The 44245-nt window shown below is 73.2% G+C and carries 31 protein-coding genes and 1 pseudogene; 17 read left to right on the forward strand and 15 right to left on the reverse strand.

The features are described from left to right. Window positions 1-156: 156 nt before the first annotated feature. A complete protein-coding gene (locus V6V16_RS22665; protein WP_334565122.1) occupies window positions 157-774 on the reverse strand; it encodes a DUF4126 domain-containing protein in 618 nt (205 codons plus the stop codon). 71 nt (window positions 775-845) lie between these two features. Between V6V16_RS22665 and nucS the strand changes: the two genes are divergently transcribed. Next, window positions 846-1505, forward strand: a complete 660-nt coding sequence (gene nucS / locus V6V16_RS22670) for an endonuclease NucS (RefSeq protein WP_334565082.1) — start codon at window positions 846-848, stop codon at window positions 1503-1505. Between the two features lie 28 nt (window positions 1506-1533). On the opposite strand, the gene V6V16_RS22675 is transcribed toward nucS, so the two are convergent. Then, a complete protein-coding gene (locus V6V16_RS22675; RefSeq protein WP_334565084.1) occupies window positions 1534-3030 on the reverse strand; it encodes an aldehyde dehydrogenase family protein in 1497 nt (498 codons plus the stop codon). A 216-nt stretch (window positions 3031-3246) separates the two neighbouring features. On the opposite strand from V6V16_RS22675, the gene V6V16_RS22680 reads away from it, so the two are divergent. From V6V16_RS22680 to V6V16_RS22710, 7 genes are all read left to right on the forward strand, one after another. Beyond that, window positions 3247-3711: an FHA domain-containing protein gene (locus V6V16_RS22680; protein WP_334565086.1), complete on the forward strand. Its 465-nt coding sequence runs from the start codon at window positions 3247-3249 to the stop codon at window positions 3709-3711. 100 nt (window positions 3712-3811) lie between these two features. Continuing rightward, window positions 3812-4870 carry an alpha/beta fold hydrolase gene (locus V6V16_RS22685; RefSeq protein ID WP_334565087.1) on the forward strand — a complete coding sequence of 353 codons (1059 nt, stop codon included), beginning with the start codon at window positions 3812-3814 and terminating at the stop codon, window positions 4868-4870. A gap of 130 nt (window positions 4871-5000) precedes the next feature. Continuing rightward, window positions 5001-6845 (forward strand): 3-hydroxyacyl-CoA dehydrogenase family protein, encoded by a 1845-nt coding sequence (locus V6V16_RS22690; protein ID WP_334565089.1) that lies wholly within the window; start codon window positions 5001-5003, stop codon window positions 6843-6845. 40 nt (window positions 6846-6885) lie between these two features. Further along, window positions 6886-7380, forward strand: coding sequence for a SigE family RNA polymerase sigma factor (locus tag V6V16_RS22695; protein ID WP_334565090.1), 495 nt, complete (start codon window positions 6886-6888; stop codon window positions 7378-7380). Then, window positions 7377-8429, forward strand: a complete 1053-nt coding sequence (locus V6V16_RS22700) for a hypothetical protein (protein ID WP_334565091.1) — start codon at window positions 7377-7379, stop codon at window positions 8427-8429. Before V6V16_RS22695 ends, V6V16_RS22700 begins: the two co-directional genes overlap by 4 nt. A 68-nt stretch (window positions 8430-8497) precedes the next feature. Further along, window positions 8498-8824 carry a hypothetical protein gene (locus V6V16_RS22705; protein ID WP_442934135.1) on the forward strand — a complete coding sequence of 109 codons (327 nt, stop codon included), beginning with the start codon at window positions 8498-8500 and terminating at the stop codon, window positions 8822-8824. A gap of 66 nt (window positions 8825-8890) precedes the next feature. Continuing rightward, the gene (locus tag V6V16_RS22710) at window positions 8891-9700 is read left to right on the forward strand and encodes an alpha/beta hydrolase (RefSeq protein ID WP_334565093.1); all 810 of its coding nucleotides are present in this window, start codon (window positions 8891-8893) and stop codon (window positions 9698-9700) included. 10 nt (window positions 9701-9710) lie between these two features. On the opposite strand, the gene V6V16_RS22715 is transcribed toward V6V16_RS22710, so the two are convergent. The 5 genes from V6V16_RS22715 to mce form a co-directional block, all read right to left on the reverse strand. Next, window positions 9711-10907, reverse strand: a complete 1197-nt coding sequence (locus V6V16_RS22715) for an AI-2E family transporter (RefSeq protein ID WP_334565094.1) — start codon at window positions 10905-10907, stop codon at window positions 9711-9713. A 235-nt stretch (window positions 10908-11142) separates the two neighbouring features. Further along, window positions 11143-13407 (reverse strand): hypothetical protein, encoded by a 2265-nt coding sequence (locus V6V16_RS22720; protein ID WP_334565095.1) that lies wholly within the window; start codon window positions 13405-13407, stop codon window positions 11143-11145. Window positions 13408-13582: 175 nt separating this feature from the next. Continuing rightward, window positions 13583-14845: a cell division protein DivIVA gene (locus tag V6V16_RS22725; RefSeq protein ID WP_334565096.1), complete on the reverse strand. Its 1263-nt coding sequence runs from the start codon at window positions 14843-14845 to the stop codon at window positions 13583-13585. A 288-nt stretch (window positions 14846-15133) separates the two neighbouring features. Next, window positions 15134-16498 (reverse strand): crotonyl-CoA carboxylase/reductase, encoded by a 1365-nt coding sequence (gene ccrA, locus V6V16_RS22730; RefSeq protein ID WP_334565124.1) that lies wholly within the window; start codon window positions 16496-16498, stop codon window positions 15134-15136. 281 nt (window positions 16499-16779) lie between these two features. Further along, window positions 16780-17253, reverse strand: coding sequence for a methylmalonyl-CoA epimerase (gene mce, locus V6V16_RS22735; RefSeq protein WP_334565098.1), 474 nt, complete (start codon window positions 17251-17253; stop codon window positions 16780-16782). Between the two features lie 59 nt (window positions 17254-17312). On the opposite strand from mce, the gene V6V16_RS22740 reads away from it, so the two are divergent. The 5 genes and pseudogenes from V6V16_RS22740 to V6V16_RS22760 form a co-directional block, all read left to right on the forward strand. Then, window positions 17313-18512, forward strand: a complete 1200-nt coding sequence (locus tag V6V16_RS22740; RefSeq protein ID WP_334565100.1) for an acetyl-CoA C-acetyltransferase — start codon at window positions 17313-17315, stop codon at window positions 18510-18512. Window positions 18513-18624: 112 nt separating this feature from the next. Then, window positions 18625-19560, forward strand: a complete 936-nt coding sequence (meaB, locus tag V6V16_RS22745; RefSeq protein WP_442934136.1) for a methylmalonyl Co-A mutase-associated GTPase MeaB — start codon at window positions 18625-18627, stop codon at window positions 19558-19560. Between the two features lie 156 nt (window positions 19561-19716). Next, the gene (locus tag V6V16_RS22750; protein ID WP_334565103.1) at window positions 19717-21405 is read left to right on the forward strand and encodes an acyl-CoA mutase large subunit family protein; all 1689 of its coding nucleotides are present in this window, start codon (window positions 19717-19719) and stop codon (window positions 21403-21405) included. 242 nt (window positions 21406-21647) lie between these two features. Then, window positions 21648-22565, forward strand: a complete 918-nt coding sequence (locus V6V16_RS22755) for a tetratricopeptide repeat protein (protein ID WP_334565104.1) — start codon at window positions 21648-21650, stop codon at window positions 22563-22565. A 73-nt stretch (window positions 22566-22638) separates the two neighbouring features. After that, window positions 22639-23826: pseudogene (locus tag V6V16_RS22760) on the forward strand (arginase family protein); the annotation flags it as partial. A 294-nt stretch (window positions 23827-24120) separates the two neighbouring features. On the opposite strand, the gene V6V16_RS22765 reads toward V6V16_RS22760, so the two are convergent. Beyond that, the gene (locus tag V6V16_RS22765) at window positions 24121-26082 is read right to left on the reverse strand and encodes a penicillin-binding transpeptidase domain-containing protein (protein ID WP_334565105.1); all 1962 of its coding nucleotides are present in this window, start codon (window positions 26080-26082) and stop codon (window positions 24121-24123) included. Between the two features lie 288 nt (window positions 26083-26370). On the opposite strand from V6V16_RS22765, the gene V6V16_RS22770 reads away from it, so the two are divergent. Next, window positions 26371-31449, forward strand: coding sequence for an NAD-glutamate dehydrogenase (locus tag V6V16_RS22770; protein ID WP_334565107.1), 5079 nt, complete (start codon window positions 26371-26373; stop codon window positions 31447-31449). 74 nt (window positions 31450-31523) lie between these two features. Here the strand turns inward: V6V16_RS22770 and V6V16_RS22775 are convergent, their stop codons facing one another. Both V6V16_RS22775 and V6V16_RS22780 read right to left on the reverse strand, forming a co-directional pair. Continuing rightward, on the reverse strand, window positions 31524-32222 hold the full coding sequence (locus V6V16_RS22775) for a class F sortase (RefSeq protein ID WP_334565108.1): 699 nt from the start codon (window positions 32220-32222) through the stop codon (window positions 31524-31526). After that, window positions 32206-33174: a hypothetical protein gene (locus V6V16_RS22780; RefSeq protein ID WP_334565109.1), complete on the reverse strand. Its 969-nt coding sequence runs from the start codon at window positions 33172-33174 to the stop codon at window positions 32206-32208. The genes V6V16_RS22775 and V6V16_RS22780 overlap by 17 nt, the downstream gene beginning before the upstream one ends. Before the next feature lie 547 nt (window positions 33175-33721). Between V6V16_RS22780 and V6V16_RS22785 the strand changes: the two genes are divergently transcribed. After that, on the forward strand, window positions 33722-35509 hold the full coding sequence (locus V6V16_RS22785; RefSeq protein ID WP_334565111.1) for a glycoside hydrolase family 6 protein: 1788 nt from the start codon (window positions 33722-33724) through the stop codon (window positions 35507-35509). 112 nt (window positions 35510-35621) lie between these two features. Here V6V16_RS22785 and V6V16_RS22790 read toward each other — a convergent pair whose 3' ends face one another. From V6V16_RS22790 to V6V16_RS22810, 5 genes are all read right to left on the reverse strand, one after another. Further along, window positions 35622-36005, reverse strand: a complete 384-nt coding sequence (locus V6V16_RS22790; RefSeq protein ID WP_334565113.1) for a hypothetical protein — start codon at window positions 36003-36005, stop codon at window positions 35622-35624. 77 nt (window positions 36006-36082) lie between these two features. Next, entirely contained in the window at window positions 36083-36391 is a 309-nt protein-coding gene (locus V6V16_RS22795) for a hypothetical protein (RefSeq protein ID WP_334565115.1), read from the reverse strand. A gap of 15 nt (window positions 36392-36406) precedes the next feature. After that, a complete protein-coding gene (locus tag V6V16_RS22800; RefSeq protein WP_334565117.1) occupies window positions 36407-38065 on the reverse strand; it encodes a sodium:solute symporter family protein in 1659 nt (552 codons plus the stop codon). Window positions 38066-38298: 233 nt separating this feature from the next. Next, window positions 38299-39246 carry a hypothetical protein gene (locus V6V16_RS22805; RefSeq protein ID WP_334565118.1) on the reverse strand — a complete coding sequence of 316 codons (948 nt, stop codon included), beginning with the start codon at window positions 39244-39246 and terminating at the stop codon, window positions 38299-38301. A 10-nt stretch (window positions 39247-39256) separates the two neighbouring features. Beyond that, complete coding sequence (locus V6V16_RS22810; protein ID WP_334565119.1) at window positions 39257-39850, reverse strand: hypothetical protein; 594 nt, start codon at window positions 39848-39850, stop codon at window positions 39257-39259. Window positions 39851-40376: 526 nt separating this feature from the next. On the opposite strand from V6V16_RS22810, the gene V6V16_RS22815 reads away from it, so the two are divergent. Continuing rightward, window positions 40377-41867 carry a catalase gene (locus tag V6V16_RS22815; RefSeq protein ID WP_334565120.1) on the forward strand — a complete coding sequence of 497 codons (1491 nt, stop codon included), beginning with the start codon at window positions 40377-40379 and terminating at the stop codon, window positions 41865-41867. Window positions 41868-42100: 233 nt separating this feature from the next. After that, window positions 42101-44245, forward strand: a 2145-nt coding sequence (locus V6V16_RS22820) for a sensor histidine kinase (protein WP_334565121.1), incomplete at its 3' end; no start/stop codon positions are given.

The following is a 44245-nucleotide window of genomic DNA, read 5'->3' on the forward strand; positions in this document are numbered from 1 at the left end:
ACCACTACGCCCAGTGGGAGCAGCAGGCCGCCGACCTCGTCGCCCAGCACTGGAACAACTGACCAGATCAACTGAACGAACACGCTGGCCGGCACCCCCACACGGGGTGCCGGTCAGTCGCATCTTCGGGGCCGTCGGCGGGGGAGGGTACGGCGGTCAGACGCGGTAGCCGGCGGCCCGCGCCGCCTGACGTTCGCGGCGCCGCTCGGAGCGGCGGCGCCGGAACCAGAAGAGGAAGACGACCAGCCCGACCAGGAACGCCAGCACCAGCACCGGCAGGATGATCGCCACCACCGACATGACCACGCTGGTGGCGTCCTCGGCGGTGCTGGCCACGGGCGCGCCGACGCCGGCCGTGGTCGCGTTGATGACCGGCCGGGCGGCGGACTTCAACAGGTGCACGCCGAAGGCGATCAGCACCCCCGTCACCACGGGCACCCACTGGTTGGACGAGAAGAAGGCGCCGGGGTCGCTGACGGTCACGGTCTCCGAGGACGAGCCGGCGCCGAACGCCAGGCCGCCGGCGGTCGGCCGGACCACGGTCTGCACCACGTCGTTGACGTGGTCGACCACCGGGACCTTGTCGGCGACGACCTCGACGACCAGCAGCACCGCGAGGATGGCGACCACCCACCCGTTGCCGAGCCACTGCCAGTTGGAGGGGAGGTCGATCAGGTCGGTGTAGCGGGCCAGCAGCCCCATGGTGAGCAGGGGTATGTAGGCGTTCAGCCCCGCCGAGGCGGCGAGACCGGTACCGGTGAGAACTTCGAGCACCATCTCAGCATCGCACCGGCACGCCAGTGCCGCTCGACGGCGCGGGCCGGGGTCTCCGCTACCCTCGTCGGGTGCGGTTGGTCATTGCGAAGTGCTCGGTGGACTACGTCGGACGGCTCTCGGCCCACCTGCCGCCGGCCACCCGGTTGCTCATGGTGAAGGCGGACGGGTCGGTGTCGATCCACGCCGACGACCGGGCGTACAAGCCGTTGAACTGGATGAGCCCGCCCTGCCGGCTGGAGGAGGCCCCCGGGGTCTGGCGGGTCGTCAACAAGGCCGGCGAGGAGTTGCGGATCACCCTGGAGGAGATCTTCCAGGACACCTCGTACGAGCTGGGCGTCGATCCGGGCCTGCGCAAGGACGGCGTGGAGGCGCACCTCCAGGAGCTGCTGGCGGCCAACCCGGAGGCCCTCGGCGAGGGCTTCACGCTGATCCGCCGGGAGTACATGACCGCGATCGGCCCGGTGGACCTGCTCTGCCGGGACGCCGCCTCCGGGACGGTCGCCGTCGAGGTCAAGCGCCGGGGCGAGATCGACGGCGTGGAGCAGCTCACCCGCTACCTGGAACTGCTCAACCGGGACCCGCTGCTCGCCCCGGTCGCCGGCGTCTTCGCGGCGCAGGAGATCAAGCCGCAGGCCAGGGTGCTCGCCACGGACCGGGGCATCCGCTGCGTGGTGGTGAACTACGACAGGCTGCGCGGCATCGAGCGCGACGAGCTGACCCTCTTCTGAGGCACCGCCAGCGGCCGGCCAGGGCGGGTCACCTGCCGTACAGGACCTTGATGGCCTTCACGAGCCGGGCGACGTCGGCGGGCGTCCGATCGAAGGTCGTCGAGGCCAGCAGCGACCGCGCGCGCCGCCGGGTGACGGCCTTGGCGCGGCTGAACTCGCGCAGCCCGTCCTCGCCGTGGATGCGCCCGAAGCCGGAGTCGCCGACGCCGCCGAACGGCAGGGTGGACATCCCGGCGAAGGTGAGCGACGAGTTGACCGACGCCATGCCCGAGCGCAGCCGCCGGGCGATCGCCACCGCGTGCCGCCGACCGAAGACCGAACCCCCCAGGCCGTACGAGAGGGCGTTGGCTCGGGCGACGGCCTCGTCGGCGTCGCGGACCCGGTTGATGGTCAGCGTCGGGCCGAAGGTCTCCTCGCGTACGGCGACGGAGTCCTCCGGGACGTCCACCAGCACGGTCGGTCGCACGTATGGCGGCTGCACCGCGTCGGCCCCGCCGAGCACCGCCCGGCCGCCCCGGGCGAGCGCGTCGTCGATGTGCCGGCGGATCACGTCGACCTGGCTCGGCATGGTGATCGGGCCGATGTCGGCGTCGTCCGCGCCGACGGTCAGCCGGCCGGCCCGCTCGACCACCTTGCCGACGAACGCGTCGAAGACCGGCTCGACCGCGTAGACCCGCTCGATGCCGATGCAGGTCTGGCCCGCGTTGGTCAGCGCGCCCCAGACGCACGCCTCGGCGGCGGCGTCCAGGTCGGCGTCGGCGTCGACGATCATCGCGTCCTTGCCGCCGGCCTCCAGCAGCACCGGCGTCAGCGACTCGGCGCAGGCCGCCATCACCTTCCGGGCGGTCGCCGACGAGCCGGTGAAGGCCACCTTGTCCACGCCGGAGCGGCAGAGCGCCGCCCCGACGTCGCCGAGCCCGTGCACGGCGGTGAAGACCGGCTGCTCCGGCACCACCTCGGCGAACGTGTCGACCAGCCACTGCCCGACGGCGGGGGTGTACTCGCTGGGCTTGAACACCACCGCGTTCCCCGCCGCCAGCGCGTACGCGGCCGAGCCGATCGGGGTGAAGACGGGGTAGTTCCACGGGCCGATGACGCCGACGACGCCGTGCGGCTGGTATTCGAGGTGGGCGGAGAACTCGGCCAGGACCAGCCGCGAGCGGACCCGGCGGGGTCCCAGCACCCGCCGGGCGTTGCGGGCCGCCCAGTCGACGTGCTCGACGGCGGTGACGACCTCGACGACCGCGTCGGCCACCGGCTTGCCGCCCTCGGCGTGCACCAGCTCGGCCAGCTCCTCGATCCGCCGGGCGAGCAGGCCGCGCCAGCGCAGCAGCCGCTCCCGGCGCCCGGTGAAGCCCAGCCCGGCCCACCACTCGCCGGCCGAGCGGGCGAGCGCGACGGCCCGTTCGACGTCCGCCGCCGTGGCCACCGGCAGGCGCCCGGCCTCCGCGCCCGTCGCGGGGCTCGTCGAGACCAGCCGCCCGTCCTCGATGACCGGGGTACCCGGCACATGCACAGCCGTCATGGCGGAAGTCTAGACCCGAAAATTACTCACCGGTAGGACGTGCCCGGCCGCCCGGCGGCCGTACCGGTCCGCCGCCCTCGGGCACGGGCCGGACCAACCGGCGAACGCGAGGTGTCCGGCCGGGGGCGCGAGGGTGCCCGTGCGGCGGTGGGGGCGGCTACGGTGTGATGGCAGGCTGACGCGGGGTGACCGCGCGGGGTGGAGGGCTGACCGTCCATGGAGGAACATCCGGAACTCAGACCGCTGTTGACGGTGACCGGCGGGTCGATGCGGGGGCTGAGCTTCCGGGTCGCCCTGGAGCGGCAGGTCATCGGCCGGGCGGCGACCGCCGACATCGCCGTGCACGACGCCCACCTGAGTCGCCGGCACGCAGAGATCTGGCTGACGGGCGAGGGAGCGTGCCTGGCGGACCTGGGCTCCACCAACGGCACCTGGCTGAACGACCGGCGGATCAGCGGCGTCGAGCGGCTGGCCGACGGGGACGTGATCCGCATCGGCCGCACCGAGCTGCGCGTGCACGACCCTGGCGTGGCGCGCACCGACCCGGTGGGGTTCAGCTTCGGGCGGCCCCGCCCGGACCGCCGACCGACCCTGCCGTTGCCGGTCGCGACCCCCACCCTGCCGGCGACGGAACAGGCGGCGCCGCTGGCGCTTCCGGCGGTGCCGTCCGCTCCGTCCTGATCCGGGCCGGCGAGGACCGCCGGCGCGCACACCTGCCGGTGGTGCCGCGTGGCGGGCCGGCACATGGACGCGTCGACGCCGTCGTGGCAGCATCCGGCGGATGGAGACGGGACAGCGGCAGGTGGCGGCGAACGGAATCACCCAGGCGGTACGGGTGGCCGGACCGCCGGACGGGGTGCCCGTACTGCTGATCCACGGCAACTGCTCGTCGTCCGCCTTCTGGGAGCCGCTGGTGCGGCGGTTGCCGGCCACCCTCCGGGTGGTCGCGCCCGACCTGCGCGGCTACGGACACACCGACACCGCGCCGGTGGACGCGACGCGGGGCCTGAGCGACTTCGCCGACGACGTCGGCGCGCTGCTGGACGACCCGTCCCTCTTCGCGCCCGGCGCGCGGCCGCTGGTGGTCGGGCACTCGCTCGGCGGCGGCGTGGCGATGCGCCTGCTGGTCGACCGTCCCGACCGGGTCGGCGCGCTGCTGCTCGCCGCGCCCGTCTCGCCGTACGGCTACGGCGGCACCCGCGACCTGACGGGCACGCCGACCACCGCCGACTTCGCCGGCACCGGCGGGGGCACCGCGAACGGTGACTTCGTCGCGCGGCTGGCCGCCGGCGACCGGGGCGCGGACGGCCCCACCAGCCCGCGCGCCGTGCTGCGGGCCACCTACGTGGCGGACCCGGCCGCGCTCGGCGACGACGAGGAGCTGCTGCTGGAGAGCGTCCTCTCCACCGCCACCGGCGACGACAACTACCCGGGTACGGCGGTGGCCTCGGGGAACTGGCCCGGCACCGCCCCGGGCGGGCGCGGCGTGCTGAACGCCCTCTCCCCGGCGCACTTCCGGGTCGCCGACGAACTCGTCGCCGTGGCCGCGAAGCCGCCGATCACCTGGATCCACGGGGACGCCGACGTGATCGTCTCGGACACCGCGCTGATGGACCTGGCCCATCTGGGGTCGCTGGGCGTGCTGCCCGGCTGGCCGGGGGAGGAGGCCTGCCCGGCCCAGCCCATGGTGGGGCAGACGCGGGCGGTGCTGGAGCGTTACGCGGCGGCCGGCGGGGCGTACCGGGAGGTGCTGCTGCCCGGCTGCGGGCACAGCCCGCACCTGGAGCGGCCGGCCGAGTTCGTCGCCGAGCTGCTCCGGCTGGCCGGCGGGCCCGCCTGACCGCGCCGGCGGCCCGGCGGGGCCCGTGAAATTGCCCACGGCGCCTCGACAGCGAAACGACAGGTGGCAGACTCGCGCGCATAACCTTAATGGTCGTTCATGCGGCCGGCGAGCATGGAGGAGGTTGGTCGTGGCGCGCGATTTCACCAGCGTGGGTGTTGTGGGCCTGGGCACCATGGGTGCCGGCATCGTCGAAGTGTTCGCGCGTAACGGGATCGACGTCGTCGCCGTCGAGGTCTCCGAGGGCGCGATGGAGCGTGGCCGGGCCATCCTCACCGGGTCGACGGACCGGGCCGTGGCCAAGGGCAAGCTCGCCGAGGCCGACCGGGACGCGCTGCTCAGCCGCGTGCGGTTCGCCGTCGGGCTGGACGCGCTGCACTCGGTGGACCTGGTCGTCGAGGCGGTGCCCGAGCACCTGGACCTCAAGCAGCGGATCTTCGTGGAGCTGGACCGGGTCTGCAAGCCCGGCGCGATCCTGGCCACCAACACCTCGTCGCTGAGCGTCACCGAGATCTCCGTCGCCACCAGCCGACCCAACCAGGTAATCGGCATCCACTTCTTCAATCCGGCCCCGGTGATGAAGCTGGTCGAGGTGGTCCGGACGGTGGTCACCTCCGCCGACGTGGTCACCGACGTGGAGGCGCTCTGCAAGCGGCTCGGCAAGGTCGACGTGACCATCAACGACCGCGCCGGCTTCATCGCCAACGCGCTGCTCTTCGGCTACCTGAACCACGCCGTCGGGATGTTCGAGTCGCACTACGCCACCCGCGAGGACATCGACGCGGCCATGAAGCTGGGTTGCGGCCTGCCGATGGGCCCGCTGGCGCTGATGGACCTGATCGGCCTGGACACCGCGTACGAGATCCTCGACACCATGTACCGGCGCGGCGGGCGGGACCGCCGGCACGCCCCGGTGCCGATGCTCAAGCAGATGGTCACCGCCGGACTGCTCGGCCGCAAGTCCGGCCGGGGCTTCTACACCTACGAGCGGCCGGGCTCCCCGGTCGTCGTACCCGACGAGCGGACGCCGCCGGTGACGGAGGCGACGCCGGACGGCACCCCCGCGGTCCACGCGGAGGGCGGCACCGGGAGCGCGAGGGGTCAGCTTGCGAACCCCGCGGTCGTGACCAAGATCGGTGTGGTCGGCTCCGGGACCATGGCCACCGGCATCATCGAGGTCTTCGCCAGGGCCGGCTACGAGGTGGTGTCGGTGACCCGGGGCGCGGAGAAGTCCGCCAAGGTCCTCGATGCCGTCAGGACCTCCCTCAACAAGGGCGTGGTGCGCGGCAGGCTCGACGAGGCCGACCGGGACGCCGCGCTCGGCCGGATCAGCTGGTCGGCCGCCCTGGAGCAGCTCGCGGACGTCGACCTCGTCGTCGAGGCCGTGGTGGAGGAGCTGAGCGTCAAGAAGGCCCTCTTCGCCAGCCTCGACGAGATCTGCAAGCCGGGCGTCGTGCTCGCCACCACCACCTCGTCGCTGCCGGTGATCGACGTCGCGATGGCCACCCAGCGGCCCGCCGAGGTGGTCGGGCTGCACTTCTTCAACCCGGCCCCGCTCATGCCGCTGGTGGAGATCGTGGAGACCATCCGCACCTCGGCGGAGACCACCGCCACCGCCCGCGCGGTCTGCGCGGCGCTGGGCAAGAGGGGCGTGGTCTGCGGCGACCGGTCGGGCTTCATCGTCAACGCGCTGCTCTTCCCGTACCTGAACGACGCGGTGAGGATGCTGGAGGCGAGCTACTCCACGGCCGACGGCATCGACCACGCCATGAAGCTCGGCTGCGGCTACCCGATGGGCCCGTTCGAGCTGCTCGACGTGGTCGGCCTGGACGTCGCGCTGGCCATCCAGCGGGAGCTCTACCTGGAGCTGCGCGAGCCCGGCTTCGCGCCCGCGCCGCTGCTGGAGCACCTCGTCACGGCCGGCTACCTGGGCCGCAAGAGCGGGCGCGGCTTCCGCGACCACACCCGTCGCTGAGCGGGTCAACGCCGAGGGCCGGTGACGGCGTCTGGATGGTGTGACCTTCGAGGAGTACGTCAGCAGCCGGGGCCCCGCCCTCATCCGGCTGGCCCGGCTGCTGACGGGGGACGAGCACCGGGCCGAGGACCTCGTCCAGGACGTCCTGGCCCGGGCGTACGTGCACTGGCGGCGGATCGCCCGGGCGGACCGGCCGGACGTGTACGTGCGCCGGATGCTGGTCAACGCCAACAGCTCCTGGTGGCGTCGGCGTAGCAACCGGGAACTGGCCACCGCCGACTTCGCGGAACGGCCGCAGCGCGGCGACCTGAGCGGCGAGACGGCCGACCGGGACGCGATGTGGCGACTCATCCGCGCGCTGCCGGACCGGCAGCGCGCGGTGCTCGTGCTGCGCTACTACGAGGACCTCGACGACGCGACCATCGCCCAGATTCTCGGCTGCTCGCCGGTCACCGTCCGCACCCATGCCATGCGGGCGCTCACAAATCTGCGGGAGCGCTGCGGCGTCCCGACGACGAACGGGAGCCGACCGTGACCGACCTCGACCAGCGGATCGTACGGACGATGCGGGAGCGCGCCGAGGGAACGGTCGACACGGACCGGCTCACCGCGCGGGCGGTGGCCCGGGGGCGTGCCCGTCGCCGACGCCGCCGCATCGGCGCGGGCAGCGCGCTGGGAGTCGTGGCCCTGCTCGGGTTCGTCGGTGCCGGCGCTCTCGGGCCGGTGCCCGGACCACGGTGGCCGGGCGCCGAGCCGGCGGTCGCCGTCGCCGCGCCGGCCCGGGTGCACGGGGCACCCGGCGCCGCGGCCCAGCCCGACCTTGTCGGCAGCGACCCGCATCTGCTGCACTTCACCGTGGACCCGGCCCGGGCCCGCTGGCTCACCTGGCAGTCCGTCGCCGGGGCGGAGGGCGCCCGCCTCGATCTGGGCGGTGGCCGGCAGGTCGCGTTCGACCTTGCCCGGACAGCCGCCGCGGTGGAGGACATGCGCCACGAGGGGATGACCTACCCGGCCGCGCCGGCGGGCGCCGACGCCTTCGACGGCCAGGTGCGGCAGGTGCCCTCGCCCGGGCCCGGCGCGCGGCCCGGGTGGTTCCTGCGCTGGCAGCCGCTCCCCGGGCTGTACGCCCGGGTCTACACGGTGGCCGACGACGGCTCGGTGCTGCGGACGGCCCGGGAGGCGCTGCGCCTCGACGCGGTGCACCGGTGCGCGTCCCCGCTGCGGCTGGGCGAGCTGCCGCCGGAGGCTCGGCTCACGGGCTGCGAGGTGAACGCGATCGGCTTCCCGGACTCGCTCGACGTGCTGCTGCTCGTCACCCGCCCCGGGGACCGCTGGATGCAGGTCCGGTTGCAGTACCACAGCGAGCTGGCCGGCAGCCGCGACGAAGGGAACCGGACGATCGGCGACCGGGCGGCCTACCTCTACCCGAAGGGGGACGAGCTGGAGCTGCTGGGCTTTCCGAAGGCGCACCTGACGGCCCGCTTCGGCTGGCCGAGTCAGGGCTTCACGGAGGCGGACGCCGCCGTCGTGCTGGGCGGGGCGCAGGTCGCCCCGGACCTCACCGACCCGCGAACCTGGGACTGACCGGAGCCGGGGGCCACCCCCGCCCGCCCCGGGGTCGGCCCCGTCGCCGGCACGTACGCTTGGCAAGCGTGAGCCCCCGTCGCAACCGACCCCGCCGCGATGACGCCGCGCATCTCGACCCCGACCGGGCCCGGCAGGGCGTCGCCTCGGTGCAGCAGTGGCGCGACGGCGACTGGCAGGTACGCGGGATCAGCGGCGGCGCGGCCGCCAAGACGTACCGCTGCCCGGGCTGTGACCAGGAGATCCGGCCCGGGGTGGCGCACCTGGTGGCGTGGCCCGCGGACGGGCGCGGCGACCTGACCGACCGGCGACACTGGCACAGTGGGTGCTGGCGGGCCCGGGACCGGCGCGGGCCGGTGGTCCAGCGCGGCCGCGGCGCCCCCCGCTACGGCTGAGCGATCTGGATCACGCTGTTTCCGCCCCGCCCGGCGGCCGCCGGCCGCCCGGGTGAGACTGGAGGGGTGAGCACACCGATCCGCGCGTCCTCCATCCTGCCCGGGCGCCGCGAGGACATCGAACTGCACACCGCGGACGATCTGCGGCTGGTCGGCGAGCTGGCCCGGCCGCTGGACCGCGAGCCGGTGGCCACCCTCGTCTGCCTGCACCCGCTGCCGACGCACGGCGGGATGATGGACAGCCACGTCTTCCGCAAGGCGGCGTGGCGGCTGCCGGCCCTGGCCGACCTGGCGGTGCTCCGCTTCAACACCCGGGGGACCAGCAGCCTGCGCGGCACCAGCGAGGGGGCCTTCGACAACGCGGTCGGCGAGCGCTTCGACGTCGCCGCCGCCATCGAGTACGCGGAGTTCCACGAGCTGCCGGACGTCTGGCTGCTCGGCTGGTCGTTCGGCACCGACCTGACCCTGAAGTACGGCTGCGACCCGGCCGTCGTCGGGGCGATCCTGCTCTCCCCGCCGCTGCGCTTCTCCGACCCGGCGGACCTGGAGCACTGGGCGGAGTCCGGCAAGCCGCTGACCGCGCTGGTGCCCGAGTTCGACGACTACCTGCGCCCCGACGAGGCCCGGGAGCGCTTCGCGGCGGTGCCGCGGGCCGAGGTGGTCGGGGTGCCCGGCGCGAAGCACCTCTGGGTCGGTGACGCCGAGACCGTGCTGGACGAGGTGGTCCGCCGGGTCAACCCGGCCGCCGCCGTGCCGCTGCCGACCACCTGGGACGGCCCGATGGAGACCGGCGACGTCAGCGCGTACGCCGACCGCACGGTGGCCTCCTTCGCGGACCGCCCGGTGCCCGGTCCCGCCGCCGACCGGGCCGGCTGACCGGCCCGGTTCAACGGGAGTCCTGCCGGGGCAGGACCACCTCCCGCAGGACGAGCTGGATCGCGGCCACCGCCGGGATGGCGATCAGCGCGCCCACCACCCCCAGCAGGGAGACTCCGAGCAACGCGGCGACCAGGGCGGCCACCTCGTTGACCGACACCGACCGACGCATGATCTTGGGATAGATCAGGTAGTTCTCCACCTGCTGGTAGACCAGGAAGAACACCGCGCAGGCTATGCCGACGGGCAGGCTCGTGGCGAAACCGACGAGGCTGACGATCACCGCGCCCAGGGTCGCGCCGATCTGCGGGATCAGGTCCGTCACCGCCACCACCACGGCCAGCGCGAACGGGTAGGGCAGCCCGACGATCAGCGCGAAGACGAAGGTCGACGCCCCGGCCAGCACCGCGATGCTGATCGCGCCCACCATGTACGCGCCGACCTTGCCGAGGATCTCGTCCCCGATCAGCCGCACCCGGTCCCGGCGGGAGCGGGGCACCAGCGCGTAGCCGAGGCCGCGGAGCCGGTCGAAGTAGGCCAGGAAGTAGATGGTCAGCACCAGCACGGTCAGCGCCTTGAAGACCGTGCCGAAGACCAGCTGGGCGCCGCCGAGCACGCCGCCGAGGGCCTGGCCGACGGTGTCGGCGTCGGCCGCGTTCCGCACCCGCTCCATCAGGTCGTACCGCTCCACCAGGTCGTTGACGGCCTCGTTGCGGCGCAACGCCTCCAGGTAGCTGGGCAACTGGTCGACGAACTGCCCCGTCTGCGTCACCACCGGCGGCACCAGGGCGAAGAGGCCGCCGCAGAGCAGCAGCACGAGGGCCAGCACGACCACGGCGACGGCCGCCCCGTGCGGCAGCCCCCAGGACCGCAGCCGGACCACGGCGGGGTGCAGGCCGACGGCGAGGAAGAGCGCGATGAGCACCAGGACGAGGATCCCGGCCGCGTTGCGCACGCCGAGATAGAGGGCGTACGCCAGCAGCACCCCCGCCGCCCCGGTGAAGCCGACCAGGAAGCTGTTGCGCCGCAGCGGGAGTCCCGGCGTACCGAAACGGCTCGATCCGGTCACCGGCGGCTCGTCGTGGCCCGGCGCGTCCGTCCGCCCGGGCGCCGTGGCGTGCTCCGGCCCCGGGTCCCTGTCGCCCGGTCCCGGGGTGCTGCCGGGCTCCCGGTCGCCGCTCGGCGCTGTCGGTCCGTCGTCCGCCATCGGACCTCCCTGAACGATTCCCGCCGGACGGGCCCGCACGGGCCCACCTCGGAGGTCTCCACACAGGAGCGTACGCCGCGCGGCGGGCCTCTCCGCCCGGCACGGCCGCGCCACCGCTACCGGCCGACCGGAATGCACCCGTCGGACCTGGCGCACGCCCCGGGCGGCGCGGGCTCCGAGATCCCTTCGGGGCGGCGCCGCGACCCGGGTCGTCGGCCGGTGGGTCGGGTCGGGGTCAGTCCTTCTCGACGACGACCTTGCTCGGCTTGGCGCTGCGCTCGTCGGTGGTCGGCTTCGCCGGTCGCTTGCCGTTCTCGCCGGTGCTGGTGATCTTCGTCGGGGTGGCGTCCCGGCCAGCTTCACCGGGCACCGCCGCCACGGTCGGCTCCCCGTCCACGCCGGCGCTGGCCGTGCCCCCGTCGACGGTGGTCACGGTGGCCTTGTCGTCGGCCGGCTGCCCGGCGCCGGCCGGCTCGATCCGCCCCTTGGCCGGCTGCCCGGCGTCCTCCGGTTCCACCTTGCCAACGGGCTTCCCGTCGGCGGAGGACGCTGCCGCCCCGGCCCCGTCGGTGCCCGCCCCGGCCGCGACCTTCCGCGCGTCGGTCTTCCGCCCGGCCCCGTCCGCCCCGCCCGCGGCCTTCTGCGCGTCGGTCTTCTGCGCGTCGGTCTTCTGCGCGCTCCCGTCCGCCCCGCCCGCGGCCTTCTGTGCGTCGGTCTTCTGCGCGTCGGCCTTCTGGCCGTCGGTCTTCCGTGCGTCGGCGCGGGGCCCGCCGCCGTTGGCCGACGCCGGCCCGCCGCCGGTGAGCACCGGCACGGCCGCGGCGACGCCGTCCGTCCCGCCCGGCCGGTCGGCCGCGCCGAGCAGGCCCAGCCGCAGCTCCGCCACCTGCCGCTGGAGCTCGTCGGACTCCTGCCGGGACTTCCAGGTCTCCTGCCGCAGGTCGGCGAGCTGCTGCTGGGCCTGGGCGATCTCCAACATCACCTGGGCGAGCTGCTGACGGCCGGCGGCGGCCTCCTGCTGCGTGGCGGCCAGGTGCTGCTGGGTGGTGGCCAGGTGCTGCTGCGTCGTGGCCGCGTACTCCTCGAACTGCCGGCGCGACGTCGCGACGTGCTCGTCGGCCCTGCGGCGCTTCTCTGCCGCCTCCGACTCGGCCCGGCCGAGCAACGCCGCGGCCTCCTCCTCGGCGCGCTGGCGCATCGTCAGCGCATCCTGCTCGGCGGCCTGACGGACGGCGGCGGCACCCTGCTCGATCTCGTTCTTCCGGCCGGTGTACTCCGCCTCCAGCGCGGCGCGGCGCGCCTCGAAGCCGGACTCCAGCTCGCCGTGCCGGCTCTTGTGCTGCTGCTCCAGCTCGGCGAGGCGGGTCTTGTACTGCTTCTCCAACTCGTCGCGGCGCTCGGTGAACTCCTGCTCGGCGGCCGAGCGGCGCTGGGCCAGCTCGCGGTCCGCGGCCTCGCGCCGGCTGTTGACCTCCTGCTCCACCCCGGCCCGCCAGGCGCCCAGCTCCTGCTGCGTCTGGGACCGGGCGTGCTGCACGTACGCCTCGGTCTCCGCGCGCATCCGCTGCACGTACGCCTCGGTCTCGGCGCGGCTGCGCCTGGCCGCCTCGGTCGCCTGGGTGGTGAGCCGCTCCGCCTCCTGGTGGGCCTTCTCCCGGGAGGCCCGGCCGGCGGCGGCGGCGTCGTCGATGATCTGCTTGGCGTCCCGCTGCGCCTTGGCGTGGGTGGCCCGGCCGGCCTCGGTGGCCTGGTCGATCAGGCGCTTGGATTCCTGCTGGGCCTTGGCGTGCACCTCCTTGGCGGCCTCGCGCAGCTGGGTCGCCTCCTGCTCGGCCTTGGCGTGTACCTCCCGGGCCGCCTCGCGCAGCTTGGTGGCCTCCTGCTGGGCCCGGTTGTGGATCTCCTTGGCCGCGTCCCGCAGCTGGGTGGCCTCCTGCTGGGCCTTCGCCAGCGCCTCCTGGGCGGCCTTGCGGAGCCGGGCGGCCTCGTCCTTGGCGGCCCCGACCGCGGCGTCCGCCTCGGCCCTGCGCGCCGCGCTGTGCCGCTCCTCCTCGGTCCGGCGGGCGGCCAGCGCGATCTCGAAGTCCTTGAGCGCGGTGGCGGCCTGCTCGCGGGCCTCCTCGACGATGTGCTCGGCGGCGCCGCGACGGGCCTCGATCTCCTCGTTCGCGGCCACCAGGATCGCGTCGGCCTGCTCCTCGGCGAGGGTGAGGATCTGTTCCACCCGAGGGCCGAGGTGGCGGTAGGACACGTTCTCCAGCGTCCCGGAGGACCTGCGCGCCTGCGCGAGGTCCCGCTGGAGCACCTCGACCTGACCGGCCAGCTTGTGGATCTGCGTGTAGGCCTGTTCCCGCTCGGCCGCCAAGGCCGCGATCTCGTGCTCCGCCCGGGCGACGTACCGGTCCACCTGTCGTTTCTCGTACCCCCGCAGAGCGGACTCGAAGCTGGGCTCCGTCGTCACGTCCCCGCCGAGAGCGAACAGTTCCTCGCCGTGCGACATGCCCCCATCCTCACACGCATCCAGTCCGGCTGGGGCGATACGGACGCCCCGGATAGGAGCTACTTCACTACCGACACGCCGGGGCAATTCCCGTGGCCCGCAAACGGATACGGCGCGGGGCGCACCGGTCACCCGGTGTCACCCCGCGCCGTCGGTAATGCCCCGTCCGGGTGACTCAGCCGGACGTCTCGGCGGCCACCCGCTCGTCGGTGCCACCGGCCTTCGTCGCCTCCGGCCTGGCCGGCGCGGCCGGGGGCGAGGCGGGCACGCCCGGCACGATGCCGGCGAGGCCGGAGAGCATCTGGCCGAGCTGCGAGGTGACGGCGTCCTTCTGGCGGGTGAGGTCCTCCACCTCGCGGCGGGCCGCCTGCGTGGTCAGCTCGGCCTCGGTGCGCGCCTCGGTGAGCAGGCGCTTCGACTCGGCCTTGGCCTCGGTGAGCGTCTTGTCGGCCAACGCCTTGGCCTTGTCGACCGTCTCGTTGGCGGTGCGCTCCGACTCGACCCGGCGGGCCTCGGCGCGCTGCTCGATCTCCTTGGCCCGCTCCTGCGCGGCGTGGGCCCGCTGCTCGGCCTCGCTGACCAGCTTCTGGGTCTGCGCGACCTGCGCGGCGTGCCGCTGCGACTCCTCGCGCTCGGCCTTCTCCCGGCGCTCGGCGAGCTGGAGCTCCAGGGCCTGGAGGTCCTTGTCGCGCTTGTCGCGGGCGTCGGTGAGCAGCTTGGTCGCCTCGGCGCGCTTCTCCTCGGCCTCGCGGGCCGCCTTGGCCCGCTGCTGGGTGATCTCCCGCTCGGCGGTGGCCCGCAGCGTGGCGACCTCGCGCTCGACGGTCGACTTCAGCTCGGCGACCTCGTGGGCGGTCACCGTACGCAGCTGCTTGGTCTCCCGGTCGGCGTCGGCGCGCAGCGTGTCGGCCTCGCGCCGGGCCTGGACCCGGACCTCGGCGGCCTCGCGCTCGGCGGCCGTCCGGACGCTTCCCGCCTCCCGCTCGGCGGTGGCCTTCATCGCCGCGGCCTCGGCGCGCGCCTTGTCGGTGATCTCGCGCGCCTCCAGGCGGGCGGCGGACAGGATGCCCTCCGACTCCCGCTTGGCCTCGTTGCGGTGGTCGTTGGCCTGTTCCTCGGCCAGCCGGAGGATCTGCTCGACCCGGGTGCCGAGGCCGGAGAGGGTGGGCCGGCTGTTCTCCTCGAGCTGCTTGTTGGTCTCGGCGAGCTTCTGCTCCAGCGCGCTCATGCGCTGCTCCGCCTGGCGGAGCCGCCGCTGGGCGTCGTTCATCCGCTGCTCGGCCTCGGCGCGAGCCTGCTCGGACTGGGTCAGCGCGGCCGTCATCCGGCCGATGAAGTCATCGACCTGGTGAGTGTTGTAGCCGCGCAGGCCGACGGTGAAATCGGGCTGCGAGTTCGCGTTATCGAAGAACGCAAGAGGGGAGGACTGCTGGGGCATTGGGACATACTCGCAGACTCCCCAGGGTGCTTCGCAAGAGCGGTGCCGAGCTTTCGTGTCCTCTTTACATGGTCAACTGGAGGGCGGCGGAAGGCGTGACGGATCGGCGATCTTGGCAGGTCCCGGGCGCGTCGGCCGGCACGGAGCGTGACATGGAAAAGGGCCGCGGGATGCTCCCGCGGCCCTTTGTCGCGCCATGGTCCGGGTCACTCGAATGAGCGTCCGGCGTCGTGGACGGAAAGACAATCGCCGTTCACCGCAAAGGCCGCCGGCGGGTCGTCCGTCGGGTCAGTGGCCGCGGAACCTGTTGATCGCATCCTCGTGCCGGGAGCGCAGCTCCCGGTCGCGTACGCCGAGGCCGTCTGCCGGCGCGAGGCAGCGGACTCCCACCTTGCCCTGGTGCGCGTTGCGGTGCACCTCGTACGCGGCCTGGCCGGTCTGCTCCAGGGCGTACGTCCTCGACACGGTGGGGTGGATCCTGCCCAACGCCACGAGGCGGTTGGCCTCCCACGCCTCCCGGTAGTTGGCGAAGTGGCTGCCCACGATCCGCTTGAGGTGCATCCAGAGGTAGCGGTTGTCGTACTGGTGCTGGTAGCCGCTGGTGGAGGCGCAGGTGACCACGGTGCCGCCGCGCTTGGTCACGTAGACGCTCGCGCCGAAGGTCTCCCGGCCAGGGTGCTCGAAGACGATGTCCGGATCGTCGCCGCCGGTCAGCTCCCGGATGCGCTCGCCGAGGCGGCGCCACTCGTCCGGGTCCTGGGTGTGCTCGTCGCGCCAGAACCGGTAGCCCTCGCCGGTGGCCTCGGAGCGGTCGATGACCAGCTCGGCGCCCATCCGGCGGCACAGCTCGGCCTTGTCGGGGGAGGAGACCACGCAGACCGGGATCGCCCCGCCGTTGAGCGCCATCTGGGTGGCGTAGCCGCCCAGCCCGCCGGAGGCGCCCCAGATCAGCACCACGTCGCCCTGCTTCATGTTCGCCCCGTGGTGCGACACCAGCTGCCGGTACGCCGTCGAGTTGACCAGGCCGGGGCTGGCCGCCTCCTCCCAGCTGAGGTGGCGCGGCTTCGGCATCAGCTGGTTGGCCTTGACCACGGCCAGCTCGGCCAGGCCGCCGAAGTTGGTCTCGAAGCCCCAGATCCGCTGCTGCGGGTCCAGCATGGTGTCGTCGTGCCCGGCCGCGTCCTCCAGCTCCACCGAGAGGCAGTGCGCGACCACCTCGTCGCCGGCCTTCCACCGGGTCACCCCGGGGCCGGTGCGCAGCACCACGCCGGCGGCGTCCGAACCCACCACGTGGTACGGCAGGTCGTGCCGGCGGGTCAGCTCCGACTGCCGGCCGTAGCGCTCGAGGAACCGGAAGGTCGACACCGGCTCGAAGATGCTGGTCCAGACGGTGTTGTAGTTGATGGCGCTGGCCATCACCGCGACCAGGGCCTCGCCCGGGGCGAGTTCCGGCGTCGGGACCTCCTGCACGTGCAACGCCTTGCGTGGGTCCTTGTCCCGGGTGGCCAGGCCCTCGAACATCCGGCTCTCCTCGGCGCGCACCACCACGCCCCGGTACGACTCGGGCACGGGCAGGCCGGCGATCGCCGCAAGCTCCCGCTCCGGTCGGTCGGATCCCTCCGTCGCCATGATCGCTTCGAGGATGTCCTGCACGTCGGCCTCCCGCTCGTCCGCACCCCGCTCACACAGGGCTGGGTGCTGCCATCGTCGGCGTCGGTGCGGGCCGCCCACCATGTCGGCGTCCGACACATCCGGCACCGGCCGCGCTCCTGTTGGGGCGGGACGTTACTGAACAGTAGTTAAAGTCGACAGCCCTCTGTGAAAAAGTGCATTGGTCGATGCGTGAAGGTGCCCGCGCGGCCGCCGGAGCACGCAGCGCCGCTCGTCGGGAGGGTGTGCCGGCCCCCGCCCGGGGGCGGGGGCCGGCGGGGCGGTCAGTGGGTCGCGGCGGGCTCGACCAGCTCGACCAGGACGCCGCCGGCGTCCTTCGGGTGGACGAAGTTGACCCGCGAGCCGGCCGTGCCGCGCTTCGGGGTCTCGTAGAGCAGGCGCACCCCCCGCTCGCGCAGCGCGGCGCAGGCGGCGTCGATGTCCTCCACCGTGTACGCCAGCTGTTGCAGGCCCGGGCCCCGGCGGTCCAGGAACTTCGCGATGGTCGACTCCGGGCTCAGCGGGGCGAGCAGCTGCACGCAGCCGCCCTCGGCGCTCGGGCCGACGGCCAGCATCGCCTCCCGGACGCCCTGTTCGGTGTTGGTCTCTGTGTGCACGCAGCGCATCCCGAAGGTGCGCTGGTAGAAGTCGATCGCGGCGTCCAGGTCGGCGACGGCGACGCCGACATGGTCGATGCGGCGCAGGCCGATGTCTGTGACATAGTCGGCAGCGGTCTCGACGGGGGAGTTCTCAGCCATGGCGTTAGTCTGACCGAACAATCGTTAAGGCGTACAGGTCGCACCCCTCGGAGGCAGGCATGGCTTCGGTGATCGTCAGCGGCGCGCGGACCCCGATGGGGCGCCTGCTCGGCAACCTCAAGGACCTCCCCGCGACCAAGCTCGGCGGTGTCGCCATCAAGGCGGCGCTCGAGCGGGCCGGCGTCGCCCCCGAGCAGGTCCAGTACGTGATCATGGGACAGGTGCTCCAGGCCGGCTCGGGGCAGATCCCGGCCCGTCAGGCGGCGGTGGAGGCGGGCATCCCGATGTCCGTGCCGGCGCTGACCGTCAACAAGGTCTGCCTCTCCGGGCTGGACGCGATCGCCCTGGCCGACCAGCTCATCCGGGCCGGCGAGTTCGACGTCGTCGTCGCCGGCGGCATGGAGTCGATGACCAACGCCCCGCACCTGCTGCTCGGGCAGCGCGGCGGCTACAAGTACGGCGACGTGACGCTCAAGGACCACATGGCGCTGGACGGGCTCACCGACCCGTGGGACAGCTGCGCCATGGGCGAGTCCACCGAGCGGCACGGCGAGCGGCACGGCATCACCCGTGCGGAGCAGGACGCGTACGCCGCGGCCAGCCACCAGCGGGCCGCCGCCGCGCAGAAGAACGGGCACTTCGCCGACGAGATCACGCCGGTGGTCATTCCCCAGCGCAAGGGCGACCCGGTGGTGGTCAGCGAGGACGAGGGGATCCGCCCGGACACCACCGCCGAGTCGCTGGCGAAGCTGCGCCCGGCGTTCGCCAAGGACGGCACCATCACCGCCGGCAGCTCCTCGCCGATCTCCGACGGCGCCGCCGCGGTGGTCGTGATGAGCAAGGCCAAGGCCAAGGAGCTGGGGCTGGCCTGGCTGGCCGAGATCGGCGCGCACGGTAACGTCGCGGGGCCGGACAACTCCCTGCACTCGCAGCCGTCCAACGCCATCCAGCACGCGCTCAAGAAGGGCGGGCTGAGCATCGAGGATCTGGACCTCATCGAGATCAACGAGGCGTTCGCCCAGGTCGGCATCCAGTCCACCCGTGACCTCGGGGTCACTTCGGACAAGGTCAACGTCAACGGCGGGGCGATCGCGCTGGGCCACCCGATCGGCATGTCCGGTGCGCGGCTGGTGCTCACCCTCGCGCTTGAGCTCAAGCGCCGCGGCGGAGGCACCGGCGCGGCGGCGCTCTGCGGCGGTGGCGGCCAGGGCGACGCTCTGATCATCCACGTCCCATCCCCCGGCGAGACCGGTCAGTGAGCCCGGGGCCGAGTGCCCCGCGGTCGCGAACGAAGGCGAATGTGTGAGCGAGATCGTCGACAGCGTCCCGGCGGCGGGAGCACCCTCGGTGCGCCGCAGCCGGGACGTGCCGATGCTGGTCGAGCGGGCCCGCGCTGGTGATCCGCGCGCGGTGGCCCGGCTGATCACCCTGGTCGAGTCGGGCGACGGGACGTTGCCGCGGATCGCGGCGGCGCTCGCGCCGTACGCCGGCCAGGCCCAGGTGGTCGGGCTGACCGGCTCGCCCGGCGTGGGCAAGTCGACCACCACCAACGAGCTGGTCCGGGCGCTGCGCGCCCGGGGGCACCGGGTGGGGGTGCTGGCGATCGACCCGTCCAGCCCGTTCACCGGCGGGGCGATCCTCGGCGACCGGGTCCGGATGCAGGACCATGCCACCGACCCGGGGGTCTACATCCGTTCCATGTCCAGCCGGGGGCACCTCGGCGGCCTCTCGGCGGCCACCCCGCAGGCGGTCCGGGTGCTGGAGGGCGCCGGCTGCGACGTGGTGCTGGTGGAGACCGTGGGCGTCGGGCAGGCCGAGGTGGAGGTCGCCTCCCTGGCCGACACGACGCTGGTGCTGCTCGCCCCGGGCATGGGCGACGCGATCCAGGCGGTCAAGGCCGGCATCCTGGAGATCGCCGACGTCTTCGTGGTCAACAAGGCCGACCGGGACGGCGCCGACGCCACCGTGCGCGACATCCAGGGCATGATCGCCCTGGGCGAGCGCGGGCCGGGCGAGTGGCGCCCGCAGGTGGTACGCGCGGTCGCCGTGCGCGGCGAGGGGATCGACGACGTCGCCGCCGCCATCGACAAGCACCGCGGCTGGCTGGTCAAGCACGACGAGCTGCGCCGTCGCCGCGAGGCGCGGGCCGCCGCCGAGATCGAGGCGATCGCGCTGGGCGTGCTCCGCGCCCGGATCGGCTCGCTGCGCGACGGTACGGAGCTGCCGGCGCTCGCCGCGAAGGTGGCCGAGGGCTCCCTCGACCCGTACGCGGCGGCCGACGAGCTGCTCGCCCAGCTCCGTTCCTGACGAGGGCTCCCGCCAACCGCAGCCGGCCCCGCCGCCGGTGGGCGGGCACGGGTGGATCCGGGCCGGGGTTACCGGCCGGTACGAGGTTCCTTAGCGATCGTTCAGGCTGGCCTCTACACTCGATGTCAGTCGAGGACTCGAGGAGGAGCCCCGCGGATGAACGCCGACGAGATCGCTGCCGGACGGGCACGCTGGCAGGCCCGCTACGACGCCGCGCGTAAGCGGGACGCCGACTTCACCACGCTCTCCGGGATGCCTGTCGACCCGGTCTACGGGCCGCCCGAGGGCGTCGACCACCCGGGTTTCGAGCGCATCGGCTGGCCGGGCGAGTACCCGTACACCCGGGGCCTGCACCCGACCGGCTATCGCGGGCGGACCTGGACGATCCGGCAGTTCGCCGGCTTCGGCAACGCCCAGCAGACCAACGAGCGCTACAAGATGATCCTGGGCGCGGGCGGCGGCGGCCTCTCCGTCGCCTTCGACATGCCGACGCTGATGGGCCGGGACTCGGACGACCCGCAGGCGCTCGGCGAGGTCGGGCACTGCGGGGTCGCCATCGACAGCGCCGCCGACATGGAGACGCTCTTCGACGGCATCGACCTGGCCGGGGTCACCACCTCGATGACCATCTCCGGGCCGGCCGTGCCGGTGTTCTGCATGTACCTGGTGGCCGCCGAGCGGCAGGGTGCCGACGTGTCGGCCCTGGACGGCACCCTGCAGACCGACATCTTCAAGGAGTACATCGCGCAGAAGGAGTGGCTCTTCGACCCGGAGCCGCACCTGCGCCTGATCGGCGACCTGATGGAGTACTGCGCCCGGGAGATCCCGCGCTACAAGCCGCTCTCGGTCTCCGGCTACCACATCCGCGAGGCCGGCTCGACCGCCGCGCAGGAGCTGGCGTACACCCTCGCCGACGGGTTCGGCTACGTCGAGCTGGGCCTCTCCCGAGGGCTGGACGTCAACGTCTTCGCGCCCGGGCTGAGCTTCTTCTTCGACTCGCACGTCGACTTCTTCGAGGAGATCGCCAAGTTCCGGGCCGCCCGCCGGATCTGGGCCCGCTGGCTGCGTGACGTCTACGGCGCGACCAGTGAGAAGGCGCTCTGGCTGCGGTTCCACACGCAGACCGCCGGGGTTTCGCTGACCGCCCAGCAGCCGGTCAACAACGTGGTGCGTACAGCCGTGGAGGCGCTCGCGGCGGTGCTCGGCGGGACCAACTCGCTGCACACCAACGCCCTGGACGAGACCCTGGCCCTGCCCACCGACGAGTCGGCCGAGATCGCCCTGCGTACCCAGCAGGTGCTGATGGAGGAGACCGGGGTGACCAACGTGGCGGACCCGCTCGGCGGCTCCTGGTACGTCGAGGCGCTCACCGACAAGATCGAGGCCGAGGCGGAGGAGATCTTCGCCCGGATCCGGCAGCTCGGCGGGGAGGGGCCGCACCAGATCGGGCCGATGACCTCCGGCATCCTGCGCGGCATCGAGGACGGCTGGTTCACCGGCCACATCGCCGAGTCGGCCTTCGTCTACCAGCAGGCGCTGGAGAAGGGCGACAAGAGGATCGTCGGCGTGAACTGCCACACCGGCACCGTCGCCAAGGACCTGGAGATCCTGCGCATCTCCCACGAGGTGGAGCTGGAGCAGCGCCGGGTGCTGGCCGAGCGGAAGGTCGGCCGGGACGAGGCCGCCGTCAAGGCCGCGATCGAGCGGATGGTCGCCGTCGGCCGGACCGACGGGAACATGATCCCGGCCATGCTGGACGCCGCCCGCGCGGAGGCCACCCTGGGCGAGATCTGCGACGCCCTGCGCGCCGAGTGGGGCATCTACCGCGAACCCGCCCGCTTCTAACCCACCCCCCCGCCCCCCGCCCCCCGCCCTCCTCAGCTCCGCGATCTTGCACTTTCTGCCCCGGCGAATGCCGCGTACCTCGCCCTTCGGGGGGCCGAAAGTGCAAGATCGCCGAGGGCTGAGCGAGGGCTGGGCGAGGGCTGGGCGGGGGCGGGGCGAGGGCGGGAGCAGCCGTGACAGTCGCAACTGTCGCCGTCGCGGTTGATCTGAGTTCGGCTGGTCGCGTGCGAGACTAGGTAACCATGAGCGACCCACGGATCACCTCGTCGATCTTCACCCGCGGCGCGGTCGACCTCAGCGCGCTGCGCACCCCCGCACCGGCCCCCGCCCGCCCCGCCACACCGGCTCAGTCCACCCCGTCCGCCGGCCTGCCCGACGCCGCCGGTGGTGGCGTCGCCGTCATAGACGTGAGCGAGGCGACGTTCCAGTCCGAGGTTCTGGAACGCTCGCTCACCACACCGGTGGTGGTGGATTTCTGGGCCGAGTGGTGCGAGCCGTGCAAGCAGCTCTCCCCGCTGCTGGAGCGGCTGGCCGCGGAGGGTGGCGGTGCCTGGGTGCTCGCCAAGGTCGACGTGGACGCCAACCCGCGGATCGCCCAGATGTTCCGGGTGCAGGGCATCCCGATGGTCTACGCGGTGGTCGGCGGCCAGCCGATCGACGCCTTCTCGGGCGTGGTCCCCGAGGCGCAGCTGCGCCAGTGGATCCAGGCCGTGCTCAAGGCCGGTGGCGTGAGCGTCGCGGAGCCGGAGGACCCGCGCCTCGACGAGGCCGACGACGCCCTGATGAGCGGCGACCTCGACGCGGCCGAGCGGGCGTACCGCAAGATCCTCGCCGAGACCCCGTCAGACGCCGCGGCGGAGGCGGGCCTCGCCCAGGTCGGGCTCGCCCGCCGGGTCGCCGGGGCCGACCCGGGCGCGGCGCTCGCCGCCGCCCAGGCCGACCCCGACGACGTCCGGGCGCAGCTCCTGGCCGCCGACATCGAGGTGCTCAGCGGCCAGGCCGAGGCGGCGTACGCCCGCCTGGTGGGCCTGGTCCGCCGCACCGCCGGCGACGAACGGGAGAAGGTACGCCAGCACCTGGTCAGCCTCTTCACGGTCGCCGGACCGGAGGACCCCGCGGTCGCCTCGGCCCGCCGGGCCCTGGCCAGCGCACTCTTCTGAGTACGTAGCCACCCAGCGCGGGCCGGCGTTCCGGCCGGCCCGCCCGACACCCTGACGAGGACGGGAGCCCACGATGCGCCGGATCGCCGTCCTCGACGCGCCCAGCAACCTCGGCCTGCGCCCGCCGACGTCCACCTCGGTCCCCGGCTGCGTGAAGGCCCCCGGTGCGCTGCGCGACCAGGGGTTGCTCGCCCGGCTGCGGGCCCGCGACGCCGGCTGCCTCACGCCGCCCCGCTACGACCCGGGCGACTGGCGACCCGGCGACGGCGTCTGCCACGCCCGGGAGATCGCCGACTACTCGGTGGCGCTCGCGGAGCGGATCGGCGCGATCATCGACCGGAGTGAGTTCCCGTTGGTGCTCGGCGGCGACTGCTCCATCCTGCTCGGCTCGGCGCTGGCCATGCACCGGCTCGGCGAGGCGGTCGGCGGCCGCATCGGACTGGTCTTCGTGGACGGCCACTCCGACTTCCGGCATCCCGGCAACGCCTCCTACGTGGGCGCGGCGGCCGGCGAGGACCTCGCGTTGGTGACCGGGCGGGGGCAGGCCGACCTGGCCGCCATCGAGGGGCGCCGGCCGTACTTCCGGGACATCGACGTGGTGGTGCTCGGCATCCGGGCCCAGGACGAGTACCGCCTCGACCTCCAGGCCGCCGGGATCACCACCCGTCCGGTGCCGGCGCTGCGCGCCGCGGGCGCCGCGCGCACGGCGCAGTGGGCGCACGAGCAGCTCGCCGACTGCGCCGGCTACTGGGTGCACATCGACGTGGACGTGCTCGACCCGGCCGTGATGCCGGCCGTCGACGCGCCCGACCCGGGCGGCATCGCCTTCGCCGAACTGGAGATCCTGCTCGCCGGGCTGGTGGACACCCCGCACTGCCTCGGCGTCGAACTGACCGTCTTCGACCCCGACTACGACCAGGACGGCGCGTACGCGGCCGAGATCGTCAACACGGTGGTGGCCGGGTTGCGTCCGGTCTCCGCCCCGTCGGCGGCGCCGCCCCGGCTGCTGCCCGGCCCGGCGACGGCCGCCCTCTCGTCCGTCCCGTCGGCCCGCCCCTCGGCCCGGCGGGGCAACGGCCGGCCCGAGGTTCCGGCCCCGCCCGCGCCGGCTCCCGCCCCCGCGCCGGTCCAGCAGGGGCGTGGCGACGGCCGCCCACCGGCCGCACCCGAGGAGCGTGCCGAAGAGGTTCCGTCGGCGCCTCCGGAACCGACCGCTCCGGTCGCCCCGGTGGCCGTCGAGCCGGTCGGCGCGGCCCGACCGACCTCCGTCGACGCCGCCGATCCGGCCGGGCCGGCGCCCACGGGCCCGAACGCGCGGGAGCCAGGCGGCTTCCCCGCGCGGGAGCCAGGCGGCTTCGCCGCGCGGGAGCCCGTCGGGCCGCCGGCCTCCGCGGGGCCGGGCCTGCTGCGCCGGGCGCCGCTGCCGGGCCCGGACGCGGACGAGACGGCGCCGGCCCCGACGGACGGCGACCCTCCGCCGGCCGCCGGCATCGCCTGACCGGCCCGACGGTCGGCCGGGGCACGCGGGGTCGCCCTCGCGGCCCGAGCCGGCGCGTCAGCGGGGAAGGGCGCGGAGAAAGCGTTCCACGGCGGGGACGGCGGTGGCGGTGCTGGCCCCGCCCTTCTCGACGAAGACCGCGAAGGCGACGTCGCCCTGCCAGCCGACGAACCAGGCGTGGGTGTGGGCCGGGTTGTTGTCGTACTCGGCGGTGCCCGTCTTGCCGTGCACCGCACCGCCCGGCACGTCCTTCAGCGCGGTGCCGCTGCCGGCCGTCACCACCTCCCGCATCATCGCCCGGACCGCCTCGACCGACTCCGGCTTGAGCTGCGGCCCCGGGGCGGCGGGCCGGGCGGGAGCCGGATCGAGCAGCAGCTTGGGCTGCTCGAAGCGACCCCGGGCGACCGCCGCGGTGGCCGACGCCATGGCCAGCGGGCTGACCAGCGTGGTGCCCTGGCCGATGGCGGCGGCGGCCTGCTCGGTCGCGCCGCCGTTCGCCGAGACCTTGCCGGTGAAGGCCTCCAGGCCGAGGTCCCACTGCCCCTCCAGCCCGAGCGACCGGCCGGCGACGGCCAGCCCGTCGGGGCCGAGCTTCGGGGCCAGCGCGGCGAACGCGGTGTTGCAGGACTTCGCGAAGTCGGTGCGGAACGGCACGGTGCCCAGCTCGAAGTTGTCGGAATTCTTGAACGTCCGGCCGTCCACGGGCAGGACCTTGGGGCAGTCGACCGTCGCGTCCGCCGTCACCGCGCCCCGGTCGAGCAGGCCGAGCGCGCTGACCATCTTGAAGGTGGAGCCCGGCGGAACCTGGGCGGTGAAGGCCAGGTTCTGCCCGGCCGCGCCGGGACCGTTGGCCGCGGCGAGCACCGCGCCGTCGCTGATCCGCACCGCCACCAGCGCCGCCCGGCGCTTCTCGCCGCGCAGCGCGGTGTCGGCCGCGTTCTGGGTGCTCACGTCGATCGTGGTCCTCAGCGGCTGCCCCGGCTTCGGGTCGCCGCGGAACAGCTCGGTGCCGGTCGGCACCAGCGTGCCGTCGGGACCGGGACGCTCGGTGACCACCGTCAGCCCGGGCGCGCCCCGCAGCCGCTCGTCGTAGCGGCCCTGGAGGCCGCCGTGGCCGACCAGGTCGCCGGCCTCGTACCGGTCGGGGTGCCGCGCGAGGTCGTCGGCCTGGGCCGGGTCGACCGAGCCGAGCACCGCCCGGGCGAACTCCCGGGTGGGTGCCAACTGGAGCTTGTCGCTGCGGAACTGCGTGCCCGGCAGGCCGTGGATGCGCGGCTTGATCTGCCGGTAGGCGTCCTCCCGCAGCGTCACCACCTCGACGAACGCGCCGAAATCGGCGTCGGCGAGCCGCTTGGGCAGGTCGGAGAGGTCCACCGGCGGGGTGATCGCCGGCCGGATCGCCCGGAAGGCGGCGTCCAGCTTCCGGGTCAGGCCCGGAAGATCGGTCACCTCGCTCGGCTGCACCCCGACCCGCACCACGGGTCGGGGTGCCACGATCGGCCGACCGGCGCCGTCGAGCACCGCGGCCCGGGTGGCGGCGTCCCGGCGCAGCGCGAGCCGGTCGCCCCGGCTCAGCTGCTCGTGCACCAGCTGCGGCTCCCAGATCACCCGCCACTCGTCGCCGCCGCGGCTGAGCCGCAGCTGGCGGTCGTACGCCCACCGGACCTGACCCGGCAGCGCCCAGTCGACCCTGACGACCGCGGTCGCGACGTCCTTGGTGATCTTCGCCTCACCCGCGCGGGTCAGCGTGGGCGGCGTGGCCGCCAGCTCGCCGGCGAGCTCCCGGATCTCGCGGGACACGTCGGCGGCGGACACCTTGGCGCCCGTCGGGTCGACGAAGCCGACGGCCTGGAGGTCGCCGGAGCGCCACCCGGAGAGAAACGCGTCGACGCTGCGTTCCGGCCCGTTCTCGGCCGAACAGGCGGAGAGGACGCCCGCCGCGAGCGCGATCGTGGCGAGCACCGCGAGCGGGGAGCGGAGCCGGGCTCGGCGGTGGCGACGGGGAGGGGACAGGTGCATGGGAGCGGCTCTCCGATCTCGGAACTGCCCTGCACGCTAGTACGCGCTCGTCGCCCGCACTGTCCCCTGCCGTCCTCGACGTGCGGAAAGAGGGCACGCGACAGTGTGATGAACAACCCGAGGCGGGGTACTCCTCGACCGGCCAACCCCGTACCCGCAACGGGTGAAGGGACAGAGTCCGGACCCGGACGTCCGCACCGTGGTCCGCCGACGGAGGGGCGGAACGGCAGGGCCTAGGCTGGGCGGCAGAGTGACCCACAACGCGGTGGGTCGAGGGGAGTGGCACCGATGGACCGGCGTCCGGCGATCAAACCGGGACCCGACCTCCGGCAGGGCGACACCGGCCGGGACGACAGCTTCGATTCGGCGACCGACGGGGACGGCCTCGGCCGCCTCGACACAGGGGTGACCGGGATGACCGGTTCGAGCATCGACACCCTCTACGATCTGGGCCTGCCGCCCGGCGCGCTGGCCGACGACGTGGAGGACAACGAGCTCGACGAGCCGGTCCCGAACGCGGAGCGTCTGGTGGCCCAGGCCGTCGCGCTCGCCGGCGACGACCACGACGCGGCGACCCTGGTCGGCCGCTTCTGGCGGTTCGCGCCGGACGAGGAGCTGATCGGCTTCACGGCCGAGGAGATGCTGGCTGCGGCCCGCGCGCACCGCGACCTGGCCCAGCAGCGGGTGCCGGGCGAGCTGAAGCTGCGCATCCACGAGCCGGACGCCGACCAGCACCACACGGTCATCGAGATCGTCACCGACGACATGCCGTTCCTGGTCGACTCGGTGACCGCCCTGCTCAACTCGCACCACCTGGACGTGCACCTGCTGGTCCACCCGCTGGTGGTGGTCCGACGCGAGCCGCTGGGCCGGCTGGTCGAGGTTTCCGCCGACGTCGAGCCCGACGACGCCATCGCCGGCGACCTGGTCGAGAGCTGGATGCACATCGAGGTCGACCCGGTCCGCGACGCCGCCGACCGGGAGCGGCTGCGCCGGGAGCTCCAGCGCGTGCTCACCGATGTGCGGGAGGCGGTGGAGGACTGGCCGAAGATGCGCCAGCGGGCCCTCGCCCTCGCCGACGAGTTGGCCGCCGCGCGGACTTCGGAGAACCGGCCACCGGTGCCGGAGAAGGACATCACGGACTCGGTGGAGCTGCTCCGCTGGCTCGCCCACGACCACTTCACGTTCCTCGGCTACCGGGAGTACCGCCTGGTCGACGCCGCGGCGCCGGCGGCCGAGGACGGGGAGCGACGCAGCGGCCAGGCGCTGGAGGCGGTGCTCGGCACGGGCCTGGGCATCCTGCGCCAGGACTCCCCCGAGGCCCGGCCGCTGTCGTCGATGCCCTCCGAGGCCCACGACAAGGTCACCGAGAAGCGCCTGCTGATCATCACCAAGGCGAACTCGCGGGCCACCGTGCACCGCTCCGCCTACCTCGACTACATCGGCTTCAAGGTCTTCGACGAGGCCGGCGAGGTGGTCGGCGAGCGGCGCTTCCTGGGGCTGTTCTCCACCGCCGCGTACCGGACCAGCGTGCAGGAGCTGCCGGTGGTGCGTCGCAAGGTGGCCGAGGTGCTGGACCGTTCCGGCCTCAGCCAGCGCAGCCACTCCGGCAAGGACCTGTTGCAGATCCTGGAGACCTATCCGCGCGACGAGCTGTTCCAGATCAAGACCGAGGACCTCTACCACGCCGTCATCGGCGTGCTGCGGATGGCCGGGCGCCGGCAGCTGCGGGTCTTCCTGCGCCGGGACGCGTACGGGCGGTTCATCTCCTGCCTGATCTACCTGCCCCGGGACCGGTTCACCACGCAGAACCGGCTGCGGATGCAGGACATCCTGCTGCGCGAGCTGAACGGCGTCGGGGTCGACTACACCACCCGGGTCACCGAGTCGATGCTCGCCCGGGTGCACTTCATCGTCCGGACCGACCCGAACCAGCCCCCGGGGAGCATCGACGCCGACCTGCTCGCCGAGGAACTGGCCGACGCCACCCGGCTCTGGGACGACGACTACCGGCTGGTGCTGGAGCGCAAGCTCGGCGACGAGCAGGCCAAGCACCTGTTCACCCGGTACGCCGACGCCTTCCCGGAGGGCTACAAGGACGGCCACACCCCGTACGAGGCGATGAAGGACCTGGCGAAGCTGGAGCTGCTGGAGGAGCCCGGCCAGCTGGAGATGCACATGTTCCGCAAGCAGCTCGCGCCGCGGGCCGGCGGGCGGGGGCCGGACGTCGACGAGGCGATGGACGTCCGCTTCAAGGTCTACCGCTACGGCGAGCCGATGATGCTCTCCGCCGTGCTGCCGGTGCTGCACTCGCTCGGCGTGCGGGTGGTCGACGAGCACCCGTACGAGGTGGACCGGATCGACGGTCGGGTCTACCTCTACGACTTCGGCCTGTGCCTGCCCGAGGGGCACCAGGAGCTGGCCGAGGTGCGCCCGCACGTGGAGAACGCCTTCGCGGCGGCGTGGCGGGGCGAGGCCGAGGTGGACGGCTTCAACGAGCTGGTGCTGCGCGCGGGCCTCACCTGGCGGCAGGTCGTGGTGCTGCGCGCGTACGCGAAGTACCTGCGTCAGGCCGGCACGGTCTTCTCGCAGGAGTACATGGAGTCGACCTTCATCGCGTACCCGAGGATCGCCGCCCTGCTGGTGGAGCTCTTCGAGATCCGCTTCGCGCCGGACGCGACGGACCACGAGGAGCGGCAGCGGCGCAGCGACAAGCTGGTCGGGGAAATCCGCGGCGCGCTCGACGACGTCGCCAGCCTCGACCAGGACCGGATCCTGCGCGCCTACCTGACGATGATCCAGGCCACCCTGCGGACCAGCTTCTACCAGAAGCGCGCCGACGGGCGGCCGAAGTCGTACGTGGCGCTCAAGCTGGACCCGCAGGCCATCCCGGACCTGCCGGCGCCGAGGCCGAAGTTCGAGATCTTCGTGTACTCGCCGCGCTTCGAGGGCGTGCACCTGCGGTTCGGGCCGGTGGCCCGGGGCGGGCTGCGCTGGTCCGACCGCCGCGAGGACTTCCGCACCGAGGTGCTCGGCCTGGTCAAGGCGCAGATGGTGAAGAACGCCGTGATCGTGCCGGTCGGCGCCAAGGGCGGCTTCGTGCTCAAGCAGAAGCCGGGGGACCGGGACGAGGCGGTCGTCTGCTACAAGGAGTTCATCTCCGCACTGCTGGACGTCACCGACAACATCGTCGGCGGCGAGATCGTGCCGCCGGAGGACGTCGTGCGGCACGACGGCGACGACCCGTACATGGTGGTCGCGGCCGACAAGGGCACGGCCACGTTCTCCGACATCGCCAACGAGATCTCCACGGCGCACAACTTCTGGCTCGGCGACGCGTTCGCCTCCGGCGGCTCCGCCGGCTACGACCACAAGAAGATGGGCATCACCGCCCGGGGCGCCTGGGAGTCGGTGAAGCGGCACTTCCGCGAGCTGGGCCACGACACCCAGGCCGAGGACTTCACCGTGGTCGGCGTCGGCGACATGTCCGGCGACGTGTTCGGCAACGGGATGCTGCTGTCGGAGCACATCCGGCTGGTGGCGGCGTTCGACCACCGGCACATCTTCCTCGACCCGGACCCGGACGCCGCCGCCTCGTACGCCGAGCGGAGGCGGCTGTTCGACCTGCCCCGTTCGTCGTGGGAGGACTACGACCGGGAGCTGATCTCGGCCGGCGGCGGGGTGTACCCGCGGGCCGCCAAGTCGGTGCCGATCTCGCCGCAGGTCCGCGAGGTGCTGGGCCTGGCCGACGACGTCACGCAGATGTCGCCGCAGGAGCTGATGAAGACGATCCTGACCGCGCCGGTCGACCTGTTCTGGAACGGCGGCATCGGCACGTACGTGAAGGCCTCCAGCCAGACCAACGCGGAGGTCGGCGACAAGTCCAACGACGCGATCCGGGTGGACGGCAGGAACCTGCGGTGCCGGGTGGCCGGCGAGGGCGGCAACCTGGGCTGGACCCAGCTCGGCCGGATCGAGTACGCCCAGACCGGCGGCCGGATCTACACGGACTTCATCGACAACGCGGCCGGGGTGGACTGCTCCGACCACGAGGTGAACATCAAGATCCTGCTGAACACGGCGGTCGCCGACGACGCGCTGACCGTCCCGGAGCGGGACGAGCTGCTCGCCGCGATGACCGACGAGGTCGCCGAGCTGGTGCTGCGGGACAACTACGACCAGGCCCGGGCGATCAACAACGCGCAGGCGCAGGCCGCCTCGCTGCTGCCGGTGCACCGCCGGATGCTCAGCGAGCTGGAGCGGTCCGGCGCGCTGGACCGGGCCCTGGAGGCGCTGCCGTCGGACGAGGAGCTGGCGGTGCGGACCGAGTCCGGGCTGACCGCGCCGGAGTTCGCCGTGCTGCTCGCGTACGTCAAGATCGTCCTTGAGCGGGAGATCCTGGCGGAAGGGCTCGCGGACGAGGAGTGGACGAAGGAGGTCCTGGTCAACTACTTCCCGACGCCGATGCGCCAGCGCTTCGCCGACCGGATGGGCCAGCACCGGCTGCGCCGGGACATCGTGACGACGGTCCTGGTCAACGAGGCGATCAACCGGGGCGGCATCTCCTTCGTCTTCCGGGTGGTCGAGGAGACGGCCGCCTCGGCGGCGGACGTGATCCGGGCCTACGTGGTGGTCCGCGAGGTGTTCGGGCTGCGGGCGCTGTGGGACGCGGTGGAGGCCCTGGACAACAGGGTCGCCCCCGACCTGCAGACCAGCGTCTACCTCGACACCCGGCGGCTGCTCGACCGGGCGGTGCGGTGGCTGGTCACCAACCGCCGGTCGCCGATCGACGTGCCGGCGGAGATCGCCCGGCTGCGCGACGGGGTGGCCCGGCTCCTGCCCGACCTGGAGGAGCGCTTCCACGGCGGCGAGCGGGAGTCGCTGGCGGCGCACATCGAATCGCTGGCCGGGCGGGGGCTGCCCCGCGACCTGGCCGAGCAGGCGACCCGGCTGATGTACAGCTTCGGCCTGCTCGACGTGGTGGAGACGTCGGCGAGCAGCGGGCGGGACGTCGGCGAGGTGGCCTCGGTCTACTTCGTGCTCTCCGACCGGTTCCGGGTGGACTCGCTGCTGTCGAAGATCTCCCTGCTGCCGCGCGAGGACCGCTGGCAGACGCTGGCCCGGATGGCGCTGCGCTACGACCTCTACGCCGCGCTGGCCGCGCTGACCGCGGAGGTCCTCGACTCCACCGCGGGCACCCTCTCGCCTCAGGAGCGGGTGCTGCAGTGGGAGCAGTCGAACGCCACCTCGATCCACCGCGCCGAGCGGGCGATGGGGGAGTTCGACGAGTCCCGGGCGGACCTCGCCGCCCTGTCGGTGCTGCTGCGCCAGATCCGCACCCTGGTGCGGACCTCCGCCGCGGCCTGAGCCGCACGGCGCCGCGGTCCGGCCGGTCGGGTCGCCCCGACCGACCGGACCGCGCTCCGTCGTGTGGCCGCCGGTCAGGCCGGCATGGAGGCGAACACCACGACGTTGTCCGGGTAGCTGCCGGCGGCCTCGTCGAAGATCCCGCCGCAGGTCACCACCCGCAGGCCGGGCCGGTCGCCGGGGCCGTAGACCTGCTCGGTCGGGAACTCGTCCTTCGGGTACGCCTTGACCGACTCGACGGTGAAGGTGGCCTGCTGCCCGTCCTGCCTGCTGACGGTGATGGTGTCACCCGGTTGCAGGGCACCGAGGGAGAAGAAGACCGCCGGGCCGATCTGCGCCGAGTCCACGTGCCCGACGATGACCGCGTTGCCGACCTCGCCCGGGCTCGGCCCCGGCTCGTACCAGCCGGCCAGCTGCGCCTGCTCAAGTGGGGGCACCTGGACGGTGCCGTCCGGGTTCGTGCCGAGCGACATGATCTGGGCGTCGACCCCGATCCGGGGGATGGTGATGGTGGTGGGGGCGGAGCGGGCCAGGCCCGTCCCGGTGGCGACGTCCGGATCCGCCGGCAGGTCGGCGACCGCCGGTCCGGTGGTGGCGGGGGCGGCGGCCAGCGGCTGTGGGGGGCGGGGAGCGGACGGGGTCCTGAGCGAGGCGCCGACCAGGCCGGCGCCGACCATGGCTACCACGACGACGACGGCCGCGCCGGCGGCGCGCCACGGGCTCCCGTGACGGCCGCCGGCCGGTGTCGCCGTCGGGTCAGACGAAGGACTCATCGGTCCGGCGCCGACGCATCAGCACGAGGCCGCCCAGGGCGGCCGCGCCGATCAGGCTCGCGCCGCCGGCGGCCAGGCCCCGGTCGGTGCCGACGGCGCCGCCGTCACCGCCGTCGACCCCACCGCGCGGGAGGACCACCAGTTCGCCCTCGCCGCACGAGCCCTTGAGCTCGTAGCGGCCCGGCTTGGCGTCCTCGGAGACCTCGGCCTCGCCGTAGTAGACGAAGTCACGCTTGTGCTCCCAGTGGTCCTTGCCGTTGCCCTCGGACTCCTCGTCCGAGCCGTACCCGCTGTGGCCCTCGCGGTCGTACTCGTCCGAGCCGTACCCGCTGTGGTCCTCGCGGTCGTACTCGTCCGAGCCGTACCTGTCGTGGTCCTTGTCACCACGTCCCTCGTGGTCGCCCTCGGCGTCCTGGCCGTGCTCGTAGCCCTTCCAGTGGTGCCCGCCCTCGTCGTCGGCGACGTCGGCGCCACCACCCTGGCCACCGTTGGCGGGCGGCTGCGGCTGGCCGGTGGAGGTGGCCGTGGGCTGCGGCTTGGGGGTCTCGTCCTTGCCGTTGCCGTCCTTGCCGTTGCCGTCCTTGTCGTGGTCGCGGCCCTTGTCCTCGTGGTCCTTGCCCTTGTCGTGGTCGCGGCCCTCGTCCCCGTGGTCCTTGCCCTTGTCGCCGCGGGAGTCCTCCTCCCCGCCACGCCAGTCGCCCCGGCCCTCGGCCGGCTTGAGCTTGACCTTGCCGGTGACCTTCGACCACACGTACGCGTGCTCCTGCCGTTCCGGGCAGACCTCGATCAACTTGACCGTGTCGCCCGCCTTGACGACGTGCGGCTTGGCGTAGACCTTGCCCTCGTCGTCCTGGTGGCCGTCCGCGAACGCGATCCCCGGCGTGAACACGAGCAGGGACGCGCCACCGAGGGCGGCGCCCGCAACGACCTTCCCGAGCATCTTGTTTGCCATGACCTGCGTCACTCCATCCCTGTTGTCCTGGCTCGGTGACAACCGAGCTACCCACGACGTTAGACCGATTCACGAGCTATGAAGGGAAAGATTCGCGTTTTGGGGCTTGTGTTGAGTAAGCGCGTTAGGGGCGCTAAGCGGTGTTCCCGACTCCCTCGGCCGCTCGGGCGGTTCCCACCGCGTTGGCGTCCCCCGGCCCGCTCGCGCCGCTCGTGCCGGCCGGGGCTCCGTCGTCCCGGCCCCGGCGCCCCCCGGCGCGTCGCCGGTTTCATCGAGGCATTGCCATGGAAGCGCTCCCATGCAAGAATCTCTGCACGCGGTTCGGGGAGCCACACCGCGCAGGCAGGAGTCGAGGGCACCGGTCTTCCGGACGACATCCCGCCTCCCGACCGGCCATCGCCGCCGGTCGGACCACCACCACCAGCCCGTCCGGGTCGGGCACCCCCCGAGGAACCCGTGGCGCCGACGGTCGTCCGCGCAGGACGCCCATCGGGCCCTATTCGCCGGGCCGTTCGCGGATCCGGTCTCGCCCAAGGAGATCAGTGGCATGAATGTGTGGAGAAGGCTGTCCGGCCCCCGCCGGGCCCTCGCGCTCGGTGGCGCGGGCGCTCTGGTCGCGGGCGGACTGGTGACCCTGCCGGTCACCGTGGCGCACGCCGCCACCCAGTGCGACGTGACGTACACGACGAGCGAGTGGCAGGGCGGGTTCACCGCCAGCGTCAACATCAAGAACATCGGCGACGCCCTCAACGGCTGGACGCTGGGCTTCACCTTCCCGGACGGGAACCAGCGGGTGCAGCAGGGCTGGTCGGCGCGGTGGACGCAGACCGGCCGGAACGTCACCGCGCAGAACGAGTCCTACAACGGCGCGGTGGCCAGCGGTGCCACGGTGAGCATCGGGTTCAACGGTGCCTGGAGCGGCAGCAACCCGAAGCCGACCTCGTTCACGCTCAACGGCGTGACCTGCAACGGCGGCAACCCCAACCCGACCACGCCGCCGCCCTCCACCCCGCCGCCGTCGACGCCGCCCCCCACGACGCCGCCGCCGACCACCCCGCCGCCCACCGACCCCCCGGGCCAGCGGGTGGACAACCCGTACCTGAACGCCAAGGGGTACGTGAACCCGGAGTGGAAGGCCAAGGCCGAGTCCGTCCCCGGCGGCAACCGGGTGTCTAACAACCCGACCGCCGTCTGGATCGACCGGATCGCCGCCATCAACGGCACCCCGGACAGCAGCTCCAACGGCGCGATGGGCGTGCGGGACCACCTGAACAAGGCGCTCGAGCAGGGGGCGAACTACATCCAGTTCGTCATCTACAACCTGCCCGGCCGGGACTGTGCGGCGCTCGCCTCGAACGGTGAGCTGCGCGCGGACGAGCTGCCCCGCTACAAGTCCGAGTACATCGACCCGATCGCCGCGATCCAGGGCGACCCGAAGTACGCCAGCCTGCGGATCGTCAACATCATCGAGATCGACTCGCTGCCGAACCTGGTGACCAACACCTCCGGCAACCCGGGCGGCACCGCGATGTGCGACACGGTGAAGGCCAACGGCGCCTACGTCAACGGCGTCGGGTACGCCCTGTCGAAGCTGGGCGCGATCGGCAACGTCTACAACTACATCGACGCCGCCCACCACGGCTGGATCGGTTGGGACAGCAACTTCGGCCCGACCGCGCAGATCCTGAAGGACGCCTCCGTCGCCTCCGGCAGCACGGTGAACAACGTCCACGGCTTCATCGTCAACACCGCCAACTACTCGGCGCTGCGCGAGCCCTACATCAAGATCACCGACTCGGTGAACGGGACCAGCGTGCGGCAGTCCAAGTGGATCGACTGGAACTTCTACGTGGACGAGCTCTCGTTCGCCCAGGCGTTCCGCAACGAACTCGTCGCCAAGGGCTTCGACTCGAAGATCGGCATGCTCATCGACACCTCCCGCAACGGCTGGGGCGGCTCGGCCCGGCCCACCGGCCCGGGCGCGACGACGAACGTGGACACGTACGTCAACGGCGGCCGGGTGGACCGGCGCATCCACGCCGGCAACTGGTGCAACCAGGCCGGGGCCGGCCTGGGCGAGCGGCCGAAGGCCGCGCCGGAGCCGGGCATCGACGCCTACGTCTGGGTGAAGCCCCCGGGCGAGTCGGACGGCTCCAGCAAGGAGATCCCGAACAACGAGGGCAAGGGCTTCGACCGGATGTGCGACCCGACCTACACCGGTAACGCCCGCAACGGCAACAGCATGAGCGGTGCCCTGCCGGACGCCCCGATCTCGGGTGCCTGGTTCCCGGCGCAGTTCACGCAGCTCATGCAGAACGCGTACCCCGCGCTCTGACACCGGCGCCCACCCGCCGCTGGCAGTAGGTGAGGCGCTCCAGCGGCAGGTTCCCCGGGCCCCCGGTCCGACCGTCCGACGGTCGGGCCGGGGGCCCCCTCGCGTACGCCGGTCAGGGCACCGTCCTCTCGATGGCCGCGCGACCCAGCTCGGTCAGGTCCCGGCGGGCCCGCTCGACGTTCTCCGCGGTGAGGTCCTGGCCGCGGGCGGCCACCAGGTCCTCCGGTTCCCAGGGCTGCTCGGCGCCGGTGCGGATGTTGTCCGGCGCGGCACCCGTGCCGGTGCCCGTCGCGCCGGTGCCGGCGGCGTACGGGTCGCCGATCAGCTCGTCGCCGCCCGTGCCGTCGGCCGGCCGCTGCCCGGGCTCGGTGAACGACGGGGTGTCGCGGTCGGCGCCGCCGCCGGTCCTCAGCTGCGGGACGCCGGTGTCGTCGTCGGCCGCCGTGGCCATCTCCGGGCTCTCCTCCAGCGGTCGGTCGCGGTCAGGATCCGTCATGTCGCTGCCCTCCTGGCACGGGATGGTCGCCTGGTCCGGTCGCGTACCCGCCGTGGCGGTGCCCATGCCCGCCCGGTTCAGCCCTTCTCGTCCCCGGTCTCCGGCGGCTCGACCGGGTTACGCCACTGCCAGAGCAGCATCAGCACGCCGAAGACGAGCATGCCGAGGCCCGCCCAGAGGTTGATCCGGACCCCCTGCGCCTTCTCCACGGCGGAGGCGCCGTCGAAGATCCCGATCAGGGTGACGATCGCCCCGTACGCGGTGAACAGGCCACCGATCACCCGGCGGATGTCGAAGAGCCGGGCGGCGGCCGAACGACGGCGGGCCTCCTCGGTGGCCTCGACGGACTGGTCGTGCCCGTGCGGGTTGAGGTTGTCCATGCTCATGGCCGAGCACCCTTCCTAGAAGAACGGCACGTAGAGGAGGAGGGAGAGCGTCACCGCGACCAGCCCCAGCAGCACGGGGGAGCGCCACCAGACCGCGTCCCCGGCCAGCAGGTCGCCCTTCACGTCGACGGCGCCCATGCCGTAGACCAGCCCGCGCAGGTCCTCGTCCCGCTTCTTGGCGGTGAACGGGGTGACCACGGCGGCGACGACCGCCGCCGTGACGAACGCGATGCCGGCGCCCCAGAAGCTCTCCTCCAGGTCGGAGTTGAAGTGCACCACGCCGGCCTTGTAGAGCAGGTAGGTGGCGAGCGCCGCCAGCGTGCCCATGAGCAGGGAGAGGAAGCCGGCCGCCGCGCTCATCCGGCGCCAGAACATGCCGATGATGAAGGTCGCGAAGAGCGGCGCGTTGAACAGCGAGAAGAGCGCCTGGATGTAGTTCATGATGTTGCTGAAGCCGGCGGCGATGAAGGCGGTGCCGATGCCGACCAGCACGCCGCCGACGGTGGCCCACCGGCCGATGCGGATGTAGTACTCGTCGGGGCGGTCGCGGCGGACGTACTGCTGCCAGATGTCGTAGGTGAAGACGGTGTTGAAGCCGCTGACGTTGGCCGCCATGCCGGCCATGAACGACGCCACGAGGCCCGTCACCGCGATCCCGAGCACGCCGTTGGGGAGCAGGTCACGCATCAGCAGCGGGATGGCGTTGTTGTACACCAGGTCGCCGCTCTCCGCCCCGAGCCCCTGCACCGTGACCAGGGCCACCAGGCCGGGGATCACCGTGACCACCGGGATGAGCAGCTTCGGGTACGCGGCGATGATCGGGGTCCGCCGGGCGGCGCTCATGTTCTTGGCCGACAGCGCGCGCTGCACCTCGGCGAAGTTGGTCGTCCAGTAGCCGAAGGAGAGCACGAAGCCCAGGCCGAAGACGATGCCGATCCAGTGCGCGCCCAGCGGGTTGTCGGTGGTGCCGGTGTCCTGCCAGGTGTGCAGTCCCGCCTCGCCGAGCCTGGACTCGCGAACCGCGTCCATCAGGCCGTCGACGCCGCCCACCTTGACCAGGCCCAGGATCGTGATCGGCAGCAGGCCTGCGATGATCACGAAGAACTGGAGCACCTCGTTGTAGATCGCCCCGGAGAGCCCGCCCACGGTGATGTACGCGAGCACGATCAGCGCGCCGATGACGATCGCCACCCAGAGCGGCCAGCCGAGCAGGGCCTGCATGATCAGCGCCAGCGCGTAGAGGTTCACCCCGGCGATGAGCACCTGGGCGACCGCGAAGCTGAGCGCGTTCAGCAGGTGGGTGGGGCGGTTGAAGCGCAGCCGCAGGTACTCGGGGACGCTGCGGACCTTCGAGCCGTAGTAGAACGGCATCATCACGATGCCGAGGAAGACCATCGCCGGCACGGCGCCGATCCAGTAGTAGTGCAGGGTCATCGCCCCGTACTGGGCGCCGTTCGCGGCCATGCCGATGATCTCCAACGCCCCGAGGTTGGCGGAGACGAAGGCGAGCCCGGTCACCCAGGCGGGCAGCGAACGGCCGGAGAGGAAGAAGTCGACGCTGGTCCGGATGGCGCGCCGGGCCGCGAAGCCGACGCCGAGCACCGTGACGAAGTAGAGCGCCAGGATGCCGTAGTCCAGGACGTTCATGTTCAGCCGCAGACCATCGCCGTCCATCCCGGTAACCCTCCGTCGACCGCCTGTGCCGGATGAGTGCGCGGGCGCCCAATTACCCCGGACGCGCCGTTTCACGCCTGCGACGGCGAAAACGTCCCCGAGAGAGCATTCGCCACCCCTGCCGGTTGGGGGGCCCGCTCCGGTCGCGGTGTCGGGAGGGTGCACCTCGCGGGCCGCCGGCGGGCAGACGAGGGCGCCCCCGGCCGACGGCCGGGGGCGCCCGCGGGAGCCGGTCAGCGGCCGAGCACCCGGTCCAGGAAGTCGCGGTAGTGACGCACGGCCATCCGGAGCTGCTCGGTGTCGGCGGAGCCGGCGTCCTGCCAGCCGCCCAGCTTGTTCTTCTGCGCGGAGAGCGCCGAGGAGAGCGCCTGGATCGCCTCGTCGACCAGCGACTGGGCCTCCCCGGCGGCGGCCCGCGGGTCGTCCACGAAGCGCAGTTGGACATCCCGCCAACGGTCCCGGAAGCCCTGCGCCATCGTCGGGTCGAAGAGGCTGGCCGGCTCGGCGGCCACCGTCGCGCCCGCCGGCCGGTCGGTCCCGACCGCCTTCAGCGCCGCGACGCCCCCGCCCCCGGCCGGCGCGTCCGCGGCGTCGGGGTCGACCATCACCGGCGCGGTGCTGCCGTATCCGGCCGCGCCGATCCGGCCGGCGCCGCGCTCGGACCGGTCCCCGGCGTCGTCCGCGGGAGCCTCCCGGTCACCGGAGCGGTCGTCGCGGTGCTCGCCGAGGCGGTGGAACTCGGCCGTCGGGTCGGCCCGCCGGCCCTCGCGTTCGCCGTCCGCGGCGCCGTCACCGGGCCGCGCGGTCCATTCCGCGCGGGGGTCCGGCTCGTTCTCCGGACGGGGGTTGGCCAGCGCGGAGGCGGCGACCGCGCCGCCGACGCTGGTGGCCCCGAAGGCGGTCGGCACCGGGCCCGGCTCGTGGAACTCGGTCCGGTCCCCGTCGCCGTCCCCCGGTCGTCCCGGGCCGGCGTCGCGGTCGCGCGGCCGGCCCTCGCCGGTCGCGTCCCCCGGGCGCCGTTCCCCGGCGACCGCCGGGTCGTCGAAGCCGCCCCGGTCGTCGACGGCGTCCTCGGGCACCTCGGCCCGGCCCGTCCGGTCGCCCGGGGGCGGCACCGGCACCGGCTCGGAGCGGACGGCCTCGGGGTGCTCGTTGCCCACCTGCTGCTCGTGCTGGCGCATGAGGATCCTCCTAGCGGCTCGTGACGTCGTGCTGGCTGTCCGGGTCGTGCTGCTCGGTGGCGCGCGCCCCGACCGGCTCTTCGCCGAGCAGGTCGGCGAAGAGGGCGCGGTAGTGCACGACGGCCTGGCGGAGCTCCTCGGTGCTGGCCTCGCCCCGGGAGTTGCGCAGGTGGATCTCGTGGGCGTCGCGGTAGTGGCCGAGGGTGCGGGCGTGCTCGACGGAGAGGTGGGCGATCTGGTCGGAGAACTCGCCGGTCGGGTAGCCCCGTTCGGCGATGAGCCGGGTGACCAGTTCGTCCGCGTCACCCACGGTCTCGGCGGGGGAGTCGACGAAGCGGACCTGGAGTTCCTCCCACGCGGCGGCGTACCGGGCGCGGGACTCGGGGGCGAGGGGGGTGAGCGTGAGCTCGGCGTGGCGGCGTTCCCGCTCCCGCAGCTCCCGCTCCGCGGCGGGCCGGCTCTCCTGCTCGGCGACGGCGCGGTCGTACTCGGGACCGAAGCGCGAGCGCAGCGCGCGGCGGCGGGCGTAGGACCGGGCGGCCACGGCCACGGCCGCGATCACCAGCACGACCAGAACGATGACGATTACCTGGGTGGGCGACATGGCTCCTCCTTCGTCAGGTGGTATTCCCTCCGCTCGGTGATCGCCAATCCCGTTCCGGGGCACTTTCCTTGCCAACCCCGGCCTACCGGCATTCCCCGGCGCCCCATGACGAGTCACACAACGTGACCGAGGGTGAAAACTTGACTCGTTCCAGAAAACGCGCTTGGGTGGGTCATGCCGGTCGGGTCCGACGCCGAACGCCCGCGGGCGGCCGGGCTGCGGATCACGCGGCCCCGGCTCGCGGTGCTCGGGGCGGTGCGACCGGCGGCACCTGGATGCCGACGCGATCACCGGACTCGCCCGGGTCCGCCTCGGGCGGATCTCGGGCCAGGCGGTCTGCGACGTCCTGCACGCGCTCACGGGCGCGCGCCTGCCGCGCCGGTTCGCCCGGCCGGCGGGCCGGCCCGGTACGGGCTGGGCGGGGACGACCACGACCACCTGGTCTGCCGGGACTGCGGCGTGATCGTCGACATGTCAGTCGCGGCGTGACCGACGCCGGCCCGCCACACCGATCAGGAGGAGATCCATGAGCGACCCGCAGGCCAGCAAGCCGATCCTCACCACCCGTCAGGGTCACCCCGTGCACAACAACCAGCAGCAGCGGACGGTCGGCTCGCGCGGCCCGGCGACGCTGGAGAACTACCACTTCCTGGAGAAGATCAGCCACTTCGACCGGGAGCGGATCCCGGAGCGGGTGGTGCACGCCCGCGGCTTCGTCGCGCACGGCGAGTTCGAGGCGTACGGGACGATCGGCGACGAGCCGGCGTCGAGGTACACCCGCGCCAAGCTGTTCCAGACCAGGGGCAAGAAGACCCCGGTCACCATCCGCTTCTCCACCGTCATCGGCGGCCGGGACTCCTCCGAGGCGGCCCGCGACCCGCGCGGCTTCGCGGTGAAGTTCCGCACCGAGGACGGCAACTGGGACATGGTGGGCAACAACCTCCAGGTCTTCTTCATCCGCGACGCGATCAAGTTCCCCGACGTGATCCACTCGCTGAAGCCGGACCCGGTCACCTTCCGCCAGGAGCCGAACCGGATCTTCGACTTCATGTCGAACACCCCCGAGTCGATGCACATGCTGACCTGGCTCTTCTCCCCGTACGGCATCCCGAGGAACTACCGGACGATGCGCGGCTCCGGGGTGAACACCTACCGCCTGGTCAACGCCGAGGGCGAGGCCGTGCTGGTCAAGTTCCACTGGATGTCCCAGCAGGGCGAGCAGAACCTGACCCAGGCCGAGGCGGACGCCATCCAGGCCACCGAGCTGGGGCACGCCTCCAAGGACCTCTACGAGGCGATCGAGCGCGGCGACCACCCGAAGTGGGAGCTGAACGTCCAGGTCATGAGCGACGACGAGCACCCGGAGCTGGACTTCGACCCGCTCGACGACACCAAGATCTGGCCGGAGGAGGACTTCCCGTACCTGCCGGTCGGCATGATGACGCTGAACCGCAACATCACCGACCACCACAACGAGAACGAGCAGATCGCCTTCGGCACCGGGGTCCTGGTCGACGGGATCGACTTCTCCGACGACAAGATGCTGATCGGCCGGACGTTCTCCTACTCGGACACCCAGCGCTACCGGGTCGGCCCGAACTACCTCCAGCTGCCGGTCAACCGGCCGCGCGAGGACGTGCGGGTCAGCACCAACCAGACCGGCGGCCAGATGTCGTACGGGGTGGACGACCGCGGCGGCGACCCGCACGTCAACTACGAGCCGTCCTCGGTCGCCGGCCTGCGCGAGGCCGACGAGTCCTACCGGGAGTACCGCCCCTTCGTCTCGGGTCAGATCATGAAGGCTCCGATCGAGCGGCAGGACAACTACTCCCAGGCGGGCCGGCGCTACCGCGAGATGGCCGCCTGGGAGCGTGACGACCTGATCCTCAACCTGACCACGCTGCTGGGCCGGTGCGACAAGCACATCCAGGAGAAGATGGTCTGGCACTTCAGCCAGTGCGACGAGGAGTACGGCCGTCGGGTCGCCGAGGGGCTCGGCATCTCCGCCGGCGCCTGACCCACGTCTGCCGGAGCCGAACGCCCCGCCGGGAGCCGGCGGGGCGTTCGTCCGCTGTGGACGGCGGGCCGGTAGGCCCGACGCGACGGACGGTAGTGCTTCGGGCGAGGATTACGTATCCTGCCCAAGGCGTCCGCCGGACCTGCCCGGCACCGTGGGCCGGAACGGTCCGACCGCGACGCTGCCCGGCCGGTGCCGGCGCCCCCGCAGCCACACCTTCCGGCGAGGTCTGATTGAACACCCGCGACTGGCCGATCCGCTCCAAGCTGACCGCGCTGGTCGTCGTGCCGGTGACCGCGCTGCTGGCGCTCTGGATCTTCGCGACCACGCTCACCTTCGGGCCCGCCCTCGACCTGCTGGCCGCCCGGACCCTCCTCTACGACCTCGGTCGTCCCGGCGAGGCCGTGGTGACCGAGCTGCAACGGGAGCGCCGGCTCTCCGTGGTCCAACTGGCCGGCGACGACCCCGTACCCGGGCTGGCCGAGCAGCGGCAGCGCACCGACCGGGCAATCGCGGAGCTGCGCCGCCGCGTCGGCGGGGAGGAGCTGCGCGACGCCGCCGACGACCTCCTCGACGCCCGGCTCGACCAACTGGTCACCGCGCTGGAGGCGCTGCCCGCCGGGCGGGGCTTCATCGACCGGCGGGCGGTGGACCGGGCCGGGGCCGTCGGGCTCTACAGCGGGATGGTCAACTCCGCCTTCCAGGCCTTCTCCGCCATGGCGAACCTGCCCGACCGGGACCTCAACCGGCAGGCGCTGGCCGTCACCGCGCTCGGCCGCTCCCGGGAGCTGCTCGGCCAGACCGACGCCCTGCTGGCCGGGGCGTTCACCGCCGGCGGGTTCGCCGACGGCGAGCACCTCCAACTGGTCCAGACCATCGGCAACCAGCGGTTCCTCGCCGAGACGGCGGTCGCCGACCTGCCCGACTCCGAACGGGCGGCGTTCCAGCGGATGACCGAGGGTGACGCCTTCGGCCGGTTGCGGGCCATGCAGGACGCGCTGATCGGGGCCCGGTCGTCGGCCCGGCCGGCGGCGGACCCGAGGACCTGGCAGGAGAGCTACCAGGCGGTGCAGCAGGCGCTGCGTGACTTCGAGCTGGCGCAGGCCGACGGGCTCGCCGAGCGGTCGGTGCCGACGGCCGTCGGCATCCTGGTCCGGCTCGCCGCCGCCGGGGTGCTCGGGCTGGCCGCCGTCGTGGTCTCGGTCCTGGTGTCGCTGCGGGTCGGCCGCTCCCTCGCGCACCGGCTCACCGGCGTACGCACCGCCGCGCTGGAGACGGCCGAGCACCGGCTGCCGGACGTGGTGGCCCGGTTGCGCCGGGGCGAGCAGGTGGACGTCGCCCGGGAGGCGCCCCCGCTGGAGTACGGCGGCGACGAGATCGGCCAGGTGGCCCGGGCCTTCACCGAGGTGCAGCGCACCGCGGTCCAGTCCGCCGTCGACGAGGTCACCCTGCGCCGCGGCCTCAACGAGGTCTTCCTGAACATCGCCCGGCGTAGCCAGGGGCTGGTGCACCGGCAGCTCGCGCTGCTCGACCGGATGGAGCGGCACACCGAGGACCCGGACGAGCTGGCCGAGCTGTTCCGCGTCGACCACCTCGCCACCCGGCTGCGGCGGCACGCGGAGGATCTGGTCATCCTGGCCGGCGCGGCCCCCGGGCGGGGCTGGCGCAACCCGGTCGCGACGGTCGACCTGGTGCGGGGCGCCATCTCCGAGGTCGAGTCGTACGACCGCGTGGACATCACCGCCGTGGCCCCCGCCGGCGTGCTGGGGCGGGCGGTGGGCGACGTGATCCACCTCCTCGCCGAGCTGATCGAGAACGCCACCGCCTTCTCCCCGCCGCGGACCCGGGTGGAGGTCTCCGGGCAGCACGTGTCGAACGGCTACGCGGTGGAGATCACCGACCGGGGCCTGGGCATGTCGGCCGCCGCCCTGGAGGACGCGAACCGCCGGCTGGCCCGATCGCCCGACTTCGAGCCGACCGAGACCGCCCGGCTCGGGCACTTCGTGGTGGCCCGGCTCGCCGCCCGGCACGGGGTCCGGGTGCGGCTGCGCCCGTCCGACGGCGGCGGGCTGACCGCCGTGGTGCTCATCCCCGCCGACCTGGTCACCGACGAGCCGCCCATGCCGCCGATCGGCGGCGGCCCGGCGGCCGAGCGGCGGGCCGCGGCGACGGCGGAGGAGCGGCGGTTGGCCCGGGCCAGCCGGCTGGGCACCCTGCCCCGCCCGGCCCGTCGCGCCGAGCACGGCGTCGGCGCGGGCTCCTCCCGGACCGCCTCCGGCGGCGTGCTCCCCGGCGGCCTCGCCCGCCGCCCCCGGGCGAGGCGGGCGGGGAGGTCGACGGGCTGCCCCGACGGGTGCGCCGGCGGGGGCCGGTGGCCC

The organism is Micromonospora sp. CPCC 205561, assembly GCF_036906775.1.
GTDB lineage: Bacteria > Actinomycetota > Actinomycetes > Mycobacteriales > Micromonosporaceae > Micromonospora.

Bases quoted from the DNA above. Each gene is read 5' to 3' on its own strand.
- V6V16_RS22815 (WP_334565120.1), top strand. From the start codon at position 40,377: ATGAGCGACCCGCAGGCCAGCAAGCCGATCCTCACCACCCGTCAGGGT.
- V6V16_RS22725 (WP_334565096.1), bottom strand. From the start codon at position 14,845: ATGCCCCAGCAGTCCTCCCCTCTTGCGTTCTTCGATAACGCGAACTCG.
- V6V16_RS22785 (WP_334565111.1), top strand. From the start codon at position 33,722: ATGAATGTGTGGAGAAGGCTGTCCGGCCCCCGCCGGGCCCTCGCGCTC.
- V6V16_RS22795 (WP_334565115.1), bottom strand. From the start codon at position 36,391: ATGAGCATGGACAACCTCAACCCGCACGGGCACGACCAGTCCGTCGAG.
- V6V16_RS22810 (WP_334565119.1), bottom strand. From the start codon at position 39,850: ATGTCGCCCACCCAGGTAATCGTCATCGTTCTGGTCGTGCTGGTGATC.
- V6V16_RS22720 (WP_334565095.1), bottom strand. From the start codon at position 13,407: ATGTCGCACGGCGAGGAACTGTTCGCTCTCGGCGGGGACGTGACGACG.
- V6V16_RS22800 (WP_334565117.1), bottom strand. From the start codon at position 38,065: ATGGACGGCGATGGTCTGCGGCTGAACATGAACGTCCTGGACTACGGC.
- V6V16_RS22680 (WP_334565086.1), top strand. From the start codon at position 3,247: ATGGAGGAACATCCGGAACTCAGACCGCTGTTGACGGTGACCGGCGGG.
- V6V16_RS22790 (WP_334565113.1), bottom strand. From the start codon at position 36,005: ATGACGGATCCTGACCGCGACCGACCGCTGGAGGAGAGCCCGGAGATG.
- V6V16_RS22675 (WP_334565084.1), bottom strand. From the start codon at position 3,030: ATGACGGCTGTGCATGTGCCGGGTACCCCGGTCATCGAGGACGGGCGG.
- V6V16_RS22780 (WP_334565109.1), bottom strand. From the start codon at position 33,174: ATGGCAAACAAGATGCTCGGGAAGGTCGTTGCGGGCGCCGCCCTCGGT.
- mce (WP_334565098.1), bottom strand. From the start codon at position 17,253: ATGGCTGAGAACTCCCCCGTCGAGACCGCTGCCGACTATGTCACAGAC.
- V6V16_RS22805 (WP_334565118.1), bottom strand. From the start codon at position 39,246: ATGCGCCAGCACGAGCAGCAGGTGGGCAACGAGCACCCCGAGGCCGTC.
- V6V16_RS22685 (WP_334565087.1), top strand. From the start codon at position 3,812: ATGGAGACGGGACAGCGGCAGGTGGCGGCGAACGGAATCACCCAGGCG.
- V6V16_RS22715 (WP_334565094.1), bottom strand. From the start codon at position 10,907: ATGGCGGACGACGGACCGACAGCGCCGAGCGGCGACCGGGAGCCCGGC.
- V6V16_RS22765 (WP_334565105.1), bottom strand. From the start codon at position 26,082: ATGCACCTGTCCCCTCCCCGTCGCCACCGCCGAGCCCGGCTCCGCTCC.
- meaB (WP_442934136.1), top strand. From the start codon at position 18,625: ATGCTGGTCGAGCGGGCCCGCGCTGGTGATCCGCGCGCGGTGGCCCGG.
- V6V16_RS22755 (WP_334565104.1), top strand. From the start codon at position 21,648: ATGAGCGACCCACGGATCACCTCGTCGATCTTCACCCGCGGCGCGGTC.
- V6V16_RS22740 (WP_334565100.1), top strand. From the start codon at position 17,313: ATGGCTTCGGTGATCGTCAGCGGCGCGCGGACCCCGATGGGGCGCCTG.
- V6V16_RS22770 (WP_334565107.1), top strand. From the start codon at position 26,371: ATGGACCGGCGTCCGGCGATCAAACCGGGACCCGACCTCCGGCAGGGC.
- V6V16_RS22750 (WP_334565103.1), top strand. From the start codon at position 19,717: ATGAACGCCGACGAGATCGCTGCCGGACGGGCACGCTGGCAGGCCCGC.
- V6V16_RS22775 (WP_334565108.1), bottom strand. From the start codon at position 32,222: ATGAGTCCTTCGTCTGACCCGACGGCGACACCGGCCGGCGGCCGTCAC.